This window comes from Sulfitobacter sp. JL08 (assembly GCF_003352045.1).
Taxonomy (GTDB): domain Bacteria; phylum Pseudomonadota; class Alphaproteobacteria; order Rhodobacterales; family Rhodobacteraceae; genus JL08.
The window spans coordinates 1754303-1811185 of record NZ_CP025815.1 but is presented as its reverse complement, the minus strand read 5'-3'; the positions used below and the strand labels follow the sequence as shown (position 1 = coordinate 1811185).

At 58.2% G+C, this 56883-nt stretch carries 54 protein-coding genes and 3 pseudogenes (2 of these 57 only partly in view); 27 read left to right on the top strand and 30 right to left on the bottom strand.

The genetic code is table 11. From position 1 onward, the window contains the following. Window positions 1-546 carry the final stretch of a transketolase gene (gene tkt / locus C1J05_RS09000; RefSeq protein WP_114869957.1) on the top strand. Its footprint begins 1476 nt before the window's first position, so the window shows 546 of its 2022 coding nt (coding positions 1477-2022); the start codon falls outside the window, past its left edge; it ends in the stop codon at window positions 544-546. 18 nt (window positions 547-564) lie between these two features. Here the strand turns inward: tkt and C1J05_RS08995 are convergent, their stop codons facing one another. Beyond that, window positions 565-1536: a DUF808 domain-containing protein gene (locus tag C1J05_RS08995; protein ID WP_114869956.1), complete on the bottom strand. Its 972-nt coding sequence runs from the start codon at window positions 1534-1536 to the stop codon at window positions 565-567. 207 nt (window positions 1537-1743) lie between these two features. On the opposite strand from C1J05_RS08995, the gene gap reads away from it, so the two are divergent. Further along, window positions 1744-2748 (top strand): type I glyceraldehyde-3-phosphate dehydrogenase, encoded by a 1005-nt coding sequence (gene gap / locus C1J05_RS08990; RefSeq protein ID WP_114869955.1) that lies wholly within the window; start codon window positions 1744-1746, stop codon window positions 2746-2748. A gap of 74 nt (window positions 2749-2822) precedes the next feature. Then, window positions 2823-2966 carry a hypothetical protein gene (locus C1J05_RS21705; protein ID WP_205389214.1) on the top strand — a complete coding sequence of 48 codons (144 nt, stop codon included), beginning with the start codon at window positions 2823-2825 and terminating at the stop codon, window positions 2964-2966. Here C1J05_RS21705 and coaD read toward each other — a convergent pair. From coaD to C1J05_RS08975, 3 genes are all read right to left on the bottom strand, one after another. Then, window positions 2963-3454 carry a pantetheine-phosphate adenylyltransferase gene (gene coaD, locus C1J05_RS08985; RefSeq protein ID WP_114869954.1) on the bottom strand — a complete coding sequence of 164 codons (492 nt, stop codon included), beginning with the start codon at window positions 3452-3454 and terminating at the stop codon, window positions 2963-2965. The two genes, C1J05_RS21705 and coaD, sit on opposite strands and share 4 nt — an antisense overlap. Before the next feature lie 85 nt (window positions 3455-3539). After that, the gene (locus tag C1J05_RS08980) at window positions 3540-3974 is read right to left on the bottom strand and encodes a CBS domain-containing protein (protein ID WP_114869953.1); all 435 of its coding nucleotides are present in this window, start codon (window positions 3972-3974) and stop codon (window positions 3540-3542) included. Between the two features lie 59 nt (window positions 3975-4033). Continuing rightward, complete coding sequence (locus C1J05_RS08975) at window positions 4034-4930, bottom strand: LysR family transcriptional regulator (RefSeq protein ID WP_114869952.1); 897 nt, start codon at window positions 4928-4930, stop codon at window positions 4034-4036. Window positions 4931-5033: 103 nt separating this feature from the next. Between C1J05_RS08975 and C1J05_RS08970 the strand changes: the two genes are divergently transcribed. Then, window positions 5034-6533 (top strand): CoA-acylating methylmalonate-semialdehyde dehydrogenase, encoded by a 1500-nt coding sequence (locus C1J05_RS08970; protein WP_114869951.1) that lies wholly within the window; start codon window positions 5034-5036, stop codon window positions 6531-6533. Window positions 6534-7055: 522 nt separating this feature from the next. On the opposite strand, the gene C1J05_RS08965 is transcribed toward C1J05_RS08970, so the two are convergent. Further along, window positions 7056-8075, bottom strand: coding sequence for an IS110 family transposase (locus C1J05_RS08965; protein ID WP_114869950.1), 1020 nt, complete (start codon window positions 8073-8075; stop codon window positions 7056-7058). A gap of 99 nt (window positions 8076-8174) precedes the next feature. Here C1J05_RS08965 and C1J05_RS08960 point away from each other — a divergent pair. Continuing rightward, window positions 8175-9195: pseudogene (locus C1J05_RS08960) on the top strand (IS630 family transposase). Between the two features lie 82 nt (window positions 9196-9277). Here the strand turns inward: C1J05_RS08960 and C1J05_RS08955 are convergent. Next, window positions 9278-9898, bottom strand: coding sequence for a VPLPA-CTERM sorting domain-containing protein (locus C1J05_RS08955; protein ID WP_114869949.1), 621 nt, complete (start codon window positions 9896-9898; stop codon window positions 9278-9280). Between the two features lie 106 nt (window positions 9899-10004). Beyond that, window positions 10005-10963, bottom strand: a pseudogene (locus tag C1J05_RS08950) (IS481 family transposase). 139 nt (window positions 10964-11102) lie between these two features. On the opposite strand from C1J05_RS08950, the gene C1J05_RS08945 reads away from it, so the two are divergent. Beyond that, window positions 11103-11429, top strand: a complete 327-nt coding sequence (locus tag C1J05_RS08945) for a cupredoxin domain-containing protein (RefSeq protein ID WP_162797972.1) — start codon at window positions 11103-11105, stop codon at window positions 11427-11429. A 42-nt stretch (window positions 11430-11471) separates the two neighbouring features. On the opposite strand, the gene C1J05_RS08940 is transcribed toward C1J05_RS08945, so the two are convergent. Then, entirely contained in the window at window positions 11472-11933 is a 462-nt protein-coding gene (locus C1J05_RS08940; RefSeq protein WP_254684748.1) for a DsrE family protein, read from the bottom strand. Window positions 11934-12089: 156 nt separating this feature from the next. On the opposite strand from C1J05_RS08940, the gene C1J05_RS08935 reads away from it, so the two are divergent. Both C1J05_RS08935 and C1J05_RS08930 read left to right on the top strand, forming a co-directional pair. Next, window positions 12090-12695, top strand: a complete 606-nt coding sequence (locus C1J05_RS08935) for a L,D-transpeptidase (RefSeq protein WP_114869946.1) — start codon at window positions 12090-12092, stop codon at window positions 12693-12695. A gap of 82 nt (window positions 12696-12777) precedes the next feature. Continuing rightward, complete coding sequence (locus C1J05_RS08930; RefSeq protein WP_114869945.1) at window positions 12778-13902, top strand: carboxylate-amine ligase; 1125 nt, start codon at window positions 12778-12780, stop codon at window positions 13900-13902. 14 nt (window positions 13903-13916) lie between these two features. Here the strand turns inward: C1J05_RS08930 and C1J05_RS08925 are convergent, their stop codons facing one another. Then, window positions 13917-14474, bottom strand: coding sequence for a hypothetical protein (locus tag C1J05_RS08925; RefSeq protein WP_114869944.1), 558 nt, complete (start codon window positions 14472-14474; stop codon window positions 13917-13919). A 204-nt stretch (window positions 14475-14678) separates the two neighbouring features. Here C1J05_RS08925 and C1J05_RS08920 point away from each other — a divergent pair, with 204 nt between their 5' ends. The 5 genes and pseudogenes from C1J05_RS08920 (at window position 14679) to C1J05_RS08905 (ending at window position 21014) form a co-directional block, all read left to right on the top strand. Further along, window positions 14679-15821 (top strand): acyl-CoA dehydrogenase family protein, encoded by a 1143-nt coding sequence (locus C1J05_RS08920; protein ID WP_114869943.1) that lies wholly within the window; start codon window positions 14679-14681, stop codon window positions 15819-15821. Then, a pseudogene (locus C1J05_RS22125) lies at window positions 15818-16783 on the top strand (enoyl-CoA hydratase/isomerase family protein); the annotation flags it as partial. The gene C1J05_RS08920 and the pseudogene C1J05_RS22125, both read left to right, overlap by 4 nt. Window positions 16784-16861: 78 nt before the next feature. Further along, on the top strand, window positions 16862-17734 hold the full coding sequence (gene mmsB / locus C1J05_RS22120; RefSeq protein ID WP_441351689.1) for a 3-hydroxyisobutyrate dehydrogenase: 873 nt from the start codon (window positions 16862-16864) through the stop codon (window positions 17732-17734). 246 nt (window positions 17735-17980) lie between these two features. Continuing rightward, entirely contained in the window at window positions 17981-19558 is a 1578-nt protein-coding gene (locus C1J05_RS08910) for a Hint domain-containing protein (RefSeq protein ID WP_114869941.1), read from the top strand. A gap of 103 nt (window positions 19559-19661) precedes the next feature. Continuing rightward, the gene (locus C1J05_RS08905) at window positions 19662-21014 is read left to right on the top strand and encodes an MmgE/PrpD family protein (protein WP_114869940.1); all 1353 of its coding nucleotides are present in this window, start codon (window positions 19662-19664) and stop codon (window positions 21012-21014) included. Between the two features lie 2 nt (window positions 21015-21016). Here the strand turns inward: C1J05_RS08905 and uvrA are convergent, their stop codons facing one another. The 8 genes from uvrA to C1J05_RS08865 all read right to left on the bottom strand — a co-directional run bounded on the left by uvrA (window position 21017) and on the right by C1J05_RS08865 (window position 33520). Beyond that, complete coding sequence (gene uvrA / locus C1J05_RS08900) at window positions 21017-23875, bottom strand: excinuclease ABC subunit UvrA (RefSeq protein WP_114872219.1); 2859 nt, start codon at window positions 23873-23875, stop codon at window positions 21017-21019. Between the two features lie 111 nt (window positions 23876-23986). Beyond that, window positions 23987-24547 (bottom strand): class I SAM-dependent methyltransferase, encoded by a 561-nt coding sequence (locus C1J05_RS08895; protein ID WP_254684747.1) that lies wholly within the window; start codon window positions 24545-24547, stop codon window positions 23987-23989. A 26-nt stretch (window positions 24548-24573) separates the two neighbouring features. Next, a complete protein-coding gene (locus C1J05_RS08890; protein WP_114869938.1) occupies window positions 24574-25380 on the bottom strand; it encodes a class I SAM-dependent methyltransferase in 807 nt (268 codons plus the stop codon). 69 nt (window positions 25381-25449) lie between these two features. After that, window positions 25450-26844, bottom strand: a complete 1395-nt coding sequence (gene lpdA / locus C1J05_RS08885) for a dihydrolipoyl dehydrogenase (protein WP_114869937.1) — start codon at window positions 26842-26844, stop codon at window positions 25450-25452. Between the two features lie 166 nt (window positions 26845-27010). Then, window positions 27011-27595: a DUF924 family protein gene (locus tag C1J05_RS08880; protein WP_114869936.1), complete on the bottom strand. Its 585-nt coding sequence runs from the start codon at window positions 27593-27595 to the stop codon at window positions 27011-27013. 111 nt (window positions 27596-27706) lie between these two features. Continuing rightward, window positions 27707-28972 (bottom strand): MFS transporter, encoded by a 1266-nt coding sequence (locus C1J05_RS08875; protein ID WP_114869935.1) that lies wholly within the window; start codon window positions 28970-28972, stop codon window positions 27707-27709. Between the two features lie 111 nt (window positions 28973-29083). Then, on the bottom strand, window positions 29084-30133 hold the full coding sequence (gene queA, locus C1J05_RS08870; protein ID WP_114869934.1) for a tRNA preQ1(34) S-adenosylmethionine ribosyltransferase-isomerase QueA: 1050 nt from the start codon (window positions 30131-30133) through the stop codon (window positions 29084-29086). A 9-nt stretch (window positions 30134-30142) separates the two neighbouring features. After that, window positions 30143-33520 (bottom strand): YhdP family protein, encoded by a 3378-nt coding sequence (locus C1J05_RS08865; protein ID WP_114869933.1) that lies wholly within the window; start codon window positions 33518-33520, stop codon window positions 30143-30145. Between the two features lie 68 nt (window positions 33521-33588). On the opposite strand from C1J05_RS08865, the gene bcp reads away from it, so the two are divergent. From bcp to C1J05_RS08845, 4 genes are all read left to right on the top strand, one after another. Next, on the top strand, window positions 33589-34050 hold the full coding sequence (gene bcp, locus C1J05_RS08860; RefSeq protein WP_114872218.1) for a thioredoxin-dependent thiol peroxidase: 462 nt from the start codon (window positions 33589-33591) through the stop codon (window positions 34048-34050). Further along, window positions 34050-34862 (top strand): ferritin-like domain-containing protein, encoded by an 813-nt coding sequence (locus tag C1J05_RS08855; RefSeq protein WP_114869932.1) that lies wholly within the window; start codon window positions 34050-34052, stop codon window positions 34860-34862. The genes bcp and C1J05_RS08855 overlap by 1 nt, the downstream gene beginning before the upstream one ends. Window positions 34863-35048: 186 nt before the next feature. Beyond that, a complete protein-coding gene (locus C1J05_RS08850; protein WP_114869931.1) occupies window positions 35049-36377 on the top strand; it encodes a M23 family metallopeptidase in 1329 nt (442 codons plus the stop codon). After that, window positions 36367-36879, top strand: a complete 513-nt coding sequence (locus C1J05_RS08845) for a bactofilin family protein (RefSeq protein WP_114869930.1) — start codon at window positions 36367-36369, stop codon at window positions 36877-36879. The genes C1J05_RS08850 and C1J05_RS08845 overlap by 11 nt, the downstream gene beginning before the upstream one ends. A gap of 91 nt (window positions 36880-36970) precedes the next feature. Here C1J05_RS08845 and C1J05_RS08840 read toward each other — a convergent pair whose 3' ends face one another. Both C1J05_RS08840 and C1J05_RS08835 read right to left on the bottom strand, forming a co-directional pair. After that, window positions 36971-37513 (bottom strand): peptidylprolyl isomerase, encoded by a 543-nt coding sequence (locus C1J05_RS08840; RefSeq protein WP_114872217.1) that lies wholly within the window; start codon window positions 37511-37513, stop codon window positions 36971-36973. Between the two features lie 127 nt (window positions 37514-37640). Then, on the bottom strand, window positions 37641-38147 hold the full coding sequence (locus C1J05_RS08835) for a peptidylprolyl isomerase (protein WP_114869929.1): 507 nt from the start codon (window positions 38145-38147) through the stop codon (window positions 37641-37643). Between the two features lie 123 nt (window positions 38148-38270). Between C1J05_RS08835 and C1J05_RS08830 the strand changes: the two genes are divergently transcribed. The 6 genes from C1J05_RS08830 (at window position 38271) to C1J05_RS08805 (ending at window position 44751) form a co-directional block, all read left to right on the top strand. Beyond that, window positions 38271-39461 (top strand): phosphoglycerate kinase, encoded by a 1191-nt coding sequence (locus C1J05_RS08830; protein WP_114869928.1) that lies wholly within the window; start codon window positions 38271-38273, stop codon window positions 39459-39461. Between the two features lie 113 nt (window positions 39462-39574). Next, the gene (locus C1J05_RS08825) at window positions 39575-40468 is read left to right on the top strand and encodes a fructose bisphosphate aldolase (protein WP_114869927.1); all 894 of its coding nucleotides are present in this window, start codon (window positions 39575-39577) and stop codon (window positions 40466-40468) included. A gap of 142 nt (window positions 40469-40610) precedes the next feature. Continuing rightward, window positions 40611-40910 carry an FtsB family cell division protein gene (locus C1J05_RS08820; protein ID WP_114869926.1) on the top strand — a complete coding sequence of 100 codons (300 nt, stop codon included), beginning with the start codon at window positions 40611-40613 and terminating at the stop codon, window positions 40908-40910. Between the two features lie 127 nt (window positions 40911-41037). After that, window positions 41038-42027, top strand: coding sequence for a pyruvate dehydrogenase (acetyl-transferring) E1 component subunit alpha (gene pdhA / locus C1J05_RS08815; RefSeq protein WP_114869925.1), 990 nt, complete (start codon window positions 41038-41040; stop codon window positions 42025-42027). Between the two features lie 21 nt (window positions 42028-42048). Further along, a complete protein-coding gene (locus tag C1J05_RS08810) occupies window positions 42049-43428 on the top strand; it encodes a pyruvate dehydrogenase complex E1 component subunit beta (protein WP_114869924.1) in 1380 nt (459 codons plus the stop codon). A gap of 12 nt (window positions 43429-43440) precedes the next feature. Then, a complete protein-coding gene (locus tag C1J05_RS08805) occupies window positions 43441-44751 on the top strand; it encodes a pyruvate dehydrogenase complex dihydrolipoamide acetyltransferase (RefSeq protein WP_114869923.1) in 1311 nt (436 codons plus the stop codon). Between the two features lie 80 nt (window positions 44752-44831). On the opposite strand, the gene cysE is transcribed toward C1J05_RS08805, so the two are convergent. Next, a complete protein-coding gene (gene cysE / locus C1J05_RS08800) occupies window positions 44832-45641 on the bottom strand; it encodes a serine O-acetyltransferase (RefSeq protein ID WP_114869922.1) in 810 nt (269 codons plus the stop codon). A gap of 87 nt (window positions 45642-45728) precedes the next feature. Here cysE and C1J05_RS08795 point away from each other — a divergent pair, with 87 nt between their 5' ends. After that, window positions 45729-46067: a TraR/DksA family transcriptional regulator gene (locus C1J05_RS08795; RefSeq protein WP_254684746.1), complete on the top strand. Its 339-nt coding sequence runs from the start codon at window positions 45729-45731 to the stop codon at window positions 46065-46067. On the opposite strand, the gene C1J05_RS08790 is transcribed toward C1J05_RS08795, so the two are convergent. The 8 genes from C1J05_RS08790 to fabD all read right to left on the bottom strand — a co-directional run bounded on the left by C1J05_RS08790 (window position 46048) and on the right by fabD (window position 52874). Further along, complete coding sequence (locus C1J05_RS08790) at window positions 46048-46314, bottom strand: DUF7742 family protein (RefSeq protein WP_114869920.1); 267 nt, start codon at window positions 46312-46314, stop codon at window positions 46048-46050. The two genes, C1J05_RS08795 and C1J05_RS08790, sit on opposite strands and share 20 nt — an antisense overlap. Before the next feature lie 283 nt (window positions 46315-46597). Further along, a complete protein-coding gene (gene mltG, locus C1J05_RS08785; protein WP_114869919.1) occupies window positions 46598-47752 on the bottom strand; it encodes an endolytic transglycosylase MltG in 1155 nt (384 codons plus the stop codon). Continuing rightward, a complete protein-coding gene (gene fabF / locus C1J05_RS08780; protein ID WP_114869918.1) occupies window positions 47752-49014 on the bottom strand; it encodes a beta-ketoacyl-ACP synthase II in 1263 nt (420 codons plus the stop codon). Before fabF ends, mltG begins: the two co-directional genes overlap by 1 nt. Before the next feature lie 168 nt (window positions 49015-49182). Next, the gene (locus C1J05_RS08775; protein WP_114869917.1) at window positions 49183-49929 is read right to left on the bottom strand and encodes a HisA/HisF-related TIM barrel protein; all 747 of its coding nucleotides are present in this window, start codon (window positions 49927-49929) and stop codon (window positions 49183-49185) included. Window positions 49930-50058: 129 nt separating this feature from the next. Continuing rightward, window positions 50059-50595, bottom strand: a complete 537-nt coding sequence (locus tag C1J05_RS08770; RefSeq protein WP_114869916.1) for a GNAT family N-acetyltransferase — start codon at window positions 50593-50595, stop codon at window positions 50059-50061. Between the two features lie 142 nt (window positions 50596-50737). Continuing rightward, window positions 50738-50971 (bottom strand): acyl carrier protein, encoded by a 234-nt coding sequence (locus C1J05_RS08765; RefSeq protein ID WP_039529899.1) that lies wholly within the window; start codon window positions 50969-50971, stop codon window positions 50738-50740. Between the two features lie 218 nt (window positions 50972-51189). Next, the gene (gene fabG, locus C1J05_RS08760; protein WP_114869915.1) at window positions 51190-51927 is read right to left on the bottom strand and encodes a 3-oxoacyl-[acyl-carrier-protein] reductase; all 738 of its coding nucleotides are present in this window, start codon (window positions 51925-51927) and stop codon (window positions 51190-51192) included. Between the two features lie 14 nt (window positions 51928-51941). Continuing rightward, on the bottom strand, window positions 51942-52874 hold the full coding sequence (gene fabD, locus C1J05_RS08755; RefSeq protein ID WP_114869914.1) for an ACP S-malonyltransferase: 933 nt from the start codon (window positions 52872-52874) through the stop codon (window positions 51942-51944). 160 nt (window positions 52875-53034) lie between these two features. On the opposite strand from fabD, the gene C1J05_RS08750 reads away from it, so the two are divergent. Next, window positions 53035-54240 carry a cytochrome b/b6 domain-containing protein gene (locus tag C1J05_RS08750; protein WP_114869913.1) on the top strand — a complete coding sequence of 402 codons (1206 nt, stop codon included), beginning with the start codon at window positions 53035-53037 and terminating at the stop codon, window positions 54238-54240. 63 nt (window positions 54241-54303) lie between these two features. Here C1J05_RS08750 and C1J05_RS08745 read toward each other — a convergent pair whose 3' ends face one another. Both C1J05_RS08745 and C1J05_RS08740 read right to left on the bottom strand, forming a co-directional pair. Next, complete coding sequence (locus tag C1J05_RS08745) at window positions 54304-54891, bottom strand: YceI family protein (protein ID WP_114869912.1); 588 nt, start codon at window positions 54889-54891, stop codon at window positions 54304-54306. Between the two features lie 138 nt (window positions 54892-55029). Further along, entirely contained in the window at window positions 55030-55530 is a 501-nt protein-coding gene (locus C1J05_RS08740) for a hypothetical protein (protein WP_162797971.1), read from the bottom strand. 241 nt (window positions 55531-55771) lie between these two features. Between C1J05_RS08740 and C1J05_RS08735 the strand changes: the two genes are divergently transcribed. Further along, complete coding sequence (locus C1J05_RS08735; protein WP_254684790.1) at window positions 55772-56683, top strand: arginase family protein; 912 nt, start codon at window positions 55772-55774, stop codon at window positions 56681-56683. A 168-nt stretch (window positions 56684-56851) separates the two neighbouring features. Beyond that, a protein-coding gene (rpsF, locus tag C1J05_RS08730; RefSeq protein ID WP_114869910.1) for a 30S ribosomal protein S6 crosses the window boundary here: on the top strand, window positions 56852-56883 show its 5' portion. The gene runs 331 nt beyond the window's last position; only the first 32 of its 363 coding nucleotides appear in the window; it begins with the start codon at window positions 56852-56854; its stop codon lies off the right edge, out of view.

The following is a 56883-nucleotide window of genomic DNA, read 5'->3' as shown; positions in this document are numbered from 1 at the left end:
GTGTTCCGCCCCGCCGATACGATTGAAACCGCCGAAGCATGGGAAATTGCCCTGACCAGCAAGGAAACGCCATCGGTTCTGTCGCTGACTCGTCAGGGCCTGCGCACCGTGCGCACCGAGCACAAGACCAAGAACATGACCGCACAGGGCGGCTATGTTCTGGCCGATGCCGAAGGAAAGCGCGAGGCAATCCTGATGGCCACTGGATCAGAGGTCGAAATCGCACTGGCCGCCCGCGATCTGTTGCAGGCCGAAGGCATCGGGACGCGCGTTGTGTCCATGCCGTGTTGGGAACTGTTCGAAGATCAGGACGAGCGCTATCGCAAGCGCGTTCTGCCCGGCGGCCCTGTGCGCGTCGCGATCGAGGCCGGTATCCGGTTCGGCTGGGACCGGTGGTTGTTCGGCGAGCGCGGCAAGCGGGAAAAATCCGGTTTTATCGGGATGCACGGTTTCGGCGCATCGGCCCCTGCGGATGTTCTTTATGAACAATTCGGCATCACCGCTGAAGCGACCGCGGCCAAGGTAAAATCACTGCTGAAGAAATGATGCGATCGCGCGCGGTGCCTAGCCGCGCGCGAACACGGCCCGCCAGGCGGGCGTGACGATGTTTTCCCCGATCGGGATCAGAACCAGCCCCAGCGCAACCCCGAAAATACCGTCCATCGTTGCCTTGGCCATCCATTCAACAGCGGCGGTAAAACGTTCGGGCACGGCATGGCCAACGACATAGGCCCAGTCGTGGATGTGGTGGCCAAGCCAGCCGAAGCCCAGAACTTCCATTCCGTGGATGATGATTGATCCGCCCACCCACAGCATCGCGGCTGTGCCGACCACTGTCAGGATGCGTAAGAAACCGGGCATCGCCTTGACGATCCCCTGCCCAAGTTTGCGGGTCAGCCCCAGACGTCCGCCATTGGCCATCGCCAGCCCGACATCGTCGGCTTTGACGATCAGCGCGACCGATCCGTACACGGCCACGGTGATCATGATGGCAACGGCCGCAAGTGTCGCGGCCTCCATCCAGAAATTGCTGACCGGGATGGCGGCCAGCGCGATGGTCATGATCTCGGCCGAGAGGATGAAATCGGTCTTGATCGCACCCTTGGCCTTTTCTTCCTCCAGATGGGCGGGGTCCACGGGTTCGACATCTGCCTTGGGATGATCCATATGCCCGTGCCCGCCGATGCCTAGGGAATGGGCTACCTTTTCAGCCCCTTCAAAGCATAAGTAAGCACCGCCAACCATCAGAAGCGGTGTAATAGCCCACGGCGCAAAGGCCGACAGCGCCAGCCCCGCAGGCAGCAGAAACACCAGCTTGTTCTTGAGCGATCCCTTGGTGATGCGCCAGATGATCGGCAGTTCGCGTTCAGCCTTGAAGCCCTGCACATATTTCGGCGTGACCGCGGCATCGTCGATCACGGCCCCTGCTGCCTTGGCGCCCGCCTTGGTCGCCTGCCCGATCACGTCATCCACCGAAGCAGCCGCCACTTTGGCAATTGCAGCTACATCATCCAGCAGCGCCAACAATCCGCTCATCACATACCCTTTGTTTCGTTTCCCAACACGCTAGCAAAGTCTTGCCCCATGGCAACCGCGATTCCTGCGCAACAGTTAGCGCCACCAATCGCCCAAAACCCCCAGTTTGCGCTAACACGCGGAAAAATAGTGCCTTTTTGCCTTTCGAAACGGGGTTGTCACGGCTATATCGCACCCAATCGCGCTGTATGAGTTCAGGAGACACAGATGACAATCACGGTAGGTATCAACGGATTTGGCCGGATCGGCCGCTGCACCTTGTCCCATATCGCGCAAAGCGGGCGCAATGACATCACCGTGACAAAAGTCAACGCAACCGGCCCGCTGGACACGGCGGCGCATCTGCTCCGCTATGACTCGGTGCATGGGCGGTTTCCGGGCGAGGTGACAATTGGCGAAGGCACGATGGATCTGGGGCGCGGCCCGATGCAGATGTTTTCGACCTATGACGCCAACGCGCTGGACTGGTCCGGCTGTGATGTCGTTTTGGAATGTACCGGCGCGATGAATGACGGCACCAAGGCAGGTGCGCATCTGGCGCGCGGCGCGAAATCGGTTCTGATTTCGGCCCCGGCCAAAAACGTTGAAAAAACCATCGTGTTCGGTGTGAACCACGACATGCTGCGCCCTGGTGACAAGATGATTTCGAACGGATCGTGCACCACCAACTGTCTGGCGCCGCTGGCCAAGGTGCTGGACGAGACGATTGGCATCGAACGTGGCATCATGACGACCATCCATTCCTATACCGGCGATCAGCCAACGCTGGACCGGCGCCACAGCGATCTTTACCGCGCGCGTGCCGCTGCGATGGCGATCATCCCGACGTCGACCGGCGCCGCCAAAGCGCTGGGCGAGGTGCTGCCGAACCTGAAAGGGAAACTGGATGGTACGGCAATGCGTGTGCCTACCCCGAATGTCAGCGCCGTTGATCTGACGTTCGAGGCGAAGAAAGACGTCACCGTGGCCGATGTAAACGCCGTGATGGCCGAAGCCGCCGCAGGCCCGATGGGCGCGGTACTGGCCTATGATGCGGAACCAAAGGTGTCGATCGATTTCAACCACACCGATTACAGCTGCATTTTCGCCCCCGACCAGACCAAAGTGACCGGCGGGCGCATGGTGCGTGTGCTGGCGTGGTATGATAACGAATGGGGCTTTTCCGTGCGAATGGCGGATGTTGCCGTTGCGATGGGCCGTCTGAACGGGTGATCCAGCGCGCGCTTGCAGAGTTTTAACCAGACTGCCATACCCTGCTTTGACGTAATGGCAGGAATAACGCGCCCATGACCAACCGAATTGCAATTGTGCTTGGCCTGATTATCGTCGGCGCGATTTTACTGGACGTTTTTCTGTATGGATCAGAGCATCTGATCTTTCTGGGCAAGAAATTCGCCGAACTGGTGGAATGGATCGCCTTCTGGCGCTAGCGCAACCTGACCTTCAGGGCCGTATTGACGGCGGGCGGCACAAATTTGCTGACATCCCCGCCAAGACGGGCGATTTCCTTTACCAGCTTTGACGCAATCGCCTGATGCCGCGCCTCGGCCATCAGAAACACGGTTTCGACACTATCATCCAGTACGCGGTTCATACCGACCATCTGGTATTCATATTCGAAATCGGCAACAGCGCGCAAACCCCGGATGATGATCTGCGCCCCCACATCGCGGGCACAATCGATCAGCAGGTTTTCAAACGGATGCGCAACGATTTCGGTGCCGGTCTGTTTGGAAAGCTTGGCACACTCCGCCTCGATCATGGCGACCCGTTCTTCCAGTGGAAACAACGGGCCTTTGTCGCGGTTGATCGCAACGCCGATTACCAACCTGTCCACCAGCGCCGAGGCGCGGCGGATGATATCGATATGTCCCAGAGTGATCGGGTCGAATGTGCCGGGATACAGGCCAATGCGCATCAAGGCTCTCCTTGGGTCGGGTCATTGAAAAGGTTGTGTTTTCCAGGACAAAGAGCAACAGGACACGCGCCTGAAATGCAAGGGGCTAATGCCCCATAATCATCCCTTCAAGCGCATCTTTTTCCATCGCCAGTTCGGCCAGGCGCGCCTTGACCACATCGCCCAGTGAAATGAGACCGACCAGTTCGCCGTTTTCCAGAACCGGCATGTGCCGGAAACGGCCCTGCGTCATCTGCGTCAAAACCGATTCCGCGCTGTCGTTGCGCGCGCATGTCACCAGCTTTGCGGTCATGTAGTCTTCGACCTTGGCCTGCAACACGGCGCCGCCCTTTGACGCCATCTGACGTACGATATCGCGTTCCGACAGAATACCATCCGGCGATTTTCCGTCTTTGGAGACCAGAACCGTTCCAATGCCCTTTTCTGCCAGTGTTTTTACAACATCCGACACCAAAGTGCCCGGCGGCACGGTCATGACAGAATCATCTGCCTTGGATTTCAAAATCTGATGGACCAGCATAGGACATCTCCCGCAACAATCTTTCAATATCAACAGCGTTGCCGCAATAGTTGTTCAAGTCAAGTCAGACCCTCCAGCCGCGACACTTCTTCGGCAACGCCTTGCGCCAAAAGGCTGGCAAAACGCTTCATGCGGGCGCTTTGAAGGTCAGTTTTGTGGCGGATCAGGTAAAAACTGCGCGTCAGGCTGATCTGGTCGGCCAGAACCTTGCGCAAGCCACGGGCGCTGGGCATTGCAAAATCATGCACCACGCCGATGCCACCGCCCTGCCGCACCATGTTGAACTGTACCGAAACCGAATTTGACGCCAGTGCCACCCGTTTGATCCCCAGATCGTTCAGGTAATCCAGTTCGGTATCGAAAATCATATCGGGGATATACCCGATCACGCGGTGATCCTGCAGGTCGCGCACGGTCTGGATCGGAGGATGCGCCCGCAGATATGGCCGCGCCGCCATCAGGTGCAGTTTGTAATCGGTCAGTTTTTGCACATGCAACCGGTTGGCGGTGGGGGCGCTGACACCGATGGCCATGTCTGCCTCGCGCTTGGACAGGTTGAACACGCGCGGCAGGGCAACGATCTGGATGTCCAGATCGGGATGGTCGGCACAGATTGCGGCGCAGACCTGCGGCAGCAGATAGTTTGCACAGCCGTCCGGGGCGCCCAGACGGATTTGTCCGCTTAGTTCTTCGCTGGTGGTGTTCAGAACATCCGATGCGGCCTGCATTGCGGCTTCGACGGTTTCTGCACGCTCCATCAGGCGCTGGCCGGCATTGGTCAGCACATATCCCTGCGGCGATTTCACAAACAGGGCTGTCGCAATTTCCAGTTCCAGCCGTGCAATGCGCCGCCCCACGGTGGCCGGATCAATGCGCAAATGTTTGCCCGCACCCGACAGGCTGGCGGCGCGCGCCACGGCCAGAAAAACCCGCACATCATCCCAGTGCTGCTGCATTCCGCCCCCATTTGCATTTTTGCAAGACCAACTTTGAAATCTTGCCTCTGTTCGGGGGATTTTTGCAAGGCTATACTGCGCCCGACTTGATCAGGAGGATCCAATGCAAGAGTTGACCCATTACATCAACGGTGCGCACATCAAAGGCACGTCCGGCCGTTTTTCAGACATTTACAACCCCGCGACCGGTGAGGTGCAGGCGAAATGCCCGCTGGCCTCGGCTGCGGAACTGGACAGTGCCGTTCAGCACGCGCTGGCGGCCCAACCGGCATGGGCGGCAACCAACCCGCAGCGCCGCGCCCGCGTCCTGATGGCCTTTGTCGGCCTGCTGAACCGCGACATGGACAAACTGGCCGAAGCGCTGAGCCGGGAGCACGGCAAGACCCTGCCCGACGCTGCCGGTGACGTGCAGCGCGGCCTTGAGGTCGTGGAATACTGCATCGGAGCGCCGGAATTGCTGAAAGGCGATTACACTGACAGCGCCGGCCCCGGCATCGACATGTATTCCATGCGTCAGGCGTTGGGTGTGACGGCGGGCATTACGCCGTTCAACTTTCCGGCGATGATCCCGATGTGGATGTTTGCGCCGGCGATTGCCTGCGGCAACGCCTTTATCCTCAAGCCGTCCGAACGTGACCCTTCGGTACCGCTGATGCTGGCGGAACTGATGGAAGAGGCCGGATTGCCCAAAGGCATTCTTCAGGTCGTGAACGGCGACAAGGAAGCGGTTGATGCGATCCTGCATCACGATGTGATCCAGTCTGTCGGATTTGTCGGATCGACCCCGATTGCCGAATACATCTATGGCACAGGCTGTGCCAACGACAAACGTGTGCAGTGTTTCGGCGGCGCCAAGAACCACATGATCATCATGCCGGATGCCGATATGGATCAGGCGGCAGACGCGCTGATCGGTGCCGGATACGGTGCGGCGGGCGAACGCTGTATGGCGATTTCGGTAGCTGTGCCGGTGGGTGACGAAACCGCCGACCGTTTGATCGAAAAGCTGGTGCCCCGTGTTGAGGCGCTTAAGGTCGGGCCATATACATCAGGCAAGGATGTGGATTATGGCCCCGTCGTGACCGCTGCCGCCAAGGCTAATATCGAACGTCTGGTGCAGACCGGCATCGATCAGGGTGCCGAACTGGTTGTGGATGGGCGCAATTTCAGCCTGCAGGGCTATGAAGACGGGTTCTTTGTCGGGCCTCACCTGTTTGACCGGGCGACCAAGGACATGGACATCTACAAGCACGAAATCTTTGGTCCGGTGCTGACCTGCGTGCGCGCGCAATCCTATGAAGAGGCGATTGGCCTGGCGATGGATCACGAATACGGCAACGGCACCGCGATCTTTACCCGCGATGGCGATGCGGCGCGCGATTTTGCCAACCGGATAAATGTGGGCATGGTTGGCATCAACGTGCCGATCCCGGTGCCGCTGGCCTATCACACGTTTGGCGGCTGGAAAAAATCGGTGTTCGGCGATCTGAACCAGCACGGCCCCGATGCGTTCAAATTCTACACCCGCACCAAGACTGTGACGGCGCGCTGGCCGTCCGGGATCAAGGAAGGTGGCGAATTCAGCATTCCAGTGATGGAATAAAGCAATTAGGGGCGGCTTTAAGAGCCGCCCTTTCTATAAGAGCTGATAGCGCACGTACGCGCTTATCCCCTTTTCGCGTCAGACATGAAAAAGGGCGACCCTCTAAGGACCGCCCATTCATGTACTACGGGCTGTTGACGTTCACCTGATGTGAATGATTGTAGCGGCGATCGAGATGAATGCTTTGAAGCTGGGGTCTGTTTTGCACGAGCGCATATTAAAGCGGCGAGCTTGAAACCTGAATCGTGGGATTCCCATTGGGTTTGATTTGTGATTCATATGTGGACGCCGCCTTTGACAAGGGTTGATTTTGTCCTGTTGCGGTGATCGGTTGCTTTCATATGTCCGGCCTGTTTGTGCAGCTTGAAACGATCTGCTGGCCCTGATGGAAATCCGCTGGAGAGGTCCCTAATCAACCTGGCGCGCTTGTGAGGCGCGGTGAATCAGACGGGTTTGTCTCGCCGTTGGCTCGATCGTTACGCATCATTGACTGCCTTTGCCAATTCGGATCGGGCTGCGCAATTAGGCGGCAAGCCCAAAAGGTCTATAGGTTTCTCCTCGGGTGAGTACCGCCCATGCGATGCGCGCCAGTTTGTTTGCAAGAGCCACAGATACAAGCCGGAAGGGCTTTTTCTCCAGCAAATTATTGACCCAGTCTGTCATGGGTGTCGGATTGCGCTTCGCGTGCCGCATCACTGCGGTCGCCCCTACAACAAGCAATCTTCGCAGATATCGATCGCCTTGTTTCGAGATGCCGCCCAAACGGGTTTTGCCGCCTGTTGAGTGCTGTTTTGGGGTCAGCCCGAGCCAAGCCGCAAATTGCCTTCCCGAGCTGAACTGATCGGGGTCAGTCACGGTGGCGGCGATGGCGGTTGCTGTGATCACGCCGATACCAGGGATAGCTGCAAGTCTTCGGCTTGCTTCGTTGCTGGCGTGCCAGGCCTTCAGTTCTTGGGCGAGTACACAGATCTCGTCGGTCAACTCAGCCATGCGCCGGATCAGGATTTCAAGGGCTCTGTGGGCGTAAGGTGGCAGTGTTGCATCTGCAAAAGCTTTATCAGCCACCTTCACAAGATTTGCGATGCCGGGATTTGCGACCAGCCCAAACTCCGCCAAGTGTGCCCGCAGCGCATTCGCAGCCATGGTTCTCTGGCGCACGATCAGCGCCCGGGTTCTATGTCCCATCAGAATGCTTTGCTGTTCGACCGTCTTCATAGGGACAAACCGCATCGTGGGCCGCCCCACTGACTCACAGATTGCCTCGGCATCAATCGCATCGCTTTTTCCACGCTTCACGTACCCTTTGACGTATGAAGGTGGCATGATCCGAACGTCATGTCCCATCGCACTCAACGTGCGCGCCCAATGATGTGCTGTGGCACACGCCTCCACACCGATCAGACAGGGCGGTAATTTCGAGAAGAAGGGGATCATCTGCTTGCGGTGAAGCTTCTTGACCAGAACCGCATCGCCCGCTTTGTCGATGCCGTGAGCCTGAAAGAAGCTTTTCGCCAGATCAAGGCCGATTGTTTTGATGTGCATTTGGTACGCTCCTTTTTTGCTGCACTCACTTGCAGTACCATTCTAGGCACTGCGGTGGCAGCGGCGTCCACATCATCACCCTGATTGGGAGGATGTTTCATGTCATCAGCACTATCGTCAGAGCTGCGCACGCGGTTTCGTGAGTATATTGAAGAAGGGTTAAGCGGTCGCGCGGCGGCGGCCCGATTGAAATTGTCTGCGGCAACGGGTGTCCGCTGGCAGCGCAAGTGGCGCGAGACGGGGGCGATCGCGCCGGATGTTCAGGGCCGCCCGCCAGGTCATGGCAAGCTTGCAGCGCATCAAGGGCTGCTTGAAGAACTGGTTGCGCAGGACGGTGACATCACTTTGCCTGAACTTGCAGGCGCCCTGGCGTCCGCCACCGGCGTTGTCGCCCATGCCGCATCGATCGGACGGTTTCTGCGCAAGCTTGGGTATACGTACAAAGAAAGTCACTGGTCGCGACCGAACGGCTGCGCGCACGGGTAAAACATCTACGGCAAGACTGGTTACGATACCGCATCCCCAAAATGCAGGCGCATCCTGATCGGCTTGTATTCATTCCCTCTCGTGACATTGCTGCGCAATGCACTGTCGGGCAGTGGACGAAACTTCGGTCAAATCCAACCTGACCCGTCTGCGAAGGCGCAGCTTGCGTGGCAAGCGCTTGGAAATGAGCGCACCCTTCGGCGCTTGGGGCACGCAAACGTTCATCGCGGGTCTGTCCCATGACAGCCTGATCGCGCCCTGGGTGATCAAAGGCGCAATGGACGGAGAAGCCTTCGCCGCATACATCCGCGGCGTCCTTGCGCCAGAACTGCAGCCGGGAACGGTGGTCATCTGCGACAACCTCGCGACTCATCGCAACAAGGAGGCGGCGCAGGCGCTGAAAGATATCGGATGCTGGTTCCTTTACCTGCCACCATACTCACATGACCTGAACCCAATCGAGATGGCCTTCTCCAAACTGAAAGCACATCTTCGACGGATCGGGGCCAGGACGTTCGATCAGATGTTCGATGCACTGGCCGAAGTCTGCGACCTGTTCACCCCACAAGAATGCTGGAACTACTTTTGCGAGGCAGGATATGGATCAGGTCAAAGGCGCGAAGCTTTAGACTGACTGATTTAACCTGATTTAGTGAAAAAAGAGCGGCCTTTAAGCCGCTCTCATACGCTTTTTAAAAAGAAAATTTCGAGAATTTTCAGCGCACGGTTTTGCGTCGCCTAATGAATGCAGCTCCACCGACCAATGTAGTCAACAAGAGGGGAAGACTGGCAGGAACGGGTACAACGTTTACGCCGATTGTGTCGATCCTTTTAGTTCCGCCATTTTCAGACATAAACGTAATAGACGTCACATTTTCGATAAGCCCCGTCCATCTATACGATGTATTTTTTTGTATTGGATTATCTGCGGGATTTATCGACCCAATTCCGGACAGCGCCGAATCAACGGCCAGCGTCACTAGTGTTGTTCCAGCAGTACCACCAGTTTTAACTAGCAAAGTATTTGGAGTCGAAGTTCCCGAAAGCTCAAAATCAAAGCTGACAAGGTCGAAAGTTCCACCACCTATAAGCGACATTGTGGACGCCTCGCTCGCCCCGTTGTTAACATGGATACAGGCTGGGTCTGAAAAGGGGCAATTGCCGGCCGAGTTGTTTCGGTTCGCTTGATCAAACTGAAATAAACCCTCGGTCCAAGTGCCACTACCACCACCGGAACCAAATGTTATAAAAGTAGTTGAAGCGCTTGCCGAAGAAGCAAAGCTAGCGCCAATAGCAACAGTTACGGCCGCTGCCGCAATTTTTAAGAAGTTCATCATGATAGATACCACCCAATTAATCACAAAAAAAACGGAACAAGCTCCGAGTTGTGCCTTATTTTAGACATATTCCATGTTGCTGTCAAAGTATAATAACTTGTGGCCCCTAGGTGTTCAGTCCCGGCATTTGGTGGGTCGGATTTAGGATGAATCGATCTGGCTGCGAAGTCCAGATCTTGCGGATGTATTCGTAGGGCGAGAGGCCGCTGAGTGTCTTGAGCCTGCGGGCAAAGTTGTAGGCTGCCATGAAGTCCGCGAGGTGCGTCCGCAGTTGGTCGTGGCTGTCGTAATGGTATCGCTTCACCGTCGCTTCCTTGATCGTGCGGTTCATTCGCTCGACCTGGCCATTGGTCCATGGGTGGTTTGGCTTGGTCAGCCGATGCTCGATCTCATTGGCCTCGCAGATCATGTCGAACCGCATCTGCCGGGAGTAAGGGATGTTGCGATTGCAAGGCTGTTCGGCGAACTGGATGCCATTATTGGTCAGGATCGTATGAATGAGATAAGGAACGGCCTTGAGCAGAAGTTCGAGGAACTCCCAGGCGGTCTTGCGATCTGCCTTGCCCAAGAGTTGGTGACTGCAAACTTGCTAGTCCGGTCAATGTCCACGAAGAGATATAGCTTGCCCTCCACAGTCTGAACCTCGGCTATGTCGATATGAAAGTAGCCGTTAGGGTATCGCTTGAAGCGCTGCCGCTTTGGCTTGTCACCCTCGACATCCGGCAAGCGCGAGATGCCATGCCGCTGAAGGCACCGATGTAGCGCCGACCGCGCCAGATGCGGAATCGATGGCTGAAGAGCATAAAGACACTTGTCTAGCGGCAGCAGCGTGTGCCGCCGGAAAGCGACGATCATTGCCTCCTCTGCTTCCGTGAGAACGGTTGAACGAGGTTCCTTCGGCCCGGTCTACAAATCCTCGACCGTCGCACGCTTGCGCCACTTCGCGACGGTCTTGGGATTGATACCCAGTTCTTTGCTCAGCGCCGCGTTCGTAGGTTGCGATCGCTGTATTGCAACTCTGACGGCGTGCGTGGTCGTGGCGCTCCCGTGACGAACTTGTCCCATAGTGCTTCCTTCCATTCCTGAGAAAGGATCGCACCATCAAACCGTGGGATCAAACACCTAGCTCAGGACTCATAGCCAGAATATGAATGTTGCGACGAAAGCGATCGCTGATATAAATGCGAAAATCAAAGGAGACATCATGCCCCGACTGACCCGCCGCCTGATCCTGACCAGCGCCTGCGTCGCCGCGCTGTTGCCGCACGCCGCATTTGCCGCCACCACGCATCAGGTCAGCATCGCCAACATGGCCTTTGTTCCGACACGCATCACCATCAAGGCCGGTGACAGTATCGAATGGCGCAACCGCGACAGCGCCGAACACACGGCGACAGACAAAGGCGGTACCTGGGATACCGGTATTCTGCGGCGCAATAAAAAGGCCGCAATCCGGTTCGACACACCGGGCGAATACGATTATTTCTGCGAGGTGCACCCCAACATGCAGGGCAAGATCACCGTCACCTGACCCCCGGCAAAACGGCCGGAGGTTTCGGGGCGTGTGGTAATGCTACCACGACAGGGTCTGCATGTTTTCGCGAAACAACCAGCCTTCGACCACCGGCCAGCTGCCCATTGTGACGCCGTCGATATAATCATCCTGCGTCAGCCCTGCGGCTTTCGAACAGGCCTGACACATGATCACGGTGCCGCCATCGGCGATAAAGGCGGCCAACATATCCTGAACAGATGTCCCGCTCTCGGCCATCATCCCATGGATGTGGCTGGGCCGCTTCTTGTCAGCCAGGTAAACCGCGCGCACATTCAGCCAGATCGCCGTGTCGTGGCCGTTCCTGAGCGATTTTTCATGTGCGAACATGATGGCCTTGGCCGCGACCCACGTATCGTCTGTTGTCAAATTAACGAACAAACCGCGGGGCGTGTCGGTGTCGGCCTGCGCAGGCAGGGTGGTTGCGAAGACCGCTGTGATCAGCATCAGCACGGCACTCAGTCGGGTAAAGTATGGTTTCATCGGCGAACTCCTGCTTATTGCCGGTTCCTGCCTACGCAACATTCCGTTAATGGAATATGACATGGATCAATTCATCGCGAGGACCGGGGCACTTGCCTTTTCACAGGGTAAGGGGCGCGATAAGGAAAAGAAAAATCGAGCAGTACAGGAAAAATCATGATGCATAACCGGTTAACGCGACGCCGTATCCTGCTGACGGGAAGCGCCGCAGCTTTGACGCCAACGCTTTTGCCTGCGCAATCGCTTACAGATGATCAGGGCGATCAAATGCCCGCGACAGTACGCAACGCCCCGCCCGTGCGGCGCAACACATCGGCCTTTCAGGATCAGAACTGGCAGGATCATTTCGACACATTGGGACAGGGCTGTCTGCTGGCGGATATTTCATCGCGCGCCGTGCATTATTGGGGACCGGACGGGGAAACCTACCGGCTGTATCCATCCTCGGTTCCGCTGACCGAAGACCTGACGCGGCGCGGCTATACCAAGGTGGTGCGCAAGCGCGAAGCACCGGACTGGACGCCCACAGCCTCGATGCGGGAACGTGACCCCACCCTGCCCGCTTACATGCCCCCCGGGCCGGGCAATCCGCTGGGCACTCATGCGCTTTATCTGACATGGCCTGCGTATCTGGTGCATGGCACCCATGACACGCGGAAAATCGGGCGCCAAAGTTCGTCCGGATGCATCGGATTGTTCAATTCCGATATCGAGGAATTGTACGCTCTGGTCGATGTGGGCACGCAGGTCTTGCTGCTGTAAGCGGCTTTTTCCCTTGGCAAAGGGCGTATTCCCCTTTTGACTGGGCCGAACATCGCAGTTTGTCCCAGTCAGGAGGCCCGACATGACCGCCGCCCAGCCCAGCTTTACGATGGGCATCGAAGAAGAATACCTGCTGGTGGATCGCGACAGCCTGTCGCTTGCCGAAGCGCCCCCCGAATTGATGGATGCCTGCAAGGCCAAATTGCAGGATCAGGTCAGCCCCGAGTTCCTGCAATGCCAGATCGAAGTCGGAACACGGGTCTGCGCCACCATCGCGGATGCCCGCGATGACCTGAAGCGGCTGCGGGCCTGCGTGTCCGAACAGGCGGCACAACACAACCTTTCCCCGATTGCGGTGTCCTGCCATCCGTTTGCCGACTGGAAAGACCAGCAGCACACCGACAAGGAACGCTATTCCGATCTGCAACACGCGCTGGGCGGTGTGGCGCGCCGGATGCTGATTTGCGGGATGCATGTGCATGTGGGCATCGAAGATGACGCATTGCGCACCGATCTGATGCCGCAACTGTGCTATTTTCTACCCCACCTTCTGGCGCTGTCCACTTCGTCGCCCTATTGGCAGGGCGACGATACGGGGCTGGCCTCTTACCGGTTGACGGTGTTTGACAATCTGCCGCGCACCGGCCTGCCGCCGCATTTCGGCAGCTGGGCCGAATATGAACGCACCACAGGCACGTTGATCGAACTGGGCGTGATCGAGGACACGACAAAGATCTGGTGGGATTTGCGCCCGTCGCACCGCTTTCCCACACTCGAAACCCGGATCATGGATGTGTCGCCACGCCTGGAACACACGCTGTCACTGGCCGCTGCGACCCAAGCCATATTGCGAATGTTGTGGCGGTTGCGGGCACGCAATTTGCGCTGGCGCGAATATGACAGGTTTCTGGTGGGTGAAAACCGCTGGCGCGCACAGCGCTATGGCATTGCCGAAGGTCTGATCGATTTCGGTGAACGCACGATCCGCCCGTTCGACGTGTTGCTGGATGAACTGATCGGATTGCTGGCAGAAGACGGCGAGGCGATGCATTCACTGACGGAAATTGCCGCGCTCAAGGATATTGTCGAAAACGGCACCAGTTCGACCCGCCAGCGCCGTGTGCATGCCGAGGCAAAAGCAGCAGGCAAAGACCCCGGGCAGGCCGTGGTGCGCCACCTGATCGAGGAGTTTCACGCCGATCTTTAGGGACCGCGCCCCGCTTACAAACAGACCCACGCGCCGTGCTGGGTTTCGTTTATATCATCAAAGTGCAGCTTTAGCGGTTCGTGATCATCCACGAAGGACGACGCAAATCCGCGTTGTGGCAAGGCGCGGTTCACGAAAAAGCCCGCGATCCAGACGCCCAGCAACAAACCGTTCTTTTCGCGCAATTCCATCCGGTGGCCCTGAACGTCGCCGATATCCAGCTTTGTGCTGTTGTTCGACATCTGCGCGTCAAAACACACCAGCCCGTTGCTGTAAAAGCGCCAGCGTACCTGCCCCCACTCGCATTCTTCGATCTTTGCCGGTCCGCTCCACAGGAAATCGCGCCATTTCAGGTCCGCACCGTCCGGCTGTTTGATTGATCCAGTAGAAGACGCATCATTGTCCTGCGCATCCCAGCGCACATAGCCCGCCGCCTCATGCTCGCGTCCGATGGGAATGCCGGCATCGGCCAGTCCCAGTGTGCGTTTCAGCAGCCCGTCCCGTTCGATCTTCTTTTCTTTGCCGTCGCCAGCGAGTTTGGTTGCAATTTTTGATGCTGCCGCCCAGATCATGTCCTGTCCCTTAGTTGATGCGTCCGTCGCCGGACCATGTTGAATGCAAGTCTTGCCAATCCTGCAACCAAAGTCGATGCATTATTCCTGTCGTGCCAGCGCGGGCCTGTCCCTGTGCACGCGTCGCGCCCCTTGCCAAGCGCGCATTGGCTCCGTTAAATAAACACATGTTCAATTCCGCCACCCTGCCCGAAAGGACCACAGATGGATTTCGCCCTGAGTGAAGAGCAAACAGCCATTTTCGATATGGCCCATGCCTTTGGGCAAGAGCATATCGCCCCCTTTGCCCGCCAGTGGGAAGGTGATGGCGATATCCCCAAAACACTGTGGCCGCAGATTGCGGAACTGGGCTTTGGCGGGCTTTATGTCAGCGAAGACAGCGGCGGATCGGGGCTGAACCGGCTGGATGCGACACTGGTGTTCGAAGCCTTGTCGATGGCCTGCCCGTCAGTGGCGGCGTTCCTGTCGATCCACAATATGTGCGCCAAGATGATTGATGCGTTCGGATCAGATGATCTGAAAACGCGGATGATGCCAGATATCCTGTCGATGCACACAGTGCTGTCTTATTGCCTGACCGAGCCGGGATCGGGGTCGGATGCGGCGGCGCTGAAAACCCGGGCGGCCCGCACCAATGAAGGCTGGAGCCTGACAGGCACCAAGGCCTTCATTTCCGGCGGCGGATATTCCGACGCCTATGTGGTGATGGCGCGCACCGGCGAAGACGGGCCCAAAGGCGTGTCGGCGATGATCGTGCAGGATGGTACGGACGGTCTGTCCTTTGGCGGACTGGAGGACAAGATGGGCTGGCGCAGCCAGCCGACACGGCAGGTGCAGTTCGATAATTGCAACATTTCGGCATCAGATATCATCGGTGAAGAGGGTCAAGGTTTCAAATATGCGATGATGGGGCTGGATGGCGGCCGGTTGAACATTGCCGCCTGTTCGCTGGGCGCGGCGCAGACCGCGTTGAACGCGACACTGACCTATATGGGCGAACGCAAGGCCTTCGGAATGCCGATTGACCAGTTCCAGGGCCTGCAGTTTCGGCTGGCAGACATGGAAATCGAGCTTCAGGCGGCGCGCACCTTCCTGCGTCAGGCGGCCTGGAAACTGGATCAGGGCGCACCGGATGCCACCAAATTCTGCGCCATGGCCAAGAAATTCGTCACTGAAACCGGCAGCACCGTGGTGGATCAATGTCTGCAACTGCACGGCGGCTATGGCTATCTGGCCGATTACGGCATCGAAAAACTGGTACGCGATCTGCGGGTGCACCAGATACTGGAAGGCACCAATGAAATCATGCGCCTGATCGTGGCGCGCGACATGCTGGCCACACGATGAGCGATATTGAAATCCGCACCACCGGACGCGCGGGCCGGATCACGCTGAACCGCCCCAAAGCATTGAATGCGCTGACCCATCAGATGTGTCTTGAGATCGAGACCGCGCTGATCAAATGGCGCGATGATCCGTCGGTGCATGTGATCGTCATGGATGCGGCGGGCGAGCGGGCGTTTTGTTCCGGCGGCGATATCGCCGAAATGTATGCCACGGGCACGGCGGGCGATTTCAGCTATGGGCAGCAGTTCTGGCGCGATGAATACCGCCTGAACGCGATGATTTTTGAATATAACAAGCCGGTTGTCAGCTTTTTGCAGGGCTATACGATGGGCGGCGGTGTTGGCATCGGGTGCCACGGATCGCACCGGATTGTCGGGGAAACCAGCCAGATCGCCATGCCCGAATGTGGCATCGGGCTTGTGCCGGATGTCGGCGGATCGTTTATGCTGGCCCTCGCCCCCGGGCGATTGGGCGAATATCTGGGTACCACGGCTTCACGGATGAACGCAGGTGATGCGATACTGGCCGGGTTTGCCGATCTGTTCATTCCCCAGGACAAATGGGGCGACCTGATCGCGGCATTGGAAACAGACGCAGATGTCGGCCCGCTGGACGCGGCGGCAGAAACACCGCCGCCGGGCATTCTGGCCGGATTGCAGGACCAGATCGATGCGTTGTTCGGGGGCGAATCCCTTGGGGATGTCCTGACGACCTTGCGCGACGATCCATCCGACTTTGCCCGCGATACGCTGAAACTGATGGAACGCAATGCGCCGCTGTCGATGGCGTGTTTCATCGAAATGATCCACCGTCTGCGTGGCCCGTCCCTGACCATCCGCAAGGCGCTGGAACTGGAATACCGCTTTACCCACCGGTCGATGGAACATGGTGATTTTCTGGAAGGCATCCGCGCCGCGATTATTGACAAAGACCGCAATCCGCAGTGGCAATATGCCGGACAGGATGTGCCTGCCGTTGCGGTCAGCAGGATGCTGATGCCGATGCGGGACGCGAAACTTGAATTTACGGAAGGAACGGCCATGAAAATCGGGTTTATCGGACTGGGCAATATGGGCGCGCCGATGGCCGCCAATCTGGCCAAGGCCGGCTATCAGGTCACCGGTTTCGATGTGGCCGATGTGGATGTTGAAGGTGTGACAAAGGCCGGTTCCGCAGTTGAAGCCGCGCGTGGCGCGGATTGCGTGATCACCATGCTGCCCAACGGTGACATCCTGCGCGCGCTGGCGGCTGATATCATCCCCGCAATGGCGCAGGGTGCCGCGCTGATCGATTGTTCGACCGTTGATGTGGAAAGCGCACGCGCCGTTGCGCAAGAAGCTGAAAACGCCGGATTGCTTGCCGTTGACGCACCTGTTTCAGGGGGCGTTGGCGGGGCCAGTGCCGGCACGTTGACCTTTATGGCGGGCGGATCGGATGCGGCATTTGCCAAAGCCGCGCCATTGTTCGACGTGATGGGCCAAAAGGCCGTGCATTGCGGGACGGCCGGTGCCGGACAGGCCGCAAAAATATGCAACAACATGATCCTTGGCGTCACAATGATCGCCACCTGCGAAGCATTTGCCATGGCCGACAAACTGGGGCTGGACCGTCAGAAAATGTTTGATGTGGTCAGCACGTCATCGGGTTATTCCTGGTCGATGAATGCCTATTGCCCTGCACCGGGCATTGGCCCGCAATCCCCTGCCGACAATGATTACAAACCCGGATTTGCCGCCGATCTGATGCTGAAGGATCTGCGCCTGTCTCAGCAGGCAGCCGAGGCGGTGGATGCGGACACGCCGATGGGGCAAATGGCGCGTGATCTCTATCAGAAATTTGTTGAAACCGAAGACGGCAATGGCCGCGATTTTTCGGCGATGCTGCCCCGGTTTGAAAAGCGCAGGCGCAGCTGATTGCGCGGCGCTATTCGGCAAAACAGGGCAAAATAAAGTCACGCCGCGCAGCGTCATGTTAGATTGTGACTTTATTTCTTTTAAACCAGATGGTTAGCCAAGTTCAATTTGGCTAATTCCGGCAGCGACGATGGCCGCAAAAGCCCGTTGCACCACAAAACAATCACACCTCTTGCGCCGAATAAACAGAATTTCAAGGCACTTTCCCCAGAACGTTCCTGTGTTCGTCCCGGTTGGAGAGTCGTTATGCCCATTGCCACAGAATTGCCCATCGACAGCACGGCAGGTGCTCTCGCGATGGCGAACGAGATTTTTGGCGCGGGCATCACCGTTCATTCGGCGACCTATTGGGGCGATGCGCTGTCATCGGGCATCTACACGTCCGGCGACACGATTTCGCCAGAGGCAACACCGGGTGACAGCGGCGTCATCTTGTCGACAGGGCATGTGGCCGATTTTACCAACAACAATGGCACCACAAACACCAACACGTCCGCAGGCACCAGCACGAACACCAGCGGCATTAACAATGACGCGGACTTCAACGCGCTGGCCGGGACCGGCACTCGCGATGCATCCTTTCTTGAGATGAGCTTTACCCCTGCCGGCGACACGATCACGATCGATTTTGTGTTGAGTTCGGAAGAATTCCCGGAATACATCAACTCTGCGTTCAACGATGTTGTCGGCGTCTGGGTCAACGGGGTGCAGGCCACCGTGACGGTTGGCGACGGTTCAGCCTCGATCGGGAACATCAACGGCAACACCGCACAGAACATCTATAACGACAACACAAACGATCAGTTCAACACCGAAATGGACGGGTTTACCGTTACGCTGACATTTGTCGCGCCTGTGATCCCGGGCTTTCCCAACACGTTGAAAATCGGCGTTGCGGATGTGGGCGATACATCCTACGACACAAACCTTCGGATTGCGGGCGGATCAGTGCAATCCACGATCATTGCGCAGGATGATCAGATCGTCATGCCCACCGACAAAAGCAGAACGCTGGATGTGCTGGACAATGACAGTTCCACTGGCGGCACAATGACAGTGACTCATATCAACGGAACTGCGGTGAATGCGGGTGATACCGTCACTCTGGCGACCGGACAGCAGGTAACGCTGAACGCCAACGGAACCTTCACGATCGTCAGCGACAGTGACGCCAAAACCACCTATTTCAACTACACGATCGAAGATACTGCCGGCAACACCGACACCGCGCTGGTCGAAGTGGAACAGGTGCCTTGTTTCGTCAAAGGCACGCTGATCGACACACCTGACGGCGCGGTCGCTATCGAAGCCCTGACGGCGGGCATGTCGGTGATGACACGCGACAACGGACCCAGAACAATCCGCTGGATCGGGCACCGCACTGTGGCCGCAACGGGCGATTATCGGCCTATCAGGCTGCAACGAGGCCAGTTCGGGGCGACGCGTGATCTGTTGCTGTCACCGCAACACAGGGTGCTGGTGACGGATCGTTGGGCCGAATTGTTGTTTGGCGAAGCCGAGGTTCTGGTCAAGGCCAAGGATCTGGTGAACGATATGCATATCCGCCCGGATACAACTCTGCGCCACGTCACATATTTCCACATTCTGCTTGATCACCACCAGATCATCACGGCAAACGGTGTGGCCTCGGAAAGTTACCTGCCCGGCCCGGCCACGATGGGCGGGTTCGACAGCGCGACACAGGATGAAATACTGGCCCTGTTCCCACATCTGGGTGCGCTGTCCGATGGGTATGGCCCTGCCGCGCGTCTGGTTCTGAAACGCTATGAGGCCGCGCCGCTTATGGCTGCGCTGGCTGCCTGACGCGCGAAACATCCGCAAAAGAAGTTCTGGACCTGTCGGAAACAGGACATCCTGACCGCCTTTGTCGGATAGGATCACTCCAGTCGCAACTGACGGAGCGCCCATGTCCCTGCCCTTTCACCGATTTGCCGCCGATCTGAGATATGATGATCTGCCTGCCGATGTACTGCGCGTATTGCGCCGCAGTTTTACCGATACGATGGGGGTTGCCGCCGTGGGATCAACCACGGAACTGGCAGGTATCGCGCGCGCGGGGGCCTGTGCGCTGTTCGGCGCGGCCGGGGCCGGAGCGGCGCGCATGCTGATCAATGGCGCACCCGTCAGTCCCGCAGGGGCCGCGATGGCGGGGGCGTTTACCATCGACAGTGTTGACGCCCATGACGGCACATCGCCCTGCAAGGGGCATGCCGGGTCTGCGGTCTTTCCCGCGCTGCTGGCCGTGGCCGATGCCCGGACCGGTCAGGGCCGCGCGCTGGACGGCGCGGCGTTTGCCGCCCATCTGGCTGTTGCCTACGAAGTCAGTTATCGCGCGGGGTTGTCCCAGCACGCCACCTGCGCCGATTATCACACCTCGGGGGCCTGGACATCTGTCGGGGTGGCCACGGCGGTTGCACGGCAATTGGGCTGTGACGGCGAAACGATCCGGCATGCGGCGGGCATCGGCGAATATCACGGACCGCGCAGCCAGATGATGCGCTGCATCGACCATCCGACGATGCTGCGCGACGGTGTCGGCTGGGGCGCACCGTCAGGCGTGACGGCGGCCTATCTGGCGCAATCAGGGTTCACCGGCGCGCCGGCGCTGACCTGCGAAGGCGCAGAAGCTGCAAGGTTCTGGGCCGATCTTGGTACGAACTGGCGCCTTGTCGAAGATACCCATTACAAGCCATACCCCTGCTGCCGCTGGGCGCACCCGTCGCTTGATGCGGCGCAGGCGCTGATGGCAGATCACGGGCTGCACCATTCGGACGTCGCCCGCGTGGATATCCGCACCTTTCACAACGCTACACGTCTTGCGGGCCATACCCCGGCGACACCGGATGAATTTGCCTATTCCATTGCCTTTCCGGTCGCTGCGATGATCGTGCGTGGCCAGGTCGGCGCGCGCGAACTTGACAGCGCCACCTTGCAGGATCCCGATATCCTGCGTGTTTCCAAAGCGACAAACCTGATCGATGATGCGGACCTGACACGGATCAGTGATGGCAAACGCTGGGCGCAGGTCGGCATCACGCTGCAGGACGGAACCCGCCTTGATGCCGACCCGCGCACGCCGCGCGGCGATACCGACCTGCCGCTAAGCGACGCCGAGATTTCGCAGAAATATCATCTGTTTGCCGATCCGGTTCTGGGACAAGCGCGTGCGGACGAACTGGAACAGTTGAGCCAGTCGTTCGACAGCCTGAACGCAGCCGATTTTGCCCGCCTACTTGATCTGGCCCTCGGCGCACCCTGATCCTATTCGGCGGCCACGCGTTTGGTCTTGAGCATCGGTTTCAGATACTGCCCGGTATAGCTGCGCGCCTCCTCGGCTACTTTTTCCGGCGTTCCGGTGGCAATCACCTCGCCCCCGCCATCGCCGCCTTCGGGACCGATATCAATCACCCAATCGGCGGTTTTGACCACGTCCAGATTGTGTTCGATTACGATCACCGTGTTGCCCTGATCCACCAGTTCATGCAGCACTTCCAGCAGCTTGCGCACGTCTTCGAAATGCAGGCCGGTGGTGGGTTCGTCCAGAATGTACAATGTCCGCCCGGTGGAGCGTTTGGACAGTTCCTTGGACAGTTTCACACGCTGCGCCTCGCCCCCTGACAGGGTTGTCGCCTGCTGACCGACCTTGATATAGCCAAGCCCCACACGCATCAGCGCATCCATCTTTTCGCGGATCGACGGCACCGCCTGAAAAAAAGTCTGCGCATCTTCGACCGTCATGTTCAGCACGTCGGCAATGCTTTTGCCCTTGAACTTGATTTCAAGAGTCTCGCGGTTGTAGCGCGCGCCTTTGCAGGTTTCACATTCGACATACACATCGGGCAGAAAGTGCATTTCGATCTTGATCACGCCGTCACCCTGGCATGCCTCGCAGCGCCCGCCCTTGACGTTGAACGAAAACCGGCCCGGTTTGTAGCCGCGCGCCTTGGATTCCGGCAATCCGGCAAACCAGTCGCGGATCGGGGTAAAGGCGCCTGTATAGGTCGCGGGGTTGGATCGCGGTGTGCGGCCGATGGGGCGCTGATCAATGTCGATCACCTTGTCCAGATGTTCCAGCCCCTGAATGGTTTCACAGGGCGCTGGCGTCTGGCGCGCACCGTTCAGCCGCATGCTGGCGGTCTTGAACAGGGTTTCAATCGTCAGCGTCGATTTTCCACCACCCGACACGCCGGTCACGCAGACAAATTTCGCCAGCGGGAATTCGGCAGTGACGTTTTTCAGGTTGTTGCCGGTGGCGTTCACCACTTTCAGCTTTTTCTTGTTGCCCTTGCGCCGCGCCTTCGGCACCGTAATTTCGCGCGCCCCTGTCAGGTATTGCCCCGTGATCGATGCGGCATCCGCCGCAATCGCCGCAGGTACGCCGTGGCTGACCACCCGACCACCATGCACCCCGGCACCGGGGCCAATATCGAACACATAATCCGCCTCGCGGATCGCTTCCTCGTCATGTTCGACCACGATCACGGTGTTGCCCTGATCGCGCAGGTTTTTCAGCGTTCCCAGCAGACGATCATTGTCGCGCTGATGCAGCCCGATACTAGGTTCATCCAGTACATATAAAACGCCGGTCAGTCCGGACCCGATCTGGCTGGCCAGCCGGATGCGCTGGCTTTCGCCGCCCGACAGGGTACCGCTGTTGCGGCTTAACGTCAGATATTCCAGCCCGACATTGTTCAGAAACCCCAACCGTTCGCGGATTTCCTTCAGGATCGCCTTTGCAATCTCGTTTTTCTGGACGCTCAGATGTTCGGGTACGGTTTTGCACCACTCGAACGCTTCACGGATTGACATCTGCACCACCTGCCCCACATGCAGGCCGGCAATCTTGACGGCCAGCGCTTCGGGACGCAGACGGAAGCCGCCGCAGGTGCCGCAGGACCGGTTGTTCTGGTAGCGTTCGAATTCTTCACGAATCCAGTTGCTGTCGGTTTCGCGATAGCGCCGCTCCATATTCGGAATCACGCCTTCAAAGACACGCGTCACCTGATAGACCCGACCGCCTTCATCATAGCGAAACGGGATTTCCTCGCCCCCCGAGCCATAGAGGAACACCTTTTGCACATGCGGGTCCAGATCCTTCCAGCGGGTGTTCTGGTTGAATTCGTAATGTTTGGCGATCGCTTCGATCGTTTGCAGAAAATAGGGCGATTTTCCCTTGCGCCACGGGGCCAGCGCCCCGTCATATATTTTCAGCGTCGCATCCGGCACGACCAGTCGTTCATCGAAAAACAGTTCCACGCCCAGCCCGTCGCAATCGGGGCACGCCCCGAACGGTGCGTTGAACGAAAACAGACGCGGTTCGATTTCGGGAATTGTGAACCCGCTGACCGGACAGGCGAATTTTTCCGAAAACGTATGGCGTTCGGGTTCGCCTTCGGTCGGGGCGGTTTCCAGAATGGCGATGCCGTCAGCCAGATCAAGCGCTGTACGCAGACTGTCGGCCAGACGGGTTTCCAACCCCTCGCGCACCACGATCCGGTCCACGACAACGTCAATGTCATGGCGGAATTTCTTGTCCAGCACCGGTGGTTCATCCAGTTCGTAGAACGCGCCGTCAACCTTGACGCGCTGGAACCCCTGCTTTCGCAAGTCGATAAATTCCTTTCGATATTCACCTTTCCGGTCACGTATAATGGGGGCCAGAAGATAGGCGCGCGTGCCTTCCTCCATCGTCATGACACGGTCCACCATATCCTGCACCTGCTGCGCTTCGATCGGCAGACCGGTGGCGGGCGAATAAGGCGTGCCGACACGCGCAAACAGCAGTCGCATGTAATCGTAAATCTCGGTCACGGTGCCCACGGTCGAACGCGGGTTTTTTGATGTGGTTTTCTGTTCAATCGAAATCGCGGGCGACAGGCCGCTGATGTGATCCACATCCGGCTTTTGCATCATGTCCAGAAACTGGCGCGCATAGGCCGACAGGGATTCCACATAGCGCCGCTGGCCTTCGGCATAGATTGTATCAAAGGCAAGGCTGGATTTGCCCGATCCCGACAATCCGGTGATCACAACCAACTGATCCCGCGGAATATCCACATCGATGGATTTCAGGTTGTGTTCGCGCGCGCCGCGGACTTCGATGAATTTTTGCTCTGGCATGATCGCCCCCGTTAACGGGATAGACATAGTTGAGTGCGCGGGATTCTCCAATGCTAAATTGAGAACAAAGTGCGAACCTGCGATTTCTCGCCCTGCCCCTTAACCTCACCGTCAGGTTTTTTGTGCAATCGCCCACGCACAGACCGGCATATGGGGTTCATTCGCCAGACTGTCACTGCCCTTTTCGTATCGGGGCGGCCATTTTTGTTCCAGATTGCGCAGGGCTGCGTTGCGATTGCCCCATTGTTCGGCATGGATGGCGGTTTCTTCAAACCCGGCCTCGATCAGAAGATTGGTCAACCCGCGTGCGGACCATCGCGAATTATCGGTTGGCGCGCCGTGATAGGGAATGAAAAACGGCACGGCGAGCCAGAAATATCCCCCGTCGCGCAGCATGGTGCGTACATTCTGCGTAGCGGCATAGGGGCGATCCAGATGTTCCCAAACCTGATTGGCAAGGATCAGATCGAATTCCGGCGCTGTATCGGCTTCGGCGGGAAACGGTCCGGCGCAAATGTCATATTGGGGATAGCGGTATTGCCGATAGGATTTGAACGGAAACTGCCGCCCCCATTTGCCGGAAATCTCGGCAACATCAAGCTTTTCCGGCTCGAGCGCGCGAATGATCTCGCGGCTTGATTTCTGCATGACCACACGGTTGAGACTGACCAACTTGCTCTCCTGCTGTCTTGATCAGGTCAGGCCGATGCGCGGCGCGCGATCAGAACCGCGAACGGCAGGAAGCCGTACAAAGCGTTTACTTCGAGACGTCGGTGATATTCAGCAATCATCGCATCCAGCATCTGTTGTCCAATCAGGCCACGTTCAACCATCATCTTACCGCCCATTGCCACCCAGTTCATCGCACTAAGGCCTTCGCTGATCAATCGCGAGACAACGCGGAATGTTTCGATCTGAAATCCGGCCCCCGCCGTCAGTTCGCGCAACCGCCCGACCAGATGTTTGTCGGTCACGAAATTGTCCGCAAAATAAACGGCACAGGCATCCAGCGGATCACCAAGCGTGTTTCCGATTGATGTTTTTGAAAAATCGGCATCGCAAATCACAAGAACACCACCCGGTTTCAGAACCCGCGCCGCCTCGTCCAGCAGAATGCGCGGGTCGGGAACATGCGACAGCACAGTGTGCATCACCACGGTGTCGATACTTGCATCACCATGCGCCAGGGTTGCCCCTGTCGCCACTTCGAATTCCAGGTTGTCCGGGTTGTCGGGATGCGCGCGCGCATAGTCAATCAGACCGGGCGACAGATCGCTTGCGATCACCCGCCCGGAATTGGCATGACGCGCGATACGGCGCGCGATTGCCCCCGTTCCGGCGCCAACCTCAAGATGTACCCCGCCGGGTTGAAAACCGGCCTCGTCCAGATAGCCGTCGACAATGTCCTGCATGATCGGCTCTGCCGCGCGTGTTTCCAGCGCGTCGGCCACGGCCTTGATAAAGTCCGCGCCCCTTGCATCAACATCCTGAAACGGATCCGCCATTTCGTCCCCCCTTGCGTTCGTCCCTGTCCGGACCAGTCCGGCATGGGTAACACAAAACGGCAGGCGGGCCTACATGTGGATCACGCGGTCAAACGCATCCAGCACGCTTTCATGCATCATCTCAGACAGGGTCGGATGCGGGAATACGGTGTTCATCAGGTCTTCTTCGGTGGTTTCAAGCTGACGCCCGATCACATAGCCCTGGATCATTTCGGTCACTTCCGCGCCCACCATATGCGCGCCCAGCAATTCACCCGTCTTGGCATCGAACACGGTCTTGATCATGCCTTCGGCCTCGCCCAGGGCAATTGCCTTGCCGTTGCCGATAAAGGGAAAGCGGCCCACTTTGACGTCATAACCCAGTTCTTTGGCCTTGGCCTCGGAATACCCGACCGATGCCACTTGCGGGTGGCAATAAGTACAGCCCGCGATACTTTCGGGTTTGACCGGATGGGGATGCCCGCCAGCGATCAGTTCTGCAACCATCACGCCTTCGTGGCTGGCCTTGTGCGCCAGCCATGGTGCGCCGGCGATATCGCCGATGGCGTACAAACCCTCGACACCAGTGCGGCAGTATTCGTCGGTTACCACATGGGTGCGGTCGATTTTGACGCCCAAGGCTTCCAGCCCCAGATCCTCGACATTGCCAACAATGCCCACCGCCGAAATCACGGTGTCAAAGTCGTGCTTTTCCACTTTGCCGCCGGTTTCGATATGGGCTGTCACCTTACCCACGGCGCGATCCAACTGCTTGACCATGGTCTTTTCCATGATCTTCATGCCCTGTTTGACGAATGCTTTCTTGGCAAAGGCCGAAATCTCGGCATCTTCGACGGGCAGAATGCGATCCATCACCTCGACAACGGTCGTGTCGCAACCCAGCGTGTTGTAAAAACTGGCGAATTCGATGCCAATCGCTCCTGATCCGATAACCAGCAGTTTCTTCGGCATCCGGGGCGGTGTCAGCGCGGTGCGGTAGGTCCAGACCAGATCGCCATCCGCTTCAAGGCCCGGCAATTCGCGTGCCCGCGCACCGGTGGCCAGTATGATGTTCTTGGCAGTAAGCTCCTCTCTGCCCTTTTCGGTCTTGACCGAAACCTTGCCCTTGGCCGCGATGGTCGCCACGCCCATGAAGGTTGTGATCTTGTTCTTTTTCATCAGATGGCCGATGCCGCCGGACAGTTGCGCCGCCACCCCGCGAGAGCGTTTGACAACCGCATCCAGATCATAGTCGATGTTTTCCGCCTTCAGGCCGAATTCTTTGGCGCGATGCATCAGGTGAAACACTTCGGAACTGCGCAGCATCGCCTTGGTCGGGATACAGCCCCAGTTCAGGCAGATCCCGCCCATATTCTCGCGTTCGACGATGGCGACGCTCATGCCCAGTTGCGCGGCGCGAATGGCGGCAACATATCCTCCGGGGCCCGCCCCGATCACAATCAGATCAAATGATTTTGCGGCCATGATGCCCTCCGTTCGAAATTTAGTTTACCATTAAACTATCCGAACGCCCGCATCAATGCGCGTTATCCGCGACATAGTTGCAACCGCAATGCAGCGCCATTCCAGCGACTTCTTTTTGCCGAAAATACGGGAAAGCGACGGCACAATCATGCGCCGCCGGCGCCGTTCATCCGGCCTTTTTCATTTCCATCGCCCGCACCGTGTGACCGTATCCGCCCTGCTTGACGTAATCGGCCTCGCATGCGGATTGTTTGCGCTCCAGCGCGGCATTGCGATAGGGAAAGCGGCCAAATTGGCGGATCACTTCGCGGTGTGCGCGGGCGTGCAGCATGTTGCCCGCACCGTATAGCGGCATCCGCTCTTTCATCAGCCGGACACAGCGATCCTGATCGCACAGATTTTCCGAATGCATCAGGGGCATATAGAAAAACTGGCGGGCTGGTTCATCTATTTTCATGTCCCAGCCTTTGGATATCGCCGACTTGGCAACCGCAAGGGCGGCCCTGTCCGTGGCAAACGCCTTGGACGAACCGCGAAACATGTTGCGTGGAAACTGATCCGTCAGGATCACATAGGCCAGCGCCCCGCTGGGGTATGTCAGCCAGAGCGAATATCGCCCGTCCCGTGCCCCTTGCCAGACATCGCCAAATTTATCTGAAATGCGTCTGTAGAGCGTTTCGTCGGTATCATACCAACCGTCAGGACCAACATCATCTAACCAAAAACTCAATACTTCTTCCGGACCGACCATCAGGCTATCTCCATAGCTTTTGCTCCAGTACTTAAAAACGTTACATTCCTGTTAAACACGTTGGACAGTAACTTTTTATAACAGTTGAAACATTTGCAATAATCGCGACATTTAGGCCGCATTGTCGCTTTCTGCCTCTTCAATGGCCTCTTCGATGGCGGTTTCGATGGCCCATTCCTGTGCCACCGGCGATGTGGTCGGCGACATCTGGGTGTATCCGATGGTTTCATCAACCGGAACGGCGGGGCGCTGTGTCATGCGATACGCTGCATAAAGCGCCATCGCGACAAACAGTACGCCGGTGAACAGGTAAAACCCGCCCGGCCCGATCTGGCCCATGATCCAACCGGTGATCAGCGGGCCGGCAATTGCGCCCAGCCCGTTGATGAAAATAAGCCCGCCCGATGCGGCGGCCATGTCTTCGTGTTCCAGAAAATCATTGGTGTGCGCGATCAGAAGCGAATAAAGCGGGTTGGACATGCCACCAATCACAAACGCGGATGTCAGCAGCAATGTGAAATTCGCGCCCAGCATCATCCCCATGGTCGATCCGACCGCCCCGATGATCGAAACGATCATGATCAGTTTGCGTCGGTCCATACGATCCGAAATCCAGCCGATCGGATATTGCGCGACAACCGATCCGACAAAGAACATCGCCACGAACATCGAGATTTGCGGCACGCTCAGTTTGGCTTCGGCCCCGTAGACCGGTGCCATGCCGAACTGGGCCGAAAATACCCCACCCAACAAGAACATACCCACGCATCCAAGGGGCGAAATCTTCATGATTTCTTTCAGGCTCATCGGTTTAGTGGTGTCAAAGGCCGGTGTCGGGCTGATCGACAGCAGGATCGGCGCGAACGAGATTGAAATCAGCACCGACGGGATCACGAACAGGACAAAACCGGACGGGTCCGCTGTCAGCAACAGGCCTTGCGCGGCCACGATCCCTGCCGTTTGAACGATCATGTAAAGAGATAAGGCCTTGCCGCGGTTGTCATTGGTGGCCGCATTGTTCAGCCAGCTTTCAGCCGTGACATAGACGCCGGAAAAACAGAACCCGATCACAATGCGCCCGATGGACCAGGCGATGGGGTCGGCCAGTGTCGGATACAGGATCATCACGGCGGAAATGAACGATCCCAGCGCGGCAAACACACGCACGTGGCCAACACGGCGGATCATCCACGGAGCCATGCGCGACCCGCCCAGAAACCCGACAAAGTAAGCCGACATGACAAATGACATCTCAAGGGTTGAAAACCCTTCGATCTCGCCACGGATGCCCAACAGCGTGCCCTGCATGCCGTTGCCGACCATCAACAGGCCCATACCCAGTAAAAGCGCCCAGGAATTGGAAAGAACTTGCAACATAACCTGTCCGATACCGGTTTAAAGTGTGCCCTGCCCCCTAGTGCGCGACAGGACAGTGTGTGGGTTGGTCAGCAGCGACCTAAACGGGGGTGTAATCGCCGCAACTGGCCTTCACGGGATAAGAAGTGACGAATCCCCGTACGAAAAGAAACGATAGCCTTGCGATATGGCATGTTCATAGATGCGCGCAATCCGGTCTTGCCCCATCAGGGCGGAAACAAGCATCATCAGCGTGGATCGCGGCAAATGGAAATTGGTCATCAGCGCGTCGGTCACGCGAAACGCAAAGCCCGGATAGATGAAAATATCGGTGTCCCCCTGCCATTGTGCGACACTGCCGGTTTCGCGCGCCGCGCTTTCGATCAGGCGCAGCGCGGTGGTGCCCACCGGGATCACACGCCCCCCTGCCGTCTTGGTTTGCGCAATGGCTGCCGCGGCTTCTGCGCTGACCTGCCCCCATTCGGCGTGCATCTTGTGGGTGGTGACATCATCCACCTTGACCGGCAGAAAGGTTCCCGCCCCCACATGCAGCGTGACATAGGTCAAGCGCACCCCCATGTCCTGCAACTGCGCCAGCAAGGCCTGATCAAAGTGCAAGGATGCAGTAGGTGCTGCCACCGCTCCGACATTGCGGGCAAACACGGTCTGGTAATCGGTCTTGTCACGTTCATCAGCGGGGCGTTTGGCTGCGATGTAAGGGGGCAGCGGCATCGCTCCGGCGGCGGCAAGCCCGTGGTCGAAATCATCCCCCGAAAGGTTGAACTGCAACTGGCCCTGCCCGTCACCGGTGCCCGTCAAAGTGGCGGTCAGTCCAAGCGGAAATTCAATCGTTTCGCCAATGCGCACTTTTTTCAATGGCTTGATCAAAGCCGACCAAGTGCCGTCTGCCGCCGGCTCAAGCAACGTCACTTCGATGCGTGCCTTGGTCTGGCCCTGGGCGCTGTCCCGCTTTCGGATGCCCGACAGACGCGCAGGAATCACCTTGGTGTCATTCAGAACCAGCAGATCACCCGCGCGCAGATATGTGCCCAGATCGTGCACCTGCGCATCCGTGATCCGGTCTCCGGATGCCACCAACAGCCGCGCGGATGTGCGCGGTGTGGCCGGACGGGTGGCAATCAGCGCATCGGGCAGATCAAAATCAAAATCAGACAGTTTCATACGCGCCTGCTAACGCCCCGGATCGTCATCTTCAACCGGTTCCGGCGCGGCGGGTTGTTCTGCGGCAATATTGGGCGGAGGGCTGCCATCCAGTGTCTCGACAACGGGGGGCGCCTTGCGAAACAGATTGCGAAACATACCCGGTGTCAGCGCCGACAGCGGGTTCACCCAGACATCGGGCGACTGCGCGTTGCCGCTGAGCGCATAGTTGAAACCGAAAACGCCTTCGCCTTTGCGGGTCAGGACGCTGCCGATCCCGTTCAGCAGATAGATTGGCGTGATGACGCCCTGCATATCCATCGAATTGCTGTCCAGCGCATAAATCCCGTCCAGCGACAGCCCCATGGACGGGCCAACAGCAGACCCGGAGGTGACGATAATCTGGGAAGGCGTAAGGCGGAATTGCGCGTCTACTTCGCTGAAGTGGATGCCCTGCCCGCCCAGTTGTTCCAGCAAGCCGACAACCGACATCGCGTTCAGCAATTCGGCCATCACCGGCGCGTCCTTTATGCGGATGCCGGTCACGCGCAGTGATCCGTCGAAGGTTCCGGCCTCTCCGACCGGCATCAGCGTCAGCGAAAGATCGCCGTCACGCGCCTGTTTCAGAAAACCGGCAGACCGGAACACCCCGCCGGCGTCTGTGCTGGTCAGGCGCATCGCCGTCCGCCCGTTCTGGGGAACAAGCTGCCCGGCCACTTCGGTGCCGCCGTTCAATTTGCCGACAAATCTGCCATCCATCCCGCGCGTTGTGTCAAACCCGCCGCGAAAGTCTGTCAGCGTGATCGCGTCGTTGATTTGCAACCTGTCCAGCGTCAGCGAAAGGTCGCCCGATTCAGTACCCGATGGCGCGCCGAAATCGGCACGGCGCAGATCAACACTTCCCCCGCCAAGGTCGATATCGGGCGGAGTGCCAACGCCCTTGCCCGTCAACACCACGGGCGCATCCAGCCAATCGTCGATCTTCACGCTGGTAAACGATGCGCTGTCCATGCCGCCGCCATCCCGCAACGTGATGCGCCCCGTCGCGGACAGGCCGTTTGCATCAATCGCGATCCGTGACACATCGGCCTGTTTGCCTAACACGGCTGCCAGTTCGAACGATCCGCTTTGCGACGGGGATTTGCGCCAGTTGATCTGCGGAATGGACAGCCCGATGCCTTGCAGTGTGGATCGCAAATCAAGTGTCGGCGGCTGATCAGGGATCAGGCCCACGCGGATGGTTGCCAGCCCCGCACCGGTCACAGCCCCTTGCGGCAGGCCGATATTGAATTCGTCGATCGTTTGTTCGGACAATTCCACGGTTCCGGTAAAGGTGCTGCCTGCGCCGGGTCCGACCCCGATGGGTTGCTGCCATGTGCCGTCAAAGGCCACTGCGCCGATCCGGCCGGGACCGGACACTGCAACCGAAGCGTTGTCCGCGACAATCTTCAACGCATCCGAGGCCAGAACCCGCTCGGGAACAAGCGTGGTGCTGCGCACAGAGGACACTACACCGGTTGCATTGTATTGCACGTCTTCCGGCTGCAGCCCTTTGCGCAAAGGCAGGGCCAGCGTACCTTGCAGTTGCGCGCGCCCGTCCGCGATTGTCGCAGGCAGCTTCGCCTTGGTCATCACGTTCAACGGATCACTGTCCAGCAAGGACAAGGCGGCGGTAACAGTGCTGGAAAGTTGCAGTTTGACCACCGCAGGCGCGCCGGGTTTGATTGTCATGTCCGGCACGATGAACGACGTGCCCGCAACATCGATCCGCCCGCCCTGATCAGCCTGCACAAATCCGCTGTCAGCCACCAGAGTAAAGCGGTTGCCCAGAATATTGGCATGTCCCGCCGCATCACGGATCGGCGGCATGGTTTTGACAAAGCGGATATCGGCCTGATCAAAATCGAAATTCAGATGCACCAGCGGGCGGGTGCCGGGCGTGGCACGCAACGACAGGTCGATGTTGGACAAATCCCCGGCCAAAAGGTTGTTTTCCAACCATGTGCGGGTTTTGTCACCGACTGTACGGGGCCACAGTTCTAGCAGGCGGTCGGGCGAAACGGCATCCAACGCGCCTTCAAGTGCCAGTTCCCAACCACGCTGATCAGCAGCCAGATCCCCCCACAACCGCAAAGACCGGCCCCGATCAGACACAAATGCCTCGCCCAGGGTCAGTTCGAACGGATCAAGGCGCAGCCGCAAATCCATGCGCGCCTTGTCGATGCTCACCGGGGTTTCATAAAGGGCGGCAGGGTTTGCCACCAATTCGGACAGATCGAACTGGGCCACCATTTCTTCAAGCTGGCCATTGCGCACCCCAAGAAGTGTGGCGACGCCTTCGGCGCGCCCCGTCACCCATTTGCTTTGAACCGACAATTCATCGAACCGGATGGTTTCGCTGGCAGCGTCATAGGTAAAGTAGGTGCGCGCCGCATCGAACGGGATTGGTTGGGTTTGGTCGTTGGGCTGGACAACGCCGGTTGCGATTTGCAGCGTGGCATTCAAAGGCCCCAATCGCCCGTCAGGCAACACCTGCCCGCGCAACGCCCCTGAAATCGGGGCCTGCAAAACATCAAGCCACGCAAAAGCCGGCCCCTGCGCGGCAATATCACCCGCATCAACGTTGGTGATTGTCGCGCCGAACTGCGCCTCGATATCACCGATGCGACTGTCGTAGTTCACTGCCAGCGTCGCGGCCTCGGCCCCGCCGCTGAGCAGTGCAAAATCGCCCGACAGGCGCAGATTATCGGCGTTCCGGTCCATTTGCAGGCGTCCGCCATCGACCGTCCAGGCGCGCGCATTGCGCACGTCTTCATAGCGCAATGTCAGCGCGCGCAAATCCACGTTGACCAATGCGCGCAAGGCCGGCAGCGTCAGGACACTGTCCAGTTGTTCGATCAGTTGCCCCAGATTGGAGGCCTGCCGCGCCGGAACAACGTTCTGCCCAAGTGACAGCGTAATGCGCCCATCTTCTCCCCGACGCAAATTGGCTGTTACGCCATTTGCGGTGATACGCTTGGGCTGAACCTGACCCTCCAGCAGCGGCCGCATCGCTAGGCTGGCGGTCAGATCGGCGACACTGGCAATCGGCGCACCGGATGCATCCTGAAACCGCACATCGCGCAAACGCACGCTGGGGCGCCATCCGCGTTCAACCGTCAGAACCATCTCACCAAAGCCGACCGACAGGCCGGGAACCTGCGTTGTTATGCGGGTCTGAACACGGTCGCGCAGCCAGTCGGGCGCTGTGATCGGGCGCCCTGTCAGCCCGACAAACAGCACCACCGCCATCATCGGCACCACGACGAAACTCAGCAAAGACCAAAGGCCCATGCCACGGCGCCGCCGCTTGGGGCGGGCCGGATGCGGCGGTGCGCTATCGGTTTCGTGCGGCGTCGGGGATGTCATGTCTTTATTCTTGTCCGCCGCGCCCTAATATGAAATTCACTTTTTCTCAGCCTTATGTGGAGCTTGAAATGCCCGATCTGTCCGACACCGCCCCCGATTTTACCCTGCCTGCCGGTCAGGGGCATGAAATCACCCTGTCAGCGCTGCGGCCCGCGCCGGTCGTGCTGTTTTTCTATCCGCGCGATGATACGCCGGGATGCACCAAGGAATCCATCGGCTTTTCGGAATTGATGCCCACGTTCGAACAGGCGGGCGTACAGGTCTTTGGCGTATCCAAGGACAGCATTTCCAGCCATGAGAAATTCGCGACGAAGCGCAATCTGACCGTCCCGCTTCTGTCGGACGAACACGGACAGGTTTGTGAAGATTACGGCGTCTGGAAAGAAAAGAACATGTACGGCAAAACCTATATGGGCATTGAGCGCACAACCTTTCTGATCGACGGGAATGGCAGGATCGCGCGCGTCTGGCGCAAGGTCAAAGTGCCGGGCCACATGGAAGAGGTTCTGGAAGCGGCGCGCGCGCTGTGATGCGCCCGCTTGCCGAAATGGCCGTGGCAGTTCTGAACACTGCGGACGGGCGGGAAAAAACCGCCCTGTCCCGCGGTTTTGCCGCCGAATGGTTTGCCGCCAGGTCGCAGGATACAGCGCCCGACATCGGGCGCGCCAGCCCGCCCGATCACCCGGCCCGTCCTGACACACCGCAACTGGTCGCGCCGCGCGATGTGCCCAAACGCCGCCCCGGCACACCCGAAGGGCGTATTGCCCTGCTGCATGCCGTGGCCCATATCGAACTGAACGCGGTTGATCTGCACTGGGATGTGATTGCGCGGTACACCGACACGCCGATGCCCATCGGATTCTATGATGACTGGGTCAAGGCGGCGGATGAAGAAAGCAAGCATTTCAATCTGATGTGCGATTGCCTGGAAGAATTGGGCAGCCACTATGGTGCGCTGCCTGCCCATGCCGGCATGTGGCGCGCGGCCGATGATACGGCGAATGACCTGTTCGGGCGGCTGGCAGTTGTTCCCATGGTGCTCGAGGCGCGCGGACTGGATGTGACACCGGGCATGATCAAGCTGTTCGAACAGGCCAAGGCCGACAGCGCAGTCAACGCCCTGAACACCATTTATGCCGAAGAGGTCGCGCATGTGGCCTATGGATCGAAATGGTTCCATTTCCTGTGTGGACGCCACGAAAAGGATCCCAAAGTCGCCTTTCACGCGCTGGTACGGCAATATTTTCATGGCTTGCTGAAGCCGCCTTTCAACGAAGAAAAACGCGCGGAAGCCGGAATTCCGCCTGATTTTTACTGGCCGCTGACCGAAGAACTCACCTGAAAGTTGCGTTCCAAGCCCTTGCTATCGGCGATTTTTTGCCGGATCGGCATGAATCGACCGGCTGAAAAGGCACAATTGGCCAACTGACTTGCCCAATTGGAAACGGCTGGCTATGCACCTTGCAAGGTGCCGTTATCCCCCAGAGGCGACGGACCACCGCCATTGGGATGGGACAAGGATAACAGGGTGAGAACGCGTCTCGCAATTCGCATACATGCGATTCTTGAACACTATTTTCCGGAACGCCGGCTGTTTTTGAAATCGGATACCGACACCCGGTTCATCCGTCTTAAATCCGGCACACAGGTTCTGGCATTCGCCGGAAGCGCGGCGATCATCGCCTGGGCCATAGTTGCAACCGCCATTTTGCTGATGGACAGCATCGGATCGGGCAATTTCCGCGAACAGGCCAAGCGCGATCAGCGCACCTATGAGGCGCGGTTGAATGTTCTGTCGGGACAACGCGATGCCCGCGCCGAAGAAGCGCTGGCCGCACAGGAACGGTTCAACGCGGCACTGGACCAGATATCGGTTATGCAATCCGAACTTTTGTCTTCGGAAACGCGCCGCCGCGAGTTAGAAACCGGGATCGAGGTGATCCAGACAACATTGCGCCAGACCATGCAGGATCGTGAAGCGGCCCGCGCGCAAGTGACGGCCCTGGAAGACCAGACAGAAAACGTTGCGGCACTGGTGGCGGCCAATCCCGGCGCAATCGCACCAACCGAATTGCTGGCCACGGCACTTGCCGAAACGGCAAAAGAACGCGATCAGGTTATCGCCGATGCAGAGGATGCATTGATCAAGGCGGATGAAATGGCGTTTCAGATCGCCCTGATGGAAGAGCAGAACGACCAGATATTCCGCCAACTGGAAGAAGCCATGACAGTTTCCGTGGCCCCTTTGGACAAAATGTTCCGCGCTGCGGGCTTGCCGACAGATCGTATCATCGAACAGGTCCGGCGCGGCTATTCCGGTCAGGGCGGCCCCCTGACCCCGCTGTCGTTCTCGACGCGCAGCGACGAACTTTCGCCTGACACGATGCGCGCCAACCGGCTTTTGAACCAGATGGATCAGCTTAACCTTTACCGGATCGCCGCGCAGAAAGCGCCCTTTGCCACGCCGGTCAAATCCGCCTTCCGATTCACCAGCGGCTACGGCTATCGCCGTGACCCGAAAACCGGCGGTCGGCGCATGCACAGCGGCGTTGACTTTGCGGCAAGCACAGGCACGCCGATCTATTCAACGGCGGACGGTGTTGTGGTGCATTCCGGATGGTCCGCAGGATATGGTCGTATGGTCAAAATACGGCATGAATTCGGAATTGAAACGCGCTATGCGCACCTGTCGAAATTGCGGGTAAATGTTGGTCAAAGGGTCTCGCGCGGGGAACGTATTGGTGATATGGGAGCGTCTGGACGTGTTACAGGTACTCACTTACATTACGAAGTCCGTGTAGGCGACAAAGCCGTCAACCCAATGATCTATATCAAGGCTGCAAACGATGTTTTCTAAAAGCAAAATCAACGAACCCGGCCCAAAGGCCGATACCGCAAAACCTGCAGCTCCGGAAGCGCCTGCAAGTTCCCAGAACCAGAACGAGTTCAAGGCGTCGGCCCCGAAGGCCAAACCGCCCGCATCGGTTCTGTCGGCGGATCTGCATGTCACCGGCAACATGAAAACAACCGGAGACATCCAGGTTGAAGGCACTGTTGAAGGGGATATCCGCGCCCATCTTCTGACCATTGGCGAAACCGCGACCATCAAAGGCGAAGTGATTGCCGACGATGTTGTGGTCAATGGTCGCATCGTTGGCCGCGTGCGCGGCTTGAAAGTGCGCCTGACATCGACAGCCCGCGTCGAGGGCGACATCATCCACAAGACAATCGCGATCGAAAGCGGTGCGCATTTCGAAGGGTCTGTCCAACGTCAGGACGATCCGCTGAACTCGGGCAAATCCGCCCCCGCGCCCACCCCGCCGTCGGCGGCACCCGCGCAGGCTGCGAAAAGCTCTTAAGCGACAGAACACCCCATAAGAAAAGGCGCCGGGCATTGCATGCTCCGGCGCCTTTTTTGTTCCTGTCAGGGCGGTTGATCGCCCGTTGTGATTATTGCACGACGCGCACGGCCTGCATCACATCGGGCTGACCGGTGACAGCACCGCTTTGCCCCGATCCGCGTTTGATTGCATCCACCACATCCATCCCGTCGGTAACGCGGCCAATTACCGTGTACTGACCGTTCAGGAAATGCCCCTGATCGAACATGATGAAGAACTGGCTGTTGGCGCTGTCAACGCTTTGGCTGCGCGCCATGCCAACGATCCCGCGGTCAAACGGCACTTCGGAAAATTCGGCCAGAATGTTTCCGCGCTGTGATCCGCCCATGCCGGCGTTGCGCATATCCTGACCCAGCTTGCCAAATTCCACGTCACCGGTTTGCGCCATGAAACCTTCGATGACACGATGGAAGACAACATTGTCGTATTTGCCCTCCTGTGCCAGCGCGACGATCTGCGCGGTATGCAATGGCGCGATGGTTTCGGCCAGATCAATGGTGATCACACCGTTGGACTCTCCGGCGACGGCAATCTGAAGATAGGGGCCGGGCTGGTCCCAATCCACGGCCGCCCCCGGTTTGGGTTCCGGCATATCAACCGAGCCTTGCGATGCAATCACCGGACCGGCATCCACCGCGACGGGGCCAGCGCGCAACACCATGAACATCAGAATGATCCCGACGCCTGCGCACAGGAACATGCCCAGCCACAGAAATGTCTTACGCATCTGACGCGACCTTGACGCTGACCATCCGGTCGGGGTTTGCAGGTGGTTCGCCTTTTACGATGGCGTCGACATGTTCCATGCCCGAAATCACCCGGCCATAAACGGTGTACTGGCCGTTCAGGAAATGGTTGTCCTTGAAGTTGATGAAAAACTGGCTGTTGGCGCTGTCGGGGTTGGCAGAACGCGCCGCGCCCAATGTGCCGCGATCATGGGGCAGTTTGGAAAACTCGGCAGGCAGATTGGGCAGATCGGAACCGCCGGTTCCGGCCGAACGCAGATTGAACCCGGATTCCATATTGCCATTCGCCACATCGCCGGTTTGCGCCATGAAGCCATCAATCACGCGGTGGAAACAGACGTTGTCATAAGCACCGCTGCGTGCCAGTTCCTTCATGCGCTCGGCATGTTTGGGGGCCACATCGGGCAGCAATTCGATTGTGACGGTTCCGTCCTTCAGTTCCATCAGAATTGTGTTTTCGGGGTCTTTTATCTCGGCCATCGGGCGCTCCTGTACTTGGGTTTGGCATTTACCTATGCCGCGCAGCCCCAATTGCCAAGTGTCCCATTGACGAACGTGGCAAATGCCGCAAAAACCGGCCACCAAAGGGATCGGAGACAAAGCATGAGCTGGAAAACACTGGATGACATGGAGCTTGGTGGAAAGCGCGTGTTGATGCGCGTCGATCTGAATGTTCCATTTGAAAACGGCGTAGTGACGGATGATACGCGGATCCGGCGGCTTGTGCCGTCAATCTCGGATGTGCTGCGCGCGGGTGGCAAGCCGGTTCTGATGTCACATTTCGGACGCCCCAAGGGCGCAGCAGATCCGGCCCTGTCGCTGCAACAGCTGGTGCCCGCCTTGGAAACCGCCTTTGGCGTCCCGGTCATGTTTGTGGCCGATTGCCGTGGCCCGGCGGCCGAAGCGGCCGTGGCCGCCCTGCCCGATGGCCAGATCCTATTGCTTGAAAACACCCGGTTCTATGACGGGGAAACCAAGAACGATCCCGATCTGGCCGCTGAAATGGCGCGTTTGGGGGATGTCTATTGTAACGATGCATTTTCAACCGCGCACCGCGCGCATGCATCCACCGAGGGGGTGGCGCGTTTGCTGCCCGCCTGTGCCGGCAGGTTGATGCAGGCCGAATTGCAGGCGCTGGATGCAGCACTTGGTCAGCCCCAGCGCCCTGTTGTGGCTGTGGTGGGGGGCGCAAAGGTATCAACCAAACTGGAACTGCTGGGCAATCTGACGACCAAGGTCGATTACCTGGTGATCGGTGGCGGCATGGCCAACACCTTTCTGGCCGCGCAGGGCAAAGAGATCGGCACATCACTGGCCGAACGCGATATGACCGACACCGCGCGCGAGATTCTGGAAGACGCCAGAACGGCGGGATGCCGAATTATCCTGCCCGTCGATGTGGTTGTGGCCCAGAACTTTGCCGCACATGCACCGCACCAGACAGTTCCGGCGGATGCCTGCCCCGCCGATGCCATGATTCTGGATGCCGGACCGGATACCGTCGCCCTGATTGCGGGCACGTTCGAACAGGCGCGCACCCTGATCTGGAACGGCCCGATGGGCGCGTTCGAACTGCCCCCCTTTGATGCGGCCACGAATGCTGCCGCACAAAAGGCCGCTGATCTGACCAAGGCCGGTCAACTGGTGTCGGTGGCGGGTGGTGGCGATACGGTTGCCGCGCTTAATCAGGCCGGTGTCTCGGCCGATTTCACCTATATCTCGTCCGCGGGCGGAGCGTTTCTGGAATGGATGGAAGGCAAGACACTGCCCGGTGTGGCTGCGTTAATGGCCTGACACACCGGCAACACTGTGTTCGCGCTAACTGAATTGCAACGCTCCGCGCAACTGCCTATTGAATGTCTTTAACCGGAAATCTTATTTCAAACGAGTATTGGGTAACGTCAGACATGCCAGACCAGAAACAGACAGATCAGATCCGCAGCGGCAAAGGCTTTATTGCAGCACTGGACCAAAGCGGCGGATCAACACCCAAGGCGCTGGCGTTGTACGGTATATCGGAAGATGCCTATTCCGGTGACGCGCAAATGTACGACCTGATCCACGACATGCGCACCCGGATCGTCAACGCGCCCGCCTTTACCGGAGAACGCATTCTGGGCGCCATTCTGTTTGAAAACACGATGGATCGTGAAATGGGCGGCAAGCCCACCGCGCATTATCTGTGGCAGGATCGCGGTGTTGTCCCGTTTCTGAAGGTCGATAAGGGCCTGATGGACGAAGCTGACGGCGTGCGCCTGATGAAACCGATGCCGGGATTGGACGAACTGCTTGCGCGCGCGGCCAAGGGCGGCATTTTCGGCACCAAGATGCGTTCGGTCATCGATGCGGCCTCGGCCACCGGCATCCGCGCCAACGTGGCCCAACAGTTCGAGATCGGCAAACAGATCATTGCGCATGGACTGGTGCCGATCATCGAGCCCGAAGTCACGATTTCGATCACGGACAAGGGCGCCGCCGAGACCATCCTGCGGGACGAGATTCTGGCCCAGCTTGATGCGCTGCCTGACGGGGGCGATGTGATGCTGAAACTGACGCTGCCCGAGGTTGCGAACCTGTACAAGCCGCTGGTGGATCACCCGCGCGTGCTGCGGGTTGTCGCGCTTTCGGGCGGGTATTCGCGGCAAGAGGCAAACGCGCGTCTGGCCAGCAATAGCGGCGTGATCGCCAGCTTTTCGCGTGCGCTGACCGAAGGCCTGTCTGCCCAGCAATCCGACACCGAGTTCAACGATACGCTCAACGCGACAATCCAAAGCATCTATGATGCGTCGGTTGCCGGCTGAAGCACGGCGCAGATGCCCCGAAAACACGGCAAGCCTTTGCTTGTCTTAATTTTTTGACAATTAGGGGATTCACAACGCGAATCGCCTGTGCCATAGTGCATTTACCGTCCGGCAAGAGACGTTTTCGTAGGCAGTATATTCAGTGACACGCGCATCCCGCCCCGCCCTTGGCGTTCTTATCTTTTTCGCAATCTCGTTTGCTTTGTGCATCTATTTTACCTTTGCAGCAGTGCAGGGTGATTTCGGATTGTTCCGTCGCGCCGAAATCGTGGCCGAGGCGGATCATCTGAAGGTTGAACTGGCGAAACTGCAACTGGATGTCGCGCGGATGGAAAACCTGACGCTGCGCCTGTCCGACACCTATCTTGATCTTGATCTTCTGGATGAACAGGCGCGTTCCGTTCTGGGCCTGTTGCGTCCCGATGAAATCGTGATCCGCTAAGGACTGCGTAACCTCTTAAGTGCGATGAAGTGACGGCGCGTCATATTGGCACTCGCGTCTTAATCCTGAATCCGTTATTAGATAGTTTAACGCTAAACTATTTGTGCAGATAAGGGAGAGCGCAGCCATGGCCGCCCGAAAAACAACAAAGAAACCAAACGTTTCCACCGAGGAACTGAAAGCCTATTACAAGGATATGCTGCTGATCCGGCGATTCGAAGAAAAGGCCGGACAGCTTTACGGCATGGGTCTGATCGGCGGTTTCTGCCATTTGTACATCGGGCAAGAGGCCGTTGTCGTCGGGCTTGAGGCCACCGCCAAGGAAGGCGACAGCCGTATCACAACCTACCGCGATCACGGCCATATGCTGGCTTGCGGAATGGACCCGAACGGCGTGATGGCCGAATTGACCGGACGCATCGACGGCTATTCCAAGGGCAAGGGCGGTTCGATGCACATGTTCAGCAAAAACAAACGCTTTTACGGCGGTCACGGCATTGTGGGCGCGAACGTTCCCCTGGGCGCAGGTATCGCCTTTGCCGACAAATATCGCGGTACCGACAATGTGACGTTCACCTATTTCGGCGATGGCGCTGCCAACCAAGGGCAGGTCTATGAAACCTTCAACATGGCGGCGTTGTGGGAATTGCCGGTGGTTTTTGTCATCGAAAACAACCAGTACGCCATGGGAACATCACAGAAACGCTCGACCTCGTCGCCCGATATCTATCATCGCGGCGAAGCGTTCGGCATTCCGGGCGATATGGTTGATGGCATGGATGTTCTGGCCGTCAAGGAAGCCGGCGAGAAGGCTGTGGCGCACTGCCGCGCCGGTAAAGGCCCCTATATTCTTGAAATCAAAACCTATCGCTATCGCGGCCATTCGATGTCGGATCCGGCCAAGTACCGCACCCGCGAAGAGGTTCAGAAAATGCGCGACGAGCGCGATCCTATCGAACAGGTTCGCGAGCTTCTGCTGACCGGCAAACACGCCACCGAAGACGATCTGAAAGCGATCGACAAAGAGATCAAGGCGGTGGTCAACGCCTCGGCCGAATTCGCAAAAACCAGCCCCGAGCCCGATCTGGACGAGCTCTGGACAGATATTTACGCCTGAAGGGCCGAGGAGGATTAAGCAATGGCAACCGAAATTCTGATGCCCGCCCTTTCACCAACGATGGAAGAAGGCACATTGGCCAAATGGCTGGTCAAAGAAGGCGATACCGTCAATTCCGGCGATATTCTGGCCGAGATTGAAACCGACAAGGCCACGATGGAGTTCGAGGCGGTCGACGAAGGCGTGATCGGCAAGATTCTGATCGAAGAAGGCAGCGAAGGCGTGAAAGTGAACACCGCCATCGCCGTTCTGCTGGAAGAAGGCGAAGATGCGTCGGCGATACCCGACAGCGCATCCGCCGCAGAAGAAGAGGCGCCAAAGGCCGAAGAACCTGCAAAAGAGTCGGCCCCGGCAAAGGCCGCCACCCCTGCCCCGGTTCCCGCCGCCGATCTGACACCGGACTGGCCCGAAGGCACCAAGATGAAAACCCAGACCGTGCGCGAAGCGTTGCGTGACGGCATGGCCGAGGAAATGCGGCGCGACGAAGACGTGTTCCTGATGGGGGAGGAAGTCGCCGAATATCAGGGGGCCTACAAGATCTCGCAGGGGATGCTGGACGAATTCGGTGCCAAGCGCGTGATCGACACCCCGATCACCGAACACGGGTTCGCCGGGATCGCCACTGGTGCCGCCTTTGCCGGATTGCGCCCGATTGTGGAATTCATGACGTGGAATTTCGCCATGCAGGCGATTGATCACATCATCAATTCGGCGGCCAAGACACTGTATATGTCCGGTGGCCAGATGGGCGCGCCGATGGTGTTCCGCGGCCCCAACGGCGCCGCCGCACGGGTGGGCGCGCAGCACAGCCAGGATTACGCCGCATGGTACATGCAGGTACCCGGCCTCAAAGTGGTGATGCCCTATTCCGCATCCGACGCCAAAGGGTTGATGAAAACCGCCATCCGCGACGACAATCCGGTAGTATTTCTTGAAAACGAAATTCTTTACGGTCGCACATTCGATGTTCCGGATCTGGATGATTACACCGTTCCTTTCGGCAAGGCCCGCATCTGGCGCGAAGGCAGCGATGTCACCATCGTCAGCTTTGGCATCGGCATGACCTATGCATTGGAAGCGGCCGACAAACTGGCCGCAGAAGGTATTTCCGCGGAAGTCATCGATCTGCGCACCCTGCGCCCGATGGACACCACCACCATTCTGAATTCGGTGATGAAAACCAACCGCTGTGTCACCGTCGAAGAAGGCTGGCCCCAAGGATCGGTCGGAAATTACATCAGTTCGGTGATCATGCAGCAGGCATTCGATTATCTTGATGCGCCCGTGGTCAATTGCACCGGCAAGGATGTTCCGATGCCCTATGCCGCCAATCTTGAAAAACACGCGCTGACCACGACAGACGAAGTGATCGCCGCCGTCAAACAAGTCACCTACCGGTAAGGAGCGCGCAACATGCCTACAGAAATCCTCATGCCCGCCCTCAGCCCGACCATGGAAGAAGGCACATTGGCCAAATGGCTGGTCAAGGAAGGCGACACAGTCTCTTCCGGCGATCTGCTGGCCGAGATTGAAACCGACAAGGCCACGATGGAATTCGAAGCCGTGGACGAAGGGATTGTCGGCAAGATCCTGGTGGCCGAAGGCAGTGAAGGGGTCAAGGTCAACACCCCGATCGCGGTTCTGCTGGAAGAAGGCGAAAGTGCCGATGATATCGACACATCGGCCCCGGCCAAAGCGGAAGCTGCCGATGCTGCGCCGGAAAAAGATGCGCCCGCCGACTCTGAGTCCGCAGCGCCAGCCGCAGCACCGGCAGCCCCGACAACATCTGACGGCTCGCGCGTTTTTGCATCCCCACTTGCCCGTCGCATTGCAGCCGACAAGGGTCTGGACCTTGCCGATATCTCGGGCTCTGGTCCGCGTGGCCGGATCATCAAGGCGGATGTCGAAGATGCCAGTGCGCCCGCCAAATCCAAGGCCCCTGCTGCGCCTGCGCAGGCTGCGGCGTCTGCCGCACCCGCTGCCATGGCATCCGGTCCGTCGGCCGATGCGGTTGCGAAAATCTACGCGGATCGCGACTATGAAGAGGTTAAACTGGACGGCATGCGCAAGACCATCGCCGCCCGCCTGACCGAAGCCAAACAATCGATCCCGCATTTCTACCTGCGCCGCGATATCAAACTTGATGCGCTGCTCGCCTTCCGAGGCCAGTTGAACAAGGATCTGGAATCGCGCGGCGTCAAACTCTCGGTCAACGATTTCATTATCAAGGCCTGCGCCCTCGCGCTGCAATCGGTGCCCGATGCCAATGCGGTCTGGGCCGGTGACAGGATGTTGAAACTGAAACCGTCCGATGTGGCCGTTGCCGTCGCGATCGAAGGCGGGTTGTTCACGCCGGTTCTGCGCGATTCAGAGATGAAATCGCTGTCCGCTCTTTCGGCCGAAATGAAAGATCTTGCCACCCGTGCGCGCGATCGCAAACTTGCCCCACATGAATATCAGGGCGGCAGTTTCGCCATTTCCAACCTTGGCATGTTCGGCATCGACAATTTCGATGCGGTGATCAACCCGCCGCATGGCGCGATCCTTGCCGTTGGCGCCGGTGTGAAAAAGCCGGTGGTGGGCAAAGATGGCGAACTGTCCGTGGCCACGGTCATGTCGGTGACATTGTCAGTCGATCACCGGGTGATCGATGGCGCGCTTGGGGCGCAACTCTTGCAGGCCATCGTCGACAATCTGGAAAACCCGATGGTCATGCTCGCCTGATCTTCTTCTGTTTGAAAATATCCAAAAAAAAAGCGCAGCCACTGGCTGCGCTTTCTACGTTTCTCTCATGGCGTGATCCGTCAGGGTTTCACCCCGAACATCTGGTCCATCGATACCGATGGCTGGTCACATCCTGCTTCGCCAACGATCTTGGCCGGAATGCCGGCCACAGTCTTGCAGGGAGGAACGTCCTCCAACACGACCGATCCGGCGGCAATCCGGCTGCAATGACCGATCTTGATATTTCCCAGCACCTTGGCCCCTGCTCCGATCAGAACACCGTTGCCGATTTTCGGATGACGGTCTTCCTCTTCCTTGCCGGTGCCGCCCAGCGTCACGGAATGCAGCATCGATACATTGTCACCGACCACGGCGGTTTCACCGATGACGATGGAATGGGCGTGGTCAATCATGATGCCGCGCCCGATCTGTGCCGCCGGATGGATATCAATGCCGAAAATCTCGGATACGCGCATTTGAACGAAATACGCCAGATCGCGTTTGCCATGTTGCCACAGCCAATGCCCGATACGGTAGGATTGCATCGCCTGATACCCTTTGAAGAACAGGATTGGCTGCAAAAACCGGTGGCAGGCGGGATCGCGTTCATAGACGGCCATCAGATCGGCACGTGCCGCGGCGACCAGTTCGGGGGATTCGGCATAGGCGTCATCCGCAATCTCGCGCAGGATTACCTGCGACATTTCATTGGACGACAGCTTGGCCGCAAAGCGGTAGGACAAAGCCTTTTGAATGGATTTATGGTGCAAAATACAGGCATGGATCAGGCCGCCCATCAGCGGCTCGTCGCGCACCGCGTCCTGTGCTTCTTTTTTTATCCGGTCCCATACCGGATCCACACTTGCCAGTTTTGTCCGCGTCTCGGCCATCACATCATGTCCTTTTCCTGCACATATGATATATCACCTAAAGGCAAAAAACGAAATTGCAATCCCGTGATGGGGTCCATCCGAAACATGAATGACACCCGGCGCGAAAGTTACCGCACCCTGATCGAAACCCGACTGGCCGATCTTGCGCAGGAAGACGCGCTTGGTCAGGACGCGCAGGCCGTTGTCACATTGGATCAACAGGCCGTCGGGCGGCTGAGCCGGATGGATGCGCTGCAAGCGCAGGCCATGGCCAAGGCACAACAGTCCCGCCGCACGCAGTTAAGCAGCCTTTTGCACGCCGCCTTGCGCCGGCTCGACAGCAACGAATTCGGCTATTGCGATGATTGTGGCGAAGAGATTGGCGAAAAGCGCCTGATGCTGAACCCGACTGTCACCCGGTGTATCAGTTGCGCGTCTGGCTGATGCGCCAGTCGACCAGCGCGCGCAACACCAGTTCCATGCAGGCACAATAGCTATCATTGTCAAAATCCGGTTCCGGAGCAAGCGGATGCCCGCGCGCCGCCGCCATCAGCGATCCGTTTCCCCAGAACGGATGCACCCGCCCTGTGCGCGCACGATGGCGGTCGGCCAGTTCCGACAATGCGGTTCTGGCCATCGCCACAAGCGCATCGTGTCGGGCAATTTCGTCATCCGGGGTGTTCACTGTCATATGGCATCATACCTCTCAGGCGTCATGATCCCCGCACAAGAGACACGAAAAAAGGCCGCCAGATTTTCATCTGCCGACCCGTCTGTCATGTCTTCCAGCTTGCAGTAATTACTACATTACACCGCGCGAAAAGTCAAGTCATTTCACCTGAACATCCCTCCCTAAGCGTACGGTATAATAAACAAATTACTAACTTCTTGACTCCCATCAACCTCCGACGAAACACCACCACAGCTTCGTTTTGTCGCAAATACGGACTCTGCCGGCGCACCAGGCGCGCCGATCAGTTATTGGCCCGTTCGGCTTCAATCTCGCGCCAGCGCGCGACGTTGCGGTTATGCTCGTCCAGCGTTTCGGCAAAGGCATGGCCCCCCGTCCCGTCGGCCACAAAGAATACGAAAGGCGTCGTATCAGGGTCCACCGCGGCCCGCAGGCTGGCCAGTCCCGGATTGGCAATCGGCGTGGGCGGCAAACCGTCGATCACATAGGTGTTCCACGGTGTATCGCCCCGCAATTCGCTCTGGCGCAAACCACGCCCCAGAACGCCTTTTCCGTTGGTGATGCCGTAAATCACGGTCGGATCAGTTTGCAGGCGCATGCCCTGATTCAGCCGGTTCACAAAAACACTCGCGACTTGCCGGCGCTCTTCTGCCACACCGGTTTCCTTTTCGATGATCGACGCCAGAATCAGCATCTCTTCGGGCGTCTGGATCGGCAGATCGTCTCTCCGGTTCTGCCAGGCTTCGTCGATCCGAGCTGCCTGCACCGCCTGCATCTGGGCCAACACATCCTCGCGCAGCGTCCCCTTGACGACTTCGTAGCTGTCAGGCGCCAAAATACCTTCGGCAGGCACCTCGGCAATCTCGCCTTCCAGCACATCCATCGCCTCCAGGCTTTCCACCACCTGCCAACTGGTCACGCCTTCTGCCAGCGCGATCCGAAAGCGCGTGTCACTGTCCGATTTCGTTTCCGTGTAGATTTCCGGCACGGTTTCTTCCGCAGGATCAAACTCGGCCCGTTCGATGAACCGGTTTGTCGCCGGGTCCAGTTCCCGCACCAGCACATTCAGCTTGGCCACGCCCACACGGTACACGATTTCCGTTCCACAGGTGCTGGCACCGCCACGAGTAATTGCATCCACGATCTCGGCCATCGACGCATGCGGATCAACCAGAAAGCTGCCCGCTTTCAACGCCTGTGTCTTGTCGGAATAATCCGCACCCAGCCGGAAAATGGCACCGCTTGAAATCGCGCCCTGGGCTTCCAGATCGCGGCTTACGATATCCATGTTGCTGCCACGGTCCACGCGCACGCAGATCGACTGGTCCAGCGGGCCTTCGGCGGTGTATTGCGACTTTCCCCACAAAATGACGCCGCCCAGCAGGAACAGGGCCACTGCCAGAAACGAAATCCCGTTCGAAGCGACGCTGCGCCACATCAGCTTGGTGCTTTGCCGATGACAATCGACGCGTTGGTGCCGCCAAACCCGAAGGAATTGGACAGCGCCACGTCGATTTTGCGTTCACGTTTGGTATTCGGGGCCAGATCAATCGGCGTTTGCGTTGCCGGATTGTCCAGATTGATCGTCGGCGGTGCCACCTGATCGCGGATCGCGAGGATCGAAAAAATAGCCTCGATCGCGCCGGCCGCGCCCAGCAAATGGCCGGTGCACGACTTTGTCGAAGACATGGTCACATTTGCAGCGGCATCGCCCATCATGCGCTCTACAGCGCCCAATTCAATCGTATCAGCCATGGTGCTTGTACCGTGGGCGTTGATATAATCCACATCCGCCGGCTCAAGACCCGCGTTTTTCAGCGCAGCGCGCATCGAACGTTCGCCACCTTCGCCGGATTCCGAAGGTGCGGTGATGTGATAGGCATCCCCCGACAGGCCATAGCCCAGAATTTCCGCGTATATTCTCGCGCCGCGCGCCTTGGCGTGTTCATATTCTTCCAGCACAACAATACCCGCGCCTTCGCCCATCACGAACCCATCGCGGTCCGTGTCATAGGGGCGGCTGGCCGCTGTGGGATCATCGGTACGTTTCGTGCTCAGCGCTTTGCAAGCGTTAAAACCGGCAATTCCGATTTCGCAGATCGCGGCCTCGGCACCGCCTGCGATCATCACATCGGCATCACCATGTTGGATCAGCCGGCTTGCATCACCGATTGCATGCGCCCCAGTCGAACAGGCCGTCACTACCGAATGGTTTGGCCCCTTGAACCCGTACCGGATGCTGATCTGCCCCGAAATCAGGTTGATCAAGGCACCCGGAATAAAGAAAGGAGACACCCGGCGCGGGCCGCGTTCCTTGATCAATACCGCTGTATCAGCAATCGAGGACAGGCCACCGATGCCGGAGCCGATCATGACACCGGTGCGCAGCCGGTCTTCTTCGTCCTCCGGGGTCCAGTTCGCATCGCGCACGGCCATTTCAGCAGCCGCGATCCCGAACAGGATAAAATCGTCGATCTTGCGCTGTTCTTTTGGCTCCAGCCAGTCGTCGGCATTGAAAGTTCCGTCGCTGCCATCTCCGCGTGGAACTTCACAGGCATAATTTGTGGCCAGATGGTTGGCATCGAAGCGCTGGATCGTTCCCGCGCCCGATTGACCTTCAAGCAACCGGCGCCATGTTTCTTCTACGCCAGACGCCAATGGTGTGACCAGACCCAGCCCCGTAACTACTACTCTGCGCATGGAATGCCCTCTTACCTTTTCACGTTCCTGCGCTCTTACCCCGCGCAGGGGCACGGGGGCAAGAGGCGGTACAAGACCCGATGGCAAAGACCGGCGCAAACCGGCACCTGCCCTGCGTTTTTTGCTGGGGCGGTACGGGTTTGCGCCCTAATGGTTTTTGGCCGGCGGTTACTTGAACGCTGCAAGCGGTTCGGCCTGCGGCCTTGCCAGTTCAATCGCTTCTTTCAGATCAATTGTCTTGTCAAACAGCGCGCGTCCGACAATCGCACCGGATATGCCAGACACGTATTTCAGCCGCGAAATGTCATCGACCGAATGCACAGTGCCGCGAGCGATCACAGGTATACGCGTTTCGCTTGCCAGGCCGGCAACCAGCCCCAGTTGCGCTTCCGTACCCTCGACAACGTCACTGTCGATATCCGTGACCACAATCGCCGCAAAAGGCGTGTTTTCGAACGATTTCAGAAATGCGGACGGCGTGTAGGCACTGGCCTGACGCCAGCCATCCGACATCACCTGTCCCTTCCACACATCCACCGCCAGTACGATCTGGTCCGGATGACGTTTTGCCATATCCTTGACGGTCTGCGGATCTTGTGTGGCCAGCGAACCGATCACGATCCGCCCTGCACCTTTTTCGATCCAGCGCTCGACCGACGCAACTGTGCGAAAACCGCCACCCAGCTGTACGGGAATTCCCGCCGACCGGATAATCTGTTCGATCAGTTCATTGTTTTCATCGCGCCCTTCAATTCCGTCGAAATCGGTCAGATGCATCCATTCTGCCCCCGCAGCGGCATACCCACGCGCCGTTTCCACCGGGTCTACATGCCAGATCATCGGCTCTTCGATCCGTCCGCGTTTCAACGACACGCAGCGGCCGTGTTGCAACTCGATTGTCGGATAAATAATCATGACACCATTCCTTCTGATTGGCAGCAAGACGCCCAGAACCAGCGCCCGATCCTGCGCTTATACCCTAACGTAAGGTGGCGTTGCTTTCAATTCGGCACAAACCTGTCCGTTCGCGTCATTTTGCGCCGATTAGCGTTGCGGTGCTTTGTCCCGGCGCATCAATTGCACCTTCGATCCATCATGCTCTGTCGTGCGCAGATTTGAATAACCAAGCGCATTCGCCAGTTTCAGAGAGGTTTCATTTTCCGGGGCGACCATGCAGACCAAGGGCCCCGGAATCACCCTGTCATACCAATCATGCACGGCCATGGTGGCCTCGCTTCCCAATCCCTTTTGCTGCGCCTCTGACGCCAGAACCCAGCCGGTTTCGGGAAAGGGATCAAAATCTGCGCCCAGATCACGCCCGCCGTTGAAAAACCCGGTTTGGCCGATCATTTTGCCGCTGGCGCGGTCTTCGATCGCCCATTGCCCGAATCCGGTCAGTTGCCATTGGCCTGCGATACGCACAAACGCGCGCCAGCTTTGCCCACGGCTGCGCGGTTGTCCAAACACATGCCGCGCCACTTCTGGATCAGCCCAAATCTCGGCAAACCGGGCAAAATCTTCCATCCGCAAAGGGCGCAGCGTCAGGCGCGAAGTATTGATCAGGGGAACGGCGCGGATCATGGGGCGGGGTCCGGTAATAACGAAAGGCTCAGTGTCTGTGTTGAAGCGCTTTGGCCCGATCCGCAAGCACGCGATTGCCTTTATAACGCAAAACGGCGCCTTTCCGCAGAAAGACGCCGTTTTACTTAACGAAAGTGCCGGATCAGGAAGCTTCAGTAATGAACTTCACTGCATCGCCAAAGGTTTGAATGGTTTCGGCTGCATCATCCGGGATCTCAATGCCAAACTCTTCTTCAAACGCCATCACCAATTCCACGGTGTCCAAGCTGTCTGCGCCCAGATCGTCGATGAAAGAAGCGTTTTCCGCCACTTTGTCTTCCTCGACACCAAGGTGTTCTACAACGATTTTTTTAACGCGGTCTGCAACGTCGCTCATATTCAGTCCTCATAATGGTGGGCGCGTTGGCCCGGTGTTGCCCTTACCCGAAAGGGTTGGCTTGGATAATCCCCAGACGGGTCTGGCTCTGGTCCCGAAAACATCGGGGGCCAAAGGGCGCTGCAAACGCCCAATGGAAAAAACTGCGCCGCCTATAGCACACCATGCGCCGATGGCAAACGCTTTCACAACCGTTCAAACTGCGCGGCTGTGATCGCCTACAACATGGCCATACCGCCGTTCACATGCAAGGTCGTTCCTGTGACATATCCGGCCTGGGGGCTGGCCAGATACAATGCTGCTGCAGCAATTTCTTCTGCATCGCCCATACGCCCTGCCGGAATCTGGCCCAGAATCCCGGCCTTCTGATCATCGGTCAGCTTGTCGGTCATTGCCGTCGCAATGAAACCCGGCGCAACCGCGTTTACCGTTATTCCGCGGCTTGCCACCTCATAGGCCAGCGATTTGGACATTCCGACCATCCCCGCCTTGGACGCGGCATAATTCGCCTGACCCGGATTGCCGGTGGCCCCGACCACGGAGCTGATGTTGATAATCCGCCCCCAACGCGCCTTCATCATGCCGCGCAGCACGCCTTTGCACAGCTTGAAGGTTGCGGTCAGGTTCACGTCCAGTACCGATTGCCATTCCTCGTCCGACATTCGCATGAACAGGTTATCACGGGTAATGCCTGCATTGTTGATCAGAATATCAACGCTGCCCATCGCCTCGTCCGCCTGTTTGGGCAATGCATCGACAGCTGCCATATCGCTCAGATTACAAGGCAACACATGGGCGCGTTCGCCCAGTTCCGCAGCCAGCTCTTCCAGCGGGCCGGTGCGTGTCCCCGACAGGGCAACCGTCGCCCCTGCGCTGTGCAGTGCCGTTGCAATCGCACCGCCAATACCGCCCGACGCGCCTGTGATCAGTGCATTTTTTCCTGAAATATCAAACATTCTTCATTCCCTGTTCAAGTTGCCGATAGGGCAGCAATGTCTTCCGGTGTGCCAAAGGCCCGTGTTGCGATTTCGCGATCAATCCGGCGGATCATCCCGCTCAACGCCTTGCCTGCGCCGATTTCCCAAATCTCGGTGACACCCTGCTGCGCCATCCACAACACGCTTTCCCGCCATCGCACCGATCCTGTGACCTGCTGCACCAGAAGCGATGCAATTTCGCCCGGGTCGGTTACGGCCTCGGCGCGGACATTGGCCACCAGTGGCACGACAGGCGCGGAAATTGTAACGGCGCTCAGTGCCTCTGCCATGGCATCTGCGGCGGGCTGCATCAATGCACAATGAAACGGGGCGCTTACGGGAAGCAAAACCGCGCGTTTTGCCCCGTGCGCCTTGGCAATCTCCACCGCGCGCTCCACCGCAGCCTTGTGGCCCGAAACGACCACCTGCCCCGGATCATTGTCATTGGCTGCCTGGCATACCTCGCCCTTTGCAGCCTCGGTCGCGACCGATCTGGCCGCTTCGAAATCCAGCCCCAACAGCGCTGCCATTGCGCCCACGCCCACCGGAACAGCCTCTTGCATGGCCTTGCCGCGGATCCGCAACAGTCGGGCCGTATCGGCGATCGATATTGCGCCCGCCGCTGCCAGCGCCGAATATTCGCCCAGCGAATGGCCTGCAACATAGGCCGCATCGCCGATTTTGATCCCCTCTGCCTCAAGCGCGCGCATCGCCGCAAGCGATGTCGCCATCAGCGCCGGTTGCGCGTTCTGCGTCAGGGTCAGCGCCTCCTGCTCCCCCTCCCAGATCAATCCGCTCAGGTTTTCGCCCAGGGCGTCGTCAACCTCGTCGAAAACGGCCTTGGCCGCCGGATAGGTCTGCGCCAGCGCCTGCCCCATACCGATGCTTTGGGCGCCTTGGCCGGGAAACACGAATGCGGTTGTCATGGATGGGGGTCCTCCTACTGTCCAGTTGCCTTGGTGTAGACTGCACCGCCAAGCCAGACAAGCCTTGCACCGCGCGTCCGCAGACCGCCTGTGCGGCAACGCATATTGCGCCTCGCGCCAACAGCTTACAGTCTGGCGCGATCCACAGGGGAATCACGCCATGCCACGTTCCAACACCAGCCACAGCTATGGCAGCGTCGCAAAAACCTTTCACTGGTTGGTGGCGCTGCTGATCCTGACGGTTATTCCGCTGGGGATCATCGCCAATGACATGGCCTATGACACATCCCGGCAATTGGCGCAGAAGGCGTTGTTGTTTTCGATCCACAAAACACTGGGCATAACCATCTTTTTTGTCGCTCTGGCACGCATTTTCTGGGCAATCACCCAGCCCAAACCCGGATTGCTGAACGCTGACAACCGGTTAGAGGCAACACTGGCGGAAACCGCCCACTGGCTGCTTTACGGGTCTTTGGTTCTGGTGCCGCTGACGGGCTGGATCGGCCATGCGGCCACAACAGGCTTTGCGCCGATCTGGTGGCCTTTCGGTCAGTCCCTGCCCTTTGTGTCCAAGGATGAAGGTATCGCGCATCTGTTCAGTGGCCTGCATCAGGTTCTGGAACGCTTGTTAATCGTTACCCTTGTCTTGCACATCGCCGGCGCGCTGAAACATCACATCATCAACCGAGACGCCACGCTGCGCCGCATGCTGCCCGGCCATGTGAACGCGCCCGCACCGCCGCCGCAGCACAAAACCGCCCTGCCCTTGATCGCGGCCCTGATTGTGTGGGCCGCGGCCCTTACGGCGGGAGCTTATGCCGGCTTTTTCCACCGCGACACAGCGACGGTGCCCGGTGCGGCGCTGGAAGACGTGCCATCGCAATGGATCGTGCAGGATGGCGCGATCACTATTTCTGTGACTCAGTTCGGCAGCACCGTCACCGGCACTTTCGCCGATTGGACGGCGGCCATCACCTTTGATCCAACCGAACGGGACGACCGCGCCGGTAGTGTCGACGTGACCATCGCCATTCCTTCCCTGTCCCTTGGGTCAGTTACAGCGCAGGCCCTTGGCCCCGATTTCTTTGATGCAGCGACATTTCCCACCGCCCGTTTTACAGCCGACATCCTGCCGATGCCCGATGATCGCTACGTTGCCGAGGGCACGTTGACGATCAGGGGCGCCACCGTTCCCGTCACTCTGAACTTTGATCTGGCAATAACAGACGGAGTGGCCGAGATGCGCGGCGATCTGATGCTGGACCGGCGCGATTTCGGTATTGGCGACAGCATGAGCGATGAAAAATCGCTGGGCTTTCCAGTCAAGGTGGATGCCACCCTGCGTGCCAGCCAAGCGGACACCTGAAGATGCGAAAAGCCCGCCCCGCCGATATGGCAGGACGGGCTTTTTACCTTACGGGCGGACGTTTTAATCCAGCTTCATTGCTTCAATCGAAATCTCAAGCGCGATCTCGTCCCCGACAAATGGCGCATAAAGCCCAAGGCCAAAATCACTGCGCATCACCGATCCGGTTGCATTGAAGCCGATTGCCGGTTTGCCGTTGAACGGCGGAAACGGATACTCCGCGAACACTCCGGTCAGAACGGTATCCAGCACCACCGGTTTGGTCACACCATTCAATGTCAGGTCGCCGGTGATCAGCGCGGTATCTTCGCCCGTGACCTCGATTCCGGTGGATGTGAATGTCACCAGCGGAAATTTCCCCAGTTTGAAAAAATCACCGGATTTCAGAAAATGATCGTCACGCGCCTGCCAGCCGGTGACCAGCCGGTCCGCCGCAATCGAAACCGCAACAGAAGATGCGGCCGGATTGTCCTGATCAAACATCACCTCGCCCTCGAACCCGGAAATCAGGCCGTGCGTCGTAGAAAATCCGGCGTGATTATAGGAAAACGCCACTTGGGAATGGCTGGCATCAACGGTGTATTTTTCAGCTTCGGCCAGTGCGGTCGTGGCCGAAAGCGCCACCGCAGCGGCAATTGGGAACAGTTTCATTTGATTTGGCTCCTGAAATGAAAACGGGTCATGCCCATCATAAATAGGCACGACCCGTTTTTTACAATTCAGCAGAAATCAACAGACCCTGTGATCACGTGAACACTGGCGTTTAGCAAAGCCGGTGTCCACAATCCTTCAGGCGCACAATGTGTCCAACTGGCGGCTGAGCGCACGGCGCGTATCGTCGTTTTCGATCGGAAAGCTGGCCAGCTCACTGCCATCGATATCCCACAATGTCACAACATTGCTGGTCACTTTGGCCCCGCCCAGACTGTCATAGCTGCGGCGCAAAATGGTTTTGGCCTTGTCGCCATCCACAATACGGACCTCGCGGCGGATTGCGTCAAACTGGATTTCGGATTTGTCCGGTGCCGGAAACATCTGCATCAGTGCCAGTCCGCTCAGCGCGCAGATCAGCGACATCACCAGTTTCATCAGCAATACTTCGGCATCCCACATCGCACCGGGCGCGACCCAAAGCGCAAACGCGGCCAGAACGCAGCCGGCACCCAGTACACGCATCGACGTGCGCATGATGGCAGAACCATCGTCATATCCGCCGGAAATAGCATCCTGAGACGCCGTTGCAGTTCCGTGCTTTGAACCCGAAGACAAAAATTCAGAAGTTGCAGTCATGTTATTCATCCCTTGTGTACTCGTGAAATTCTATTTCGTTTTTGATTGCTCTTACATTCGCGGGACATCACGGCAGGAATGGGGCAGGCCCAAGGTCATTGACAGGCAGTTGCACGACGAAGGTGCGGCAGAAAACCCAGAATGTGACGGACCGAAAACACTGTTTTACCTTTCCAGCCAGCCCCACACTTCCTAGTGTCATGCAAGAAAAGCGATCTGAAAGAGGTGCCCAGTGCCATCCATGTTTGATCCGGTTGACGTTCCCTTCATGGGCGCAAAAAAGGAACATGAACTGCCTGACGCGGATGTCGTCATTTTCGGCGCACCGCATGGAACGCCCTACCGTGATATCGACAACACGCCTTATGCTGCCGCACCAGACAGCCTGCGCGCCGCTTTGGCGGAAGATTCCCAATGGCTTGACCACTGGGATTTTGATCTGGACGGCCCGCTTCTGAACGATGGACCCTGTCGCGTGGCCGATGCGGGCAATCTTAGAACATCTTTTCAGGACGGCGCAGGCAACCGGTCCCTGATCGAAACCGCGACATCCGAAATTTTAAAGGCGGGTGCCGTCCCGGTGATGATCGGGGGTGACGATTCCACACCGATCCCCTTTATCAAGGCGTTGGCGCCATTGGGGCCGCTGACCATCATCCAGATAGACGCGCATATCGACTGGCGCGATGAACGGCGCGGCGAACCTTTGGGCTTTTCCAGCACAATGCGGCGCGCCTCGGAAATGGATCATGTAAAACAGATCGTGCAGGTCGGCATTCGCGGTTTGGGGTCTGCGCGCCGCACAGAAGTGGAAATTGCGCGCGACTGGGGGGCAACGATCATTCCCGCGCGGGAATTGCACCGCAATGGTATCGAAACCGTCATGCAGCACCTGACACCTGCGTCCAGCTGCATGATCACGATTGATTGCGACGGCCTGGATTCTTCCATCATGCCGGCGGTCATGGCCCCGACCCCCGGTGGTTTGACCTATTACCAGACCGTTGATCTGATCGCGGCAGTCTCCAGAACCTGTAATCTGGTCGCGTTCGATATGATCGAATTTGTCCCGACACGCGACAGCACCGGTACATCCGCGTTGACGGCCGCCAGAATTCTGGCCAATGTCATTGGCTGTCTGGCCCGCCGCTAGGCACCGTAACGCCGGCCAGTGACAGCGTCCCTTGCCCTGTCCTGCAAACCGTGTATATGGGGCGTTCCTTTTGCAAAGATTTGAACCGCGCAGTCTCTCGTGGTGGGGCAGCAAAAGGCGAACCGCCCTGCCTTTGAAATGCGCCTTGATATAAAAGTAGGAGTGCACATGCCCCTTTACGAGCATGTAATGATTGCGCG

What these genes read in the sequence shown, in the direction of transcription:
- mltG (WP_114869919.1), bottom strand. Translation starts at nt 47,752, where the DNA reads ATGTGGCGCAGCGTCGCTTCGAACGGGATTTCGTTTCTGGCAGTGGCC.
- fabD (WP_114869914.1), bottom strand. Translation starts at nt 52,874, where the DNA reads ATGACAACCGCATTCGTGTTTCCCGGCCAAGGCGCCCAAAGCATCGGT.
- C1J05_RS08910 (WP_114869941.1), top strand. Translation starts at nt 17,981, where the DNA reads ATGCCCATTGCCACAGAATTGCCCATCGACAGCACGGCAGGTGCTCTC.
- lpdA (WP_114869937.1), bottom strand. Translation starts at nt 26,844, where the DNA reads ATGGCCGCAAAATCATTTGATCTGATTGTGATCGGGGCGGGCCCCGGA.
- C1J05_RS08855 (WP_114869932.1), top strand. Translation starts at nt 34,050, where the DNA reads ATGCGCCCGCTTGCCGAAATGGCCGTGGCAGTTCTGAACACTGCGGAC.
- fabG (WP_114869915.1), bottom strand. Translation starts at nt 51,927, where the DNA reads ATGTTTGATATTTCAGGAAAAAATGCACTGATCACAGGCGCGTCGGGC.
- C1J05_RS08905 (WP_114869940.1), top strand. Translation starts at nt 19,662, where the DNA reads ATGTCCCTGCCCTTTCACCGATTTGCCGCCGATCTGAGATATGATGAT.
- C1J05_RS08840 (WP_114872217.1), bottom strand. Translation starts at nt 37,513, where the DNA reads ATGCCGGAACCCAAACCGGGGGCGGCCGTGGATTGGGACCAGCCCGGC.
- C1J05_RS08970 (WP_114869951.1), top strand. Translation starts at nt 5,034, where the DNA reads ATGCAAGAGTTGACCCATTACATCAACGGTGCGCACATCAAAGGCACG.
- C1J05_RS08770 (WP_114869916.1), bottom strand. Translation starts at nt 50,595, where the DNA reads ATGATCCGCGCCGTTCCCCTGATCAATACTTCGCGCCTGACGCTGCGC.
- C1J05_RS08745 (WP_114869912.1), bottom strand. Translation starts at nt 54,891, where the DNA reads ATGAAACTGTTCCCAATTGCCGCTGCGGTGGCGCTTTCGGCCACGACC.
- C1J05_RS08880 (WP_114869936.1), bottom strand. Translation starts at nt 27,595, where the DNA reads ATGGTCGGTCCGGAAGAAGTATTGAGTTTTTGGTTAGATGATGTTGGT.
- C1J05_RS08810 (WP_114869924.1), top strand. Translation starts at nt 42,049, where the DNA reads ATGGCAACCGAAATTCTGATGCCCGCCCTTTCACCAACGATGGAAGAA.
- fabF (WP_114869918.1), bottom strand. Translation starts at nt 49,014, where the DNA reads ATGCGCAGAGTAGTAGTTACGGGGCTGGGTCTGGTCACACCATTGGCG.
- C1J05_RS08920 (WP_114869943.1), top strand. Translation starts at nt 14,679, where the DNA reads ATGGATTTCGCCCTGAGTGAAGAGCAAACAGCCATTTTCGATATGGCC.
- C1J05_RS08890 (WP_114869938.1), bottom strand. Translation starts at nt 25,380, where the DNA reads ATGGCGGATCCGTTTCAGGATGTTGATGCAAGGGGCGCGGACTTTATC.
- C1J05_RS08825 (WP_114869927.1), top strand. Translation starts at nt 39,575, where the DNA reads ATGCCAGACCAGAAACAGACAGATCAGATCCGCAGCGGCAAAGGCTTT.
- mmsB (WP_441351689.1), top strand. Translation starts at nt 16,862, where the DNA reads ATGAAAATCGGGTTTATCGGACTGGGCAATATGGGCGCGCCGATGGCC.
- C1J05_RS08805 (WP_114869923.1), top strand. Translation starts at nt 43,441, where the DNA reads ATGCCTACAGAAATCCTCATGCCCGCCCTCAGCCCGACCATGGAAGAA.
- C1J05_RS21705 (WP_205389214.1), top strand. Translation starts at nt 2,823, where the DNA reads ATGACCAACCGAATTGCAATTGTGCTTGGCCTGATTATCGTCGGCGCG.
- C1J05_RS08795 (WP_254684746.1), top strand. Translation starts at nt 45,729, where the DNA reads ATGAATGACACCCGGCGCGAAAGTTACCGCACCCTGATCGAAACCCGA.
- C1J05_RS08935 (WP_114869946.1), top strand. Translation starts at nt 12,090, where the DNA reads ATGATGCATAACCGGTTAACGCGACGCCGTATCCTGCTGACGGGAAGC.
- C1J05_RS08865 (WP_114869933.1), bottom strand. Translation starts at nt 33,520, where the DNA reads ATGACATCCCCGACGCCGCACGAAACCGATAGCGCACCGCCGCATCCG.
- C1J05_RS08925 (WP_114869944.1), bottom strand. Translation starts at nt 14,474, where the DNA reads ATGATCTGGGCGGCAGCATCAAAAATTGCAACCAAACTCGCTGGCGAC.
- C1J05_RS08830 (WP_114869928.1), top strand. Translation starts at nt 38,271, where the DNA reads ATGAGCTGGAAAACACTGGATGACATGGAGCTTGGTGGAAAGCGCGTG.
- cysE (WP_114869922.1), bottom strand. Translation starts at nt 45,641, where the DNA reads ATGGCCGAGACGCGGACAAAACTGGCAAGTGTGGATCCGGTATGGGAC.
- C1J05_RS08750 (WP_114869913.1), top strand. Translation starts at nt 53,035, where the DNA reads ATGCCACGTTCCAACACCAGCCACAGCTATGGCAGCGTCGCAAAAACC.
- C1J05_RS08995 (WP_114869956.1), bottom strand. Translation starts at nt 1,536, where the DNA reads ATGAGCGGATTGTTGGCGCTGCTGGATGATGTAGCTGCAATTGCCAAA.
- C1J05_RS08790 (WP_114869920.1), bottom strand. Translation starts at nt 46,314, where the DNA reads ATGACAGTGAACACCCCGGATGACGAAATTGCCCGACACGATGCGCTT.
- C1J05_RS08980 (WP_114869953.1), bottom strand. Translation starts at nt 3,974, where the DNA reads ATGCTGGTCCATCAGATTTTGAAATCCAAGGCAGATGATTCTGTCATG.
- queA (WP_114869934.1), bottom strand. Translation starts at nt 30,133, where the DNA reads ATGAAACTGTCTGATTTTGATTTTGATCTGCCCGATGCGCTGATTGCC.
- C1J05_RS08735 (WP_254684790.1), top strand. Translation starts at nt 55,772, where the DNA reads ATGTTTGATCCGGTTGACGTTCCCTTCATGGGCGCAAAAAAGGAACAT.
- bcp (WP_114872218.1), top strand. Translation starts at nt 33,589, where the DNA reads ATGCCCGATCTGTCCGACACCGCCCCCGATTTTACCCTGCCTGCCGGT.
- gap (WP_114869955.1), top strand. Translation starts at nt 1,744, where the DNA reads ATGACAATCACGGTAGGTATCAACGGATTTGGCCGGATCGGCCGCTGC.
- C1J05_RS08740 (WP_162797971.1), bottom strand. Translation starts at nt 55,530, where the DNA reads ATGACTGCAACTTCTGAATTTTTGTCTTCGGGTTCAAAGCACGGAACT.
- C1J05_RS08955 (WP_114869949.1), bottom strand. Translation starts at nt 9,898, where the DNA reads ATGATGAACTTCTTAAAAATTGCGGCAGCGGCCGTAACTGTTGCTATT.
- C1J05_RS08775 (WP_114869917.1), bottom strand. Translation starts at nt 49,929, where the DNA reads ATGATTATTTATCCGACAATCGAGTTGCAACACGGCCGCTGCGTGTCG.
- C1J05_RS08975 (WP_114869952.1), bottom strand. Translation starts at nt 4,930, where the DNA reads ATGCAGCAGCACTGGGATGATGTGCGGGTTTTTCTGGCCGTGGCGCGC.
- C1J05_RS08875 (WP_114869935.1), bottom strand. Translation starts at nt 28,972, where the DNA reads ATGTTGCAAGTTCTTTCCAATTCCTGGGCGCTTTTACTGGGTATGGGC.
- C1J05_RS08965 (WP_114869950.1), bottom strand. Translation starts at nt 8,075, where the DNA reads ATGCACATCAAAACAATCGGCCTTGATCTGGCGAAAAGCTTCTTTCAG.
- C1J05_RS08945 (WP_162797972.1), top strand. Translation starts at nt 11,103, where the DNA reads ATGCCCCGACTGACCCGCCGCCTGATCCTGACCAGCGCCTGCGTCGCC.
- C1J05_RS08845 (WP_114869930.1), top strand. Translation starts at nt 36,367, where the DNA reads ATGTTTTCTAAAAGCAAAATCAACGAACCCGGCCCAAAGGCCGATACC.
- uvrA (WP_114872219.1), bottom strand. Translation starts at nt 23,875, where the DNA reads ATGCCAGAGCAAAAATTCATCGAAGTCCGCGGCGCGCGCGAACACAAC.
- C1J05_RS08930 (WP_114869945.1), top strand. Translation starts at nt 12,778, where the DNA reads ATGACCGCCGCCCAGCCCAGCTTTACGATGGGCATCGAAGAAGAATAC.
- C1J05_RS08835 (WP_114869929.1), bottom strand. Translation starts at nt 38,147, where the DNA reads ATGGCCGAGATAAAAGACCCCGAAAACACAATTCTGATGGAACTGAAG.
- C1J05_RS08940 (WP_254684748.1), bottom strand. Translation starts at nt 11,933, where the DNA reads ATGAAACCATACTTTACCCGACTGAGTGCCGTGCTGATGCTGATCACA.
- C1J05_RS08765 (WP_039529899.1), bottom strand. Translation starts at nt 50,971, where the DNA reads ATGAGCGACGTTGCAGACCGCGTTAAAAAAATCGTTGTAGAACACCTT.
- pdhA (WP_114869925.1), top strand. Translation starts at nt 41,038, where the DNA reads ATGGCCGCCCGAAAAACAACAAAGAAACCAAACGTTTCCACCGAGGAA.
- coaD (WP_114869954.1), bottom strand. Translation starts at nt 3,454, where the DNA reads ATGCGCATTGGCCTGTATCCCGGCACATTCGACCCGATCACTCTGGGA.